Genomic DNA, 55,327 nt, shown 5'->3' on the forward strand with positions numbered 1-55,327 from the left:
CGCCGCCTGGGACTGGTCGTTCTACTCCGAGCGGGTGCGGGCCGAGCGCTACGCCGTCGACAGCGCCGCGCTGCGGCCGTGGTTCGAGCTGGACCGGGTGCTGGTCGACGGGGTGTTCCGCGCCGCCGAACTGCTCTACGGCCTCACCTTCGCCCCCCGTCCGGACCTGCAGGGCTACCACCCGGACGTCCGGGTCTGGGAGGTCTTCGCCGACGGGCGGCCCGTCGGGCTCTACCTGGGTGACTTCTTCGCCCGCGAGGGCAAGCGCGGCGGTGCCTGGATGAGCTCGTTCGTCAGCCAGTCCGGCCTGCTGGACACCCGCCCCGTGGTGTTCAACTGCCTCAACGTCACCCGGGCGGCAGCCGGTCAGCCGACGCTGCTCACCCTGGACGAGGTGACGACGCTCTTCCACGAGTTCGGGCACGCGCTGCACGGGCTGTCCTCGGCGGTCACCTACCCGCGGTTCAGCGGCACCAGCGTGCCGCGCGACTTCGTGGAGTTCCCCAGCCAGGTCAACGAGATGTGGGCGCTGTGGCCGGAGGTGCTGGCGCACTACGCCAAGCACGTCGAGACCGGTGAGCCGCTGGCGCAGGAGACGGTCGACGCACTGGAGGCCGCGGCCCTGTGGGGCGAGGGGTTCGCGACCGTCGAGTACCTGGGGGCCACGCTGCTCGACCAGGCCTGGCACCGGATCGGGCCGGACACCCAGGTCAGCGACGCGCAGGCCTTCGAGGCCCAGGCGCTCACCGACGCCGGGGTCGCCTTCGACCTGGTGCCGCCTCGGTACCGGACGACGTACTTCCAGCACGTCTTCGCCGGCGGGTACTCGGCCGGCTACTACTCCTACATCTGGTCCGAGGTGTTGGACGCCGACACCGTGGAGTGGTTCAAGGAGAACGGCGGGCTGCGCCGGGAGAACGGTGACGTCTTCCGCGGCGAGCTGCTCTCCCGCGGTGGCTCCGTCGACCCGCTGGGCGCCTTCGCCGCCGTCCGGGGGCGGGCCGCCGACACCGGGCCGCTGCTGCGCCGCCGGGGGCTGACGCCCGTCGCCTGACCCCGACACGCAGAACGCCCCCGCGGACGTCGTCGTCCGCGGGGGCGTTCTGCGTGCTGCCCCTGCTGAGCCGGGCGGCACGGGGCCCGCCCGGTCAGGTGGCGGGCCTCGCTCTGCACGCGTTCCCTCCGCTCCGCACGCGCCGCAGCACGTGAAGAACGGAGGAAGAGCGTGCAGAGCGGCGGAGGTGACGAGGCGGCGGCCGGTTCAGAGCCAGGGGAGGGCGAGCACCAGGTCGAGGTCGTCCGGGGCGGCGCCGTCCCGGACCAGGCGGTTGGGCTGGCGGTGGCCGCAGGTGGTGCAGCGGTGCACCACCTGCCAGCCCTTGCCCGACTTCTCGACGAGGCCGATGGGCTCCATCAGCTGCCGGCACTCGCTGGCCCGGTCGCCGGGCAGCTCGTCGACGTGCAACGACCAGAGGCACCACGGGCAGTGGTTTCGGTAGTGCCCGTCGGTGTTCGCCGGCACCAGGGTCTGGCAGTGCCCGCAGACGAAGGTGGTGTTCTCCGCCCGCCGGGAACGCGCCCGCCCGCCGTCCACCGTGCCGGTCTCGTCCATGGTGCTCGTCACCGCCCTGGCCCGGGGGTCAGGGGATGAACGGCTCGACGGCCAGGACCTTCACGGAGATGTCCTTGCCGTTCGGTGCCTGGTAGGTGACCGTCGCGCCGGGCGCGGCGCCCACGATCGCGGCACCCAGCGCCGACTCGGGGGAGTAGACGGTCAGGTCGGTGGTGCCGGCGATCTCGCGGGAGCCCAGCAGGAACTTGTCGGTGTCGTCCTGGTCGCCGTCGAAGGCGATGGTGATGACCGTGCCGACGGCGGCGTTGGTCGCCGTCGTGGGCGGCTGGCCGACCCGGGCCTTGCGCAGCAGGTCGGTGAGCTGCCGGATCCGGCCCTCCGCCTTGCCCTGTTCCTCGCGGGCTGCGTGGTAGCCGCCGTTCTCCTTGAGGTCGCCCTCCTCGCGGCGGTCGTTGATCTCCTTGGCCATCGCCGGTCGGTTCGCCACCAGCTGTTCGAGCTCGGCTCGCAGCCGGTCGTGGGCCTCCTGCGTCAGCCAGACGCCCTGGTCCTGCTCGTCAGTGGGGGTGGACACAGTTGCTCCCGGTGCTCGTCTTCGCGACCCGCTGTTCGCGGGGTCACCGCTGGTCAATCCGAGCAACGTAACACCGGACCGGAGCGGCGTGCAGCCGTCAACGGAACGGGTCCGACCGGGGAGGCTCCTGTGTCGCAGGTCCACGGGAGTGGCGCGGGGCACACCAGGAGTCGCCGGGGTGCCTGCCGCGATCGGCCGGCCGGGGGGACAATGGAGGTCGAGACCGGGCGTGCGCGTCACGAACGGCGTGAGGGCACCGTCGAGCGCGGGCTCGACGAGCGGAGCGAGGAGCAGCACAGGTGAGCGAACCGGACCAGTTGCGCCTGCTCGCGGTGCATGCCCATCCCGACGACGAGTCGAGCAAGGGCGCCGCGACCATGGCCAAGTACGTCGCGGAGGGCGCCCGGGTGATGGTGGCGACCTGTACCGGCGGGGAGCGCGGGTCGGTGCTGAACCCGGCGATGGACCGGCCCGAGGTGTGGGAGCGGATGGCGGAGATCCGCACCGAGGAGATGGCCCGGGCGCGGGAGATCCTCGGCGTCGAGCAGGAGTTCCTGGGCTTCGTCGACTCCGGGCTGCCCGAGGGCGACCCGCTGCCGCCGCTCCCGGAGGGCTGCTTCGCCCTGGTGCCGGTGGAGGAGGCCGCTGCGCCCCTGGTCGAGCTGATCCGGCGCTTCCGGCCGCAGGTGGTGCTCACCTACGACGAGCGGGGCGGCTACCCCCACCCGGACCACATCAAGACCCACGAGATCTCGGTGCACGCCTTCGAGGCGGCCGGCGACCCGGACCGCTACCCCGACCTCGGGGAGCCCTGGCAGCCGAGCAAGCTCTACTACCACATGGGCTTCACGCTGCCCCGCACGAAGGCGCTGCACGAGGCGATGCTGGCCGAGGGGGCCGAGTCGCCGTACACCGAGTGGCTGGCGAAGTGGGACCCGGACAACGACATCTCCCACCGGGTGACCACCCGGGTGCCCTGCGCCGAGTACTTCCCGGTGCGGGATGCCGCCCTGATCGCCCACGCCACCCAGATCGACCCCACCGGCCGCTGGTTCTCCGTCCCGCTGGACCTGCAGACCCGCACCTGGCCGACCGAGGACTACGAGCTGGCCCGCTCGCTGGTCGACTCCGTCATCCCGGAGGACGACCTGTTCGCCGGCGTCCACACCTCGGAGCGTGTCTCGTGACCACCGCACTCACCCTGCTCGCCGTCGAGCAGCAGCAGGTCCCCGAGGACGTCGGCAAGGCCGGCCCGCTGGGGCTGCTGCTCATCGTCCTGCTGCTCATCGCGGTGCTGTGGCTGGGCCGGTCGATGACCCGGCACCTCAAGGGGCTGCCGCGCAGCTTCGACCCGGCCGACCAGGTGCCCGACACCCCGGCCGAGCTGATGGTCGACGTCCCGGCCCGGGCGCCCGGCGCCGAGCTGCTGGACACCCTGCGGCGTGCCCCGCTGGCGATCGAGCCGCCGTCCCGCCCTGAGGACGGCGACACCCGGGGCGGGCGGCCCGGCGCTCCCTGACCGCCCCGGCACCGCCGGACCGGGTGCAGCCCCGGTGGTCCAGCACCGATCGGCCCGGGCCGGCGGGGACCTGACCCCCGAGAGGGACGCGCACCCGTCGTCCGGGCGCGTGCGGGACGGCGGTCGGCGATGATCGCCCGATGGCGACCCAGCGGGTCCGGCGGGACCCCGACCAGCACGACCGATCACTCCCCGGCCGCTGGGGCACCCGCGCCCTGGAGATCGGCGAGAACATCGTCTACGCCGGCATCGCGCTGTTCCTCGTGCTCAGCGCCCTCGTCCTGCTGTTCATCGCCGGGAGGACGACCTGGGGGATGGTCGGTGACCCCTCCCAGGGCCCGGTGCTCGAGCTGCTGGACGTGCTGCTGCTCGTCTTCATCGTCGTCGAGCTGCTGTTCGCCGTGCGGATCACCGTGGAGCGCCGGGAGCTGGTGGCCGAACCGTTCCTGCTGGTCGGGATCATCGCCTCGATCAAGGAGATCGTCGTGCTGTCGGTCGAGGCGGCAGGGGTGCTGGGCAAGGGCGCGGAGTTCGACGACCGGATCACCGAGATCGCCGTCCTCGGCGTGCTGGTGGTCCTGCTGGGGGCCACGGCCTGGCTGCTCCGGCTGAAGGAGCGCGAGCCCGACGAGGGCGACGCGCCACCGGCAGGCTGACCGGCCGGGTCGCCTCTGCCGGGTCTCACCACCGGTGCGCGACGTCGACCACGACGCGGGCACCGTCGGGCTGCCCCGGTGCACCGGCGAGCACGAAGACCCGAAACGGCAGCCGGGCCCGGGTGCCGACCGCCAGCGACGTCTGCCCCTCGAAGGAGCCCGCCCAGGCCACCTGGCGCAGGGTCCGGGCGGCACCGACGTCGACGACCTGGGTCCGGTCGGGCAGGTAGGTGGGGGTGCGCGACCCGTCGTAGGCCGGTGCGCGGACGACGAGCTGCAGGACGGCGCCGCCCGCGACGGGCACCGGGGTGCCCGACCCCTGGGCACCGACCTGGTCCACGTACCGGACGTCGTAGCCGGTGTCGCCGGCCGCGGCCAGGTCGACCACCAGCCGGTCGAAGCACGGGTGCTGCCCGGCGCGGACGTCGGTGACGGTGCCCGGCGGGAAGGCGCCCATCGGCTGGCTCTCGGGCAGCGACCCCCAGCGGATCCCGCAGTACGGACCGCTGGCCGCCTGGGCCGGCAGTGCACCGCCCAGCAGTGCGACGGCGGCGAGCAGCACGATGATGAGCGTCCGCGGACGCGTTCGTTGCCGGTCCATGACGACCTCCTCGGTGTCGTCCCTGATCGTGCCCCGAGGGCAGCTGGCTGAACGTGACGATCTCGTGACTGCCCGTCCGCCCGGGCGTCGAGGCGCCACCGCCCGCGTCAGGACCGGGCGGGAGCCGCAGGACCCGCCTACGGTCGGGACATGTCGCTGACCCTCGGTACCGGTCCTCTCGCCCGGCCCTCGGCCGGACAGCTGAACGCCGACCTGTGGTCGGTCGCCCCCGCGCACGCGCTGTACCTCCACCCCCTGCAGGAGCGCATCCGCGGGGTGTCCGGCGAGCGCACCGTCGTGGACACCACGGGCGCGCAACTGCTGCACGAGACGGGGCTGCTGCCCCGCTGGTACCTGCCGGAGGCCGACGTGGCGGCCGGTCTCCTGCAGCCCAGTGACACCCGCACCACCTGCCCGTTCAAGGGCGAGGCCCGGTACTGGCACCTGGAGGTCGACGGGCGCCGGGTCGAGGATGCGGCGTGGTCCTACCCGGAGCCCATCGACGGCTGCCCGCCGCTGGCCGGGCTCCTCTCCTTCGACCTGGAGCGCCTGGACTCCTGGTGGATTGAGGACGAGCAGCTGCTCGGGCACCCGCGCGACCCGTTCCACCGGGTGGACGCCCGGCGCTCGTCCCGGCAGGTGGTGGTGCGGGTCGGAGACCAGGTGGTCGCCGACACCTCCGCGCCGATCGCGGTGTTCGAGACCGGCCTGCCGGTGCGCTGGTACGTGCCCGAGGCCGACGTCCGGGCCGAGTTCCTGGAGCCGAGCGACACCACGTCGGAGTGCCCGTACAAGGGCGTGGCGAGCTACGAGCACCTGACCGTCGCCGGCCGGCGGTACGAGGACGCGGTGTGGTGCTACCGGGAGCCGCTGCTGGAGGCGCTGCCGGCCGCAGGACACCGGTCGTTCGACGGGGACGGCGTCGAGGTCGAGATCCGGGTCGCCGGCTGAGCCGAGACCGGCTCGGACGGAGACCCGGGGTCCTGCCTGGGCGCCGCCGTCCTCAGGCGGTGCCCTCCGCGGCGATCAGCTCGGCGACCGCCGCGGGCCGCTCGCTGCAGTCGTCACCGGAGTCCGGCTCGTCGGCGGCCAGTCCGGTGATGCCGAGGTCCTCGACGGGCTGGAACCCCAGCCGGTCGAGATGGCGTGGCAGCCGGTTCTGGGCGTTGACCACGTGCGAACGGGAGAGCCAGCCGAGGCCGTCCTCGACCTCGAAGTCGAGCCCCCCGCCAGGGGCGCGGCGGACGTGCCCGGGGGAGGGCAGCAGCCCGGCGAGCTGGATCGCCTGGTCGGGGTAGAGCGTGTCCGGTGGCGTGTCGAAGTAGTACCAGCTGGCCGCACAGACGCCGTAGAGCGTGGGGCCGAACTGGGCGTGGTTGACGTAGAGCTCGAGCATCCGCCGGTCGTCGACGACCAGCGCCAGCTCCGCGGCCAGGCCGGCCTCCACCGCCTTGCGCCAGGCGCTCAGCTCCTGGTTGAGGAACAGGTTCTTGGCCACCTGCTGCGGGATGGTCGACCCGGACGGGTCGTCCTCGCCGCGCAGGTGCGCCTCCGCGCGGCCCATCAGCGCGTCCCACTCGAACGCGCCGGAGCGGTAGGGGAGCTGGGCGTCCTCGTGGGCGATGACGGCGGCGAGGAAGTTCCGGGAGACGTGCTCGACCGGCACCGACTGCTGGATCGAGCCGCCCGGGTTGGCGGCCATGAACGCCGTCGTCGGCGGGTCGACCCAGCGCAGCGACACCAGCACCAGCGCCTGGACGACGAAGACGACGGCGACCAGCCGAGCGAGCGTCCGGAGGGCGCCGCGACGGCGTCCGCGCCAGGATCGCCCGGAGCGCGGTTCCGGGGCGGGCGGCGGTGACCCGTCGGCGCGGCCCCCGCGCCGCCAACGCCGCTGCGGAGGGGAGTGCTCCTCGGCCGGCGGGGGTGGGTACCAGCCGGCGTCCGGCGGCGGGCCGTACCGGTCGTCGCCGTACGGCGGGAACGGGTCGGACGGGTACGCGGAGCCCGCAGGTGGCCCGTCGGCCGGGCGGCGGAACCGCGCGGTCGGCCGGCGATCCGGCGGGACGTGGGCCATGCGGTGGAGCTCCCCAGGGGTCGACGGGAGCCGTCACCGTACGGGCGGCGGCCAGGCAGGTGTCGCAGTCGCGCCGGAGTCGCGAGCCCGCCGTCAGGAGGAGGTGACGGCGTCGATGGCGGTCAGGGCCTCCTGGCGGAGACCGTCGGAGATGGGTGCCGAGCCCGCGACCTCGGCCGCGGCCTCCTGGCCCTCGTCGCTGACCACGTAGGTCATGAAGGCCCGCAGGAGCTCGGCGACCTCCGGGTCCGCGTAGTCCATGCAGCCGATGTGGTAGCTGACCAGCACGATCGGGTACTCGCCGGAACCGGTGGTGTCGCGGTTGACCTCGATGACGACGTCGTGCTCGCCACGGCCCTCGGCCCGGGGGGAGTTCTCCACGACGGCCGCGGCGGCCTGCGCCGACGGGGCGACGAACTCCTCGCCGACGCCGATGCGGGCCACCCCGAGGTCCCCGGCCTGGGACAGGTCGGCGTAGCCGATGGCGCCCTGTCCGCCGCGGACGGCGGCCACGACACCGGAGTTCCCTTGCGCCGCCTCCCCACCGGGCACCGGCCAGTTGCCGTCGGGCTCGTGCGGCCACGCCTCGCCGCCGGCGACGGCCAGGTAGTCGGTGAAGTTCTCGGTGGTGCCGGACTCGTCGGACCGGTTGACCGGCGTGATCGGCAGGTCGGGCAGCTCGGCCCCGGGGTTGTCCGCGACGATCGCCGGGTCGTCCCACCGGGTGACCTGCCGGTCGAAGATGCCGGCCAGCGTGGTGGGGGTGAGGTTCAGCTCGTCGACGCCGTCGAGGTTGTAGACGACGGCGATCGGCGAGATGTAGTTCGGCAGCTCGAAGACGCCCGAGGGGCCGCACCGCTCGGCGGCCTGCGTCAGCTCCTGCTCGTCGAGGGCGGCGTCGGAGCCGGCGAAGTCGGTGCCGCCGGCGAGGAACTGCTCGCGACCCCCGCCGGAGCCGATCGGGTCGTAGCTGACGGCGACGTCGGGCTGGACGGCGTTGAACCCGGCGGTCCAGCCCTGCATGGCCGCCTGCTGGGCGCTGGAACCGGCGCCGACCAGGGTCCCGCTCAGCTGATCGACGTCCGCGGCACCCACGCCGCGTTCGTTGGGCGGGACGTAGCTCGCCGTGAAGACGACGAAGCCACCGACGGCGACCACCCCGGCGAGGGCGGCGAGCTTTCTCCCGACAGTCACTGGTGCCTTTCGCGGGTGGGGGTCCCGGCCGGGGGCCGGAGTTCGAGCGTCCAACAGTACGTCCGGTCTGCGCGACGCGGTCGCGGTCACGGGGGTGTCCGCTCTCAGCGCAGCAACGAGCCAGCGCAGATGCTGATTACACCATTACAGTGCATCGTGTCCGTACCGAACGAGGAGGAACCGTGCACGCACACCACCGCTTCCCACCTGAGGGCTTCCCCGGCCGCGGGCGTGCCCGTGGGCGCGCGGCGGACGCCCCGCCGCCGGTCGAGCGCGCCGAGGTCGCCGGCTGGTTCGCCGGCCGGCTGCCCGACGAGTGGTTCACCGGCCCGGTCGAGCTGGTCGTCGACCGCGACGAGATCACCGTCGTGGGGTCGGTCCCCGAGCCCGACGTCGGCGACGGCGACGCCGCGGCCGCCCGGGCCGGGCGGATCGCCCGCTTCCGGGAGCAGACCCGCGGCCAGCGGATGGCGATCGCCGACGCAGCCCAGGAGCGCTACGGCCGGTCGGTGGCCTGGGGCGCGTCCTGCGGGGACGTCCGGGAGCTGTTCACCACGCTGTCGGTGCCGGTGATGACCCGGCTGCGCCAGCCCGAGCGCCTGGTCCTGGACACCCTGGTCGACGCCGGCGTGGCCCGGTCCCGGTCCGAGGCCCTGGTCTGGGCGGTTCGCCTGGTCGGCGAGCACGCCGAGGACTGGCTGGCCGAACTGCGGCAGGCGATGGCCGCCGTGGAGGAGGTGCGCGCCCGGGGTCCCCAGTAGGACGCCCGGGGGCGCGTGCGGGGATCGGGGACACTGGGCCTCGTGCCCCCCACCGCAGAGCCCACCGACACCGACGTGCTCGTGGTGGGGGCCGGCCCGGCCGGCGCGGCTGCCGCCGCGTGGGCCGCTCGCGGTGGCGCCGAGGTCGTGCTCGCCGACGCCGCCGTCTTCCCCCGGGACAAGACCTGTGGTGACGGGCTGACCCCCCGGGCCATCGCCGAGCTCGACCGGCTCGGACTCGGCGACTGGGTGCGCTCGCACGGCCTGAACCGGGGGCTGCGGGCGGCCGGCTTCGGGCAGGAGCTGCTGCTGCCCTGGCCCGGTGGTGCGCTGCCCGACCACGGCGGCGCGGTCCCGCGCACGGAGCTGGACGACCGGATCCGCTCGGTGGCGCTGGAGGCCGGGGCCGTCCCGCTGGAGGGCGCTCGGGCGGTGGACGTCGAGCGGGACGGCGACCGGGTGGGTGCAGTGGCGTTCCGCCGTCCCGACGGGTCGACGACGACGGTTCGCTGCCGCCGGCTGGTGGTGGCCGACGGGGTGCGCTCCCCGCTGGGCCGGGTGCTCGGCCGGGAGTGGCACCGCGACACGGTCTACGGCGTGGCCGCGCGCGGCTACGTGCGCTCGGGACGCAGCGACGACGAGTGGATCAGCTCGCACCTGGAGCTCCGCGGCGCCGAGGGGGAGCTGCTGTCCGGCTACGGCTGGGTGTTCCCGCTGGGTGCCGAGCGCGGTGAGGTCAACGTCGGCGTCGGCACCCTGGCCACCGAGCGCCGCCCGGCCGAGGTGGGCCTGCGCAGCCTGCTGGAGCTCTACACCGACCAGCGGCGGGCGGAGTGGCAGATCGAGGGCGCCGTCCAGGCCCCCGCCAGTGCGCTGCTGCCGATGGGCGGGGCGGTCTCCGGTGTGGCAGGGCGCAACTGGGCGCTGGTCGGCGACGCCGCGGGGTGCGTGAACCCGCTCAACGGCGAGGGCATCGACTACGGGCTGGAGACCGGCCGCAGCGTGGTCGAGCTGTTCGACGAGGACGACTGGTCGGAGGCCTGGCCCACGACCCTGCGGCGGCACTACGGCGAGGCGTTCTCCATCGCCCGCCGGCTGGCCGGGCTGCTCACCGTGCCGCGCTTCCTGCCGGCCGCCGGGCCGGTGGGGATGCGGTCCCGGGTGCTGATGACCGTCGCCCTGCGGGTCATGGGCAACCTCGTGACGGACGCCGACCGGGACCTCACCGCACGGCTGTGGCGCCGGGCCGGCCGGCTCTCGGTGCGTCTGGACGACCGCCCGCCCTTCAGCTGAGCAGTGCGGCGCGCCGGACGGGCGCCCAGCCACTACTGCGTTCTGCGCAGTACTGTGCGGTGCACCGACCAACCCGGAGGACGTCGATGGACACCACGCAACTGCTCAAAGGGGTGCTGGACCTCGCCGTCCTCGCGGTGCTGGACGGCGAGGACGGCTACGGCTACGACGTCGTCCGGCGGCTGCGGGCGGCCGGGCTGGAAGAGGTCGGCGACGCCTCGGTCTACGGCACCCTGCGGCGGCTGTACGCCGCCGGGCACCTGACCAGCTACGTCGTCCCCTCGGCCGAGGGGCCGCACCGCAAGTACTACGGGCTCAACGTCTCCGGGCGCGCGCAGTTGGAGATGGCGACCAAGACCTGGCACGGCTTCGCCGACACGATGGCGGCCCTGCTGCAGACCGATCCGGAGGTGGCGGCATGACCGGCGCGACGAGTGTGGGCCGGCAGGCCGAGGTGCGGGAGTACGCGGCGGCGGTGCGAGCGGCGCTGACCGACGTCCCGGCCGACCGGTGCGAGGAGCTGCTCGAGGACCTCGAGGACCACCTGGCGGAGGTGGCGGCGGACGGCGAGGCACCGCTGGAGTTCCGGCTGGGATCACCTCGCCACTACGCCGACGAGCTGCGGGCCGCCGCCGGCCTGCCCACCGCGCCGGTGGCCGACCAGGACCAGGTCGGGCTGACCGAGCTGGTCGGCCGGGTCCGGGCGTGGGAGCCGGTGCGGCAGGTCGAGGCGTTCCTCCCCGAGCTCCGCCCGGCGTGGTGGGTGGTGCGCGCCTGGGCCGCCGTGACCGCGGTCGACGTGGTCTTCGTGGGGGGCACGTCCTTCCCGGTGCCCACCCTCGGGCTCGGCCCGGTCGGCCTGCTGGTCACCGGTGCGGCGATCGCCTGGTCGGTGCGGCTGGGCCTGCGCGCCCGGGCGGAGCAGCGCGAGCCGGGGCACCGTGCCGCACTGGTCAACGCCGGGCTGGGGGTGCTGACGCTGGTCGCGCTGGTCGGCCTGGCCGGCGGTCCCGGCGTTGCCACCGCCGAGACGGTGTACGTCGACGACCCGCAGCCCGACCAGCTGGTGCACGAGGACGGCACCCCGATCACCAACATCCTGCCGTTCTCCTCGACCGGTGAACCGCTGAGCGGGGTGCTGCTCTACGACCAGGACGGGCGGCCGATCGACGACCTCGCCGACGTGACGGTCGACGGCGATCAGGTCGAGACGGTGCCCGACGCCCCGCTGCAGCCGGGGAACGCGTATCCGCAGCAGCGTCAGGTGCGGGGCTGGGACCAGTACGGCGAGGAGACCGTCGTCCCGATGCCCCTCCCGAGCACCGCACCCACCAGCGGTGGCGCGCCGGAGGAGCGGGCGCCGTCCGTGCCGGGGGAGCCCCCGGCGACCGACCCGGGCGCGCCGCCGACGCCGTGAGCGGCCGGCCGGCTCAGGCGAGCGGGGAGTTGTACAGCGCGAACCAGACGGCGATGTAGTGGCAGATGGCGGCCACGATCGTCATCGCGTGGAAGACCTCGTGGTAGCCGAACGTCCCCGGCCAGGGGTTGGGTCGCTTGCTCGCGTAGGCGATCGCACCGACGCTGTAGAACAGCCCGCCGACGGCCAGCAGCACCATCGCGGTGACGCCGACCAGCTCCAGGATGTCGACCATCACGAACACCGCCGCCCAGCCCAGCGCCAGGTAGATCGGCACACCCAGCCAGCGGGGCGCGTGCGGCCAGACGACCTTGAGCGCCACGCCCAGCCCGGCGCCGGCCCAGACCAGACCGAGCAGCCACCAGCCGGTCGGCTCGGGGACGGCGAGCAGCGCGAACGGCGTGTAGGTGCCGGCGATGAACACGAAGATCATCGAGTGGTCGGCGCGCTTCATCAGCTTCCAGCCGCGCGGTGACCAGCGCCGGCGGTGGTACAGCGCACTGACCCCGAAGAGCCCGAGGATGGTGACGCAGTACAAGGCCACCGACCAGCCGGCCCGGGGCCCCTGCACGGCGGCGAGCGGGATGAGCACCGCCCCGGCGACGATCGACCCGAAGAACGCGAACAGGTGCAGCCAGCCCCGCATCCGCGGCCGGGTGTCGGGGTGGTCGGGGTCGCCGTGCTCCGCCCGGGTCCACGGGCCCTGGCCCTGGACCTGGCGCTCGACGGACTCGACCCGTTCGCCCTCCTCGTGGACGGTGGAGACCGCCTCGTCGGCCGGTGCCTGGAGCTCGGCGCCGTCGGCGGTGACCCGGACGTGGTCCTCGCGGTCTGAGGAGACGCTCATGAGCCGAGGTTACGGAGCAGTGGCTACCGCGTCATCCTGGGCGGCCTGTGACGTTGCCGGGAGACGCGCAGGCCGGGCCCGGCGCGCGGTCCGGCCACAGCCGGGGACGGGACCTAGGGTGAGGGCGTGGGGGTGCGCGCGAAGGTCCGGGACGCACTCACCCTCGTCTACGAGCAGCGGCTGGCGCGCGAGCTGCTCGGCGCCGACACCCCGCGGCACGTCGGCGTGATCATCGACGGGAACCGACGCTGGGCCCGGGCCATCGGCCTCGAGGACGTCAGCGAGGGGCACCGCCGCGGCGCGGACAAGATCGCCGACCTGCTGTCCTGGTGCGACGAGGCCGGGGTGGAGGTCGTCACCCTCTTCCTGCTCTCCACCGACAACCTCACCCGCCCGGCTCCCGAGCTGACCCCGTTGCTGCGGATCATCGAGGGCGTCGCCTGCGACCTGGCCGGCCCCGACCGGCGGTGGCACCTGCGGGCGGTGGGCGCGCTGGAGCTGCTGCCACCGGAGACCGTCGGCGTGCTCACCCGGGCCGAGCGCGACACCCGGGACCGGCCGGGGGCGACGGTCAACCTGGCGGTCGGCTACGGCGGCCGCCGGGAGATCGCCGACGCCGTGCGCTCGCTGCTGGCCGAGCACGTCCAGCGGGGGACGACGCTGCCGGAGCTGATCGAGGTGCTCGACGCCGACCAGATCGCCGAGCACCTGTACACCCGCGGGCAGCCCGACCCGGACCTGGTGATCCGCACCAGCGGCGAGCAGCGGCTCTCCGGCTTCCTCACCTGGCAGACCGCCCACTCGGAGTTCTACTTCACCGACGTCTACTGGCCGGAGTTCCGCCGGGTCGACTTCCTGCGGGCGCTGCGTGCCTACGCCGCCCGGCACCGCCGCTTCGGCAGCTGACCCGGGCCTCCTCGGGACGGCGCCCGGGGGCTGACAGACTCGGGGGCATGGCAGCCGGCGCGGTCGACGTCCCCCTGGAGTACGTGCGGCTGGGGCTGCGCTTCGACCGGCTGGAGCCCGGCTTCGTCGACGCCTACACCGGTGACCAGCGGCTGCGGGCGCAGGTCGCCGACGAGCCGGCGCCGCAGCCGCACCAGCTGCGCGACCAGGCCCGGGCGCTGCTGGCCGAGCTCGACTCCGCCGCCCTGCCCGCCGCCCGGACCGCCTACCTGCGCGGTCAGCTCACCGGCCTGGAGTGCACCGCACGCAAGCTCGGCGGTGAGCCGGTCGGGTTCATCGCCGAGGTCGAGGCCTACTTCCAGGTGTCGGTCGCCCTCGGGGACCCGGCCGAGTACGCCGCCGCGCACGCCGAGCTCGAGCAGTTGCTGCCCGGCAGCGGCACGCTGGCGGAGCGGTACGCGGTGCACCGGCGGCGGGAGGAGTGCCCGCCGCAGCGGCTGGAGGAGGCGGTGCACGCGCTCTCCTCCGCGCTCCGCGACCGGGTCCGGGGCCAGTACGGCCTGCCCGAGGCCGAGACGGTGCGCTACGAGGTGGTCACCGACAAGCCGTGGTCGGGGTTCAACTACTACGAGGGCGACTACCGCTCCCGGGTCGCGATCAACGCCGACCTGCCGCACCGGCTCGCGCAGCTGCCGCACCTGGTCGCGCACGAGTCCTACCCGGGGCACCACACCGAGCACTGCCGCAAGGAGCGGGGGCTGGTCGAGCGCGACCAGCACCTGGAGCACACGGTCTTCCTGGTCAACACCCCCGAGTGCCTGATGGCCGAGGGGCTGGCCGACCTCGGTGTCGAGGCGGCGATCGGCGATGGCTGGGGGCCCTGGTCGGCCGACGTCCTCGGGGACCTGGGGCTGCGCTTCGACGGGCACCTGGCCGAACGGGTCGCCGCTGCGGCTGCGCCGCTGAACCGGGTGCGCCAGGACGCCGCGATCCTGCTGCACGACCGCGGCGCCGACCCGGACGTGGTGATCGCGCACCTGCAGCGCTGGGGGCTGGTCAGCCACGACCGCGCCGTCCAGCAGCTCCGGTTCCTCACCGACCCGCTGTGGCGGGCCTACATCTCCACCTACGTCGAGGGCTACGACCTGCTCTCGACGTGGCTGGCCGCCCGGCCGGCCGGGCAGCCCGTCGCCGACCGCTTCCTGCGGCTGCTGGACGAGCCGCTGACCCCGGCGGTCGTCGCCGCCGAACTGGCCGGCGCCTGACCGTCGTGGCCGGCGGGACGACGGAGGAGCGGCAGGCCCTGGGGCTCTGGACTGCGGGCTGGGTGGCCCTCTTCCTGCTGACCGGGCTGCTGTGGCTGGGCGACGTGGCGCTGCAGTGGCCGGTGCTGCTGGTGCCGGCGGCCTGGGCGCTGGTGGTGCTCCGGCCGCGCCGCGAGGGCCGAGGCGTCCGCCGCTGATCCTCCGCCGGGAGCGGAACGCGGTCGACTCCTGTCGGTGGGCCGGTGGAGGATCCCCGGCGTGATCCACGCCCGCGGGCTCGCCCGCACCTTCCGGAAGAAGAAGCAGGAGGTGCACGCCGTCGCCGGGGTGGACCTCGATGTCGGGGCCGGCGAGATCGTCGGCTTCCTGGGACCCAACGGGGCCGGCAAGACCACCACGCTGCGGATGCTCACCACCCTGCTGACCCCGACCGCGGGCACCGCCACGGTGGCCGGCTGCGACCTGGTCGCCGACCCGGTCGGGGTGCGCCGCCGGATCGGCTACGTCTCGCAGAGCGGCTCGACCGCGCCCGAGGCCCGCGCCGGGGAGGAGGTCGTCGACCACGCCCGGCTCTACGGGATCAGCACCGCGGAGGCGACTGCCCGCGGCAAGCAGCTGTTCCGTGAGCTCGACCTCGACGGGCTCTGGGAGCGCCAGCCCAAGGCGATGTCCGGGGGCCAGCGCCGCCGGCTGGACATCGCACTGGGCCTGGTGCACGTCCCGGGCCTGGTCTTCCTCGACGAGCCGACCACCGGGCTGGACCCGCAGGCCCGGGCCAACCTGTGGCAGCACATCCGCGGTCTGCGCGCCGAGCGCGGGACGACGGTGTTCCTGACCACGCACTACCTCGACGAGGCGGACGCGCTCTGCGACCGGATCCTGGTCATCGACTCCGGCCGGATCGTCGCCTCCGGCACGCCTGACCAGCTCAAGTCCGACGTCGGCGGCGACGTCCTGACCGTCACCGCCGAGCACGCGGACTCGGCCGGGCAGGTCGCCCGCCTGATGGCCGCCCTGCCCGGGGCCGAGGCACCGCAGGTCGACGGGACCCGGGTGGTCGGTCGGGCCCCGAACGGCGGCGCTGCCCTGGTGGCCCTGGTCCGTGAGCTGGATGCCGCCGGGATCGCCGTGGCCGGCATCGAGAGCCGCCGGCCGAGCCTGGACGACGTCTTCCTCGGCCTCACCGGCCGGTCGCTGCGGGAGACCGGGGCACCGGCCGCCGTCCCCGCCGAGCCGCTGGAGGCAGCCCGATGAGCACCGTCGCGACCGCACCGGAGACCGGGCCGACCAGCGCCACCGCGACCAGCAACCTGGTCCGGGACACCTACACCGTCTTCGCCCGGGCGATGCGGATGTCGCTGCGCAACCCGGCCTGGCTGGTGATCAGCCTGATGCAGCCGATCCTGTACATCACCCTGTTCGGCCCGCTGCTGACCTCCGACGCCGTCCAGCTCGGCGCCGGCAACGCCTACCAGGTGTTCGTGCCCGGGATCCTGGTCCAGCTCGGCATCTTCGGCGCCCTCTTCGTCGGGTTCGGGCTGATCGCGGAGTACCGGGCCGGGGTCATCGAGAGCCAGCGGGTCACCCCGGCCAGCCGCACCGCGCTGCTGCTGGGGCGGGTGCTGCGCGACGTCGTCGTCCTGCTGGTGCAGGGCACGCTGCTGGTGCTGGTCGCCATCCCGCTGGGGCTGCGCGCCCCGCTGGTCGGCGTGCTGCTGACCCTGGTGGTCATCGCGCTGCTGGGTGCGGCGTTCGCCTCGGTCTCCTACGCCCTCGCGCTGACGCTGAAGAGCGAGGACGCGTTCGCGCCGCTGCTCAACGCCGTCGTCCTGCCGGTGCTGCTGCTGTCGGGGATCCTGCTGCCGATGTCGCTGGCCCCGGGCTGGCTGCAGGCGATCAGCGACGTCAACCCGCTCAAGCACGTCGTCGAGGGCACCCGCGCGTTCTTCGACGGCGACTACGGCAGCGGCACCGCCTGGTGGGGTGCCGCGCTCACCGTCGCGATGGGGATCGCGGGCTGGTGGTTCGGAGTCCGACGTTTCCGGCAGGAGTCCAGCTGACGAACGACTGGTCTCGTCTCACCCCTGCGCGTGTCAGGGGGGTGTTCCTGTCGGTGTGAGGGCATAGCGTCGGCGGTGGAGGACGAGCTCACCTCGCCCTCCACGGGAGGCCCGGTTGGTGCGACGGAGTTCGTTCACCAGAGGGGCCGTGTCCCGGCCCCAGCGCCGGGACCCGGTCACCTTCGAGCCGGGGCGCGCCTTGACACCAGGGTGTCGTCCCACGGGAGCCGATTCGTGAGCACTCGCCGCACCTACGTCCTCGACACCTCCGTGCTCCTCTCCGACCCGGGCGCGCTGCTGCGCTTCGACGAGCACGACGTCGTCGTCCCGCTCGTCGTGATCGGTGAGCTCGAGGACAAGCGTGACCACCCCGAACTCGGCTGGTTCGCCCGGCAGACCCTGCGGATGCTCGACGACCTGCGGGTGCAGCACGGCCGGCTGGACGCACCGCTGCCGGTCGGCGCGCAGGGCGGTTCCCTGCACGTGGAGCTGAACCACAGCGATCCGTCGGTGCTGCCGCCCGGCTTCCGGAACGACAGCAACGACAGCCGGATCATGGTCGTTGCGCTGAACCTGCGCAGCGAGGGCCGGGACGTCTGCCTCGTCACCAAGGACGTGCCGCTGCGGGTGAAGGCCGCCGCGGTGGGGCTGGACACCGAGGAGTACCGCGGCCTGGGCGCGGTCGACACCGGCTGGACCGGGATGGCCGAGCTCGCGGTCGAGGAGTCCGACGTCCAGGCGCTGTACGACGTCGGCTCGGTGTTCCTGCCGGCCGCTGCGGAGCTGCCCACGCACACCGGGCTGGTCCTGCTCTCCGGCCGGGGCTCCGCGCTGGGCCGCGTGACCCCGGACAAGCAGGTGCGGCTGGTTCGCGGTGACCGGGACGCCTTCGGCCTGCACGGGCGCTCCGCCGAGCAGCGGGTCGCTCTCGACCTGCTGCTGGACCCGGAGATCGGGATCGTCTCGATGGGCGGCCGGGCCGGTACCGGCAAGTCGGCGCTGGCGCTGTGCGCCGGGCTGGAGTCGGTGATGGAGCGGCGGGCGCACAAGAAGGTCGTGATCTTCCGGCCGCTGTACGCCGTCGGGGGTCAGGAGCTCGGCTACCTGCCGGGCAGCGAGGGCGAGAAGATGGCGCCCTGGGCTCAGGCGGTGTTCGACACCCTCGGCGCCCTGGTCTCCGGTGACGTCGTCGAGGAGATCGTGGCCCGTGGGCTGATCGAGGTGCTGCCCCTGACCCACATCCGCGGCCGCTCGCTGCACGACTCGTTCGTGATCGTCGACGAGGCGCAGTCGCTGGAGCGCGGGGTGCTGCTCACCGTGCTCTCCCGGCTGGGCACCAACTCCCGCGTCGTCCTCACCCACGACGTCGCGCAGCGGGACAACCTCCGGGTCGGCCGGCACGACGGCGTCACCGCGGTGATCGATCGCCTGAAGGGCCACCCGCTGTTCGCCCACGTGACCCTGACCCGTTCCGAGCGCTCCCCGATCGCCGCCCTGGTCACCGAGATGCTGGAGGACCTCCCCCTCTGAGCCCCCGTCCCGCCGGCCCGGGCCCGCTCTTGCGCCGTTCCCGTCGCTCTCGCGCTGTTGCACCAGAGCGAGAGCGCGGACAACGGCGCAAGAGCGGGTCAGTGGCGGCTGCCCCGGGTGAACGCTCGCTGCAGTCGGGCAGCCACCACGCCGGCCTCGTCGATCTCGGCCCAGGTCCAGCGGACCACCTCCCTACCCAGATCGCGCATCTCGTCCTCCCGCAGCTTCTCCCGGTAGATCGCGTCGCCGGCCGACTCACCGGGGCGCAGCAGTCGCCCGTACTCGTCCGGCCGTCGAACTCCCCGAGCGTGCGTGACGAGGACCAGCCGAAGTCGCTGCGACCGACCAGGGACCCATCGCGCCGGCGCACCTCGACCTGCAGGTCCGGTGGGGGCAGCCCCGCCCGCGCCAACATCACCCGGCTGCGGCTCTCCCCGACGCTCTCGCTGCGCCGGTCGGCGAAGGCGATGACCCGAGCCGCCCGACGGGTCCCGGGCGCGCCGCCCATCCGTTGCAGGGCGTCGTCGAGCTGAGCTGCCGTGGTGGACCTGAGTGCGAGTGCGGCGTCGGCCGTGACGACCGCCGACTCGAAGGGCAGCGTCCGGGCGAGGTCGACGACCGTCCGGGTGACGTCAGTCGTGAGGACGCCGTCCACCACGGAGGTCTCCTCGGCAGCCAGCCGGGCGACGTGCAGGTGTACACGCCCACTGTTGGCTCCGGACGACGGGGGCGTACGGGTCACATGGACGCGCGCCGAGTCGACTCTCCACGTGGGCAGCCCGTGCAGCGCCGCCGCCGATGCATGGCTGACGGCCCCCGGCAGCCGGAGGCCGGCCACCGTCGCGAGGATCACCGCTCGGGCACGGGCAGCTCGATCAGCGTGCGGGTCGATGTAGGCGCCACGCTGCAGGCGGTCGAGCTGCTTCGAGCGGACCAGACGCGCCAGCTCGCCGTCGTCGAAGCCCTGGCGGACTGCCGATGCTCGGAGCAGTACTCCCGGGGGCAGCGGATCCGTCATCCAGCCAGCCTGGCTCCTTGCTCAGCAGCGATGTGGCGTGACGGTCGACCTGTGGACAGGGCTGCGGCGGGCTCTTGCGCCCGAGTCCATGTTCTGGCGCCGTTGCAGCGACGGGCCATCGGGCACAACTGCGCGAGAGCTCCGGCCAGGCGTCAGGTCGGGGCGGCGGGCTGGTCTTGCGGTGCCGTGCGGCTCGGTCGGGTCGGGAACGGGGTGCTGGCCCAGCGGAGCAGGCCGACCGCGACCCAGGCTGCGCCCAGGCACCACAGCAGGCGGACGGTGACGTCATCGAGGGAGAAGTCGCCGCGCAGTCCCAGCAGGAACACCGGGATGGCCAGCACGAAGCCGGTCACCACGACGTCCCTGCGGAACGGGCTGATCACGCCTCCATCTCCTCCAGCCGCTCACACAGCAGCGAGGCCCAACGGTGCGCGGTGGCCCGGGTGCCGTCGACCATGGCCACGGGCACCGGGACGTGGTCCAGCACGGCGGCCGGGTCAGCGGTCGAGTCGGTGTCCTCGACGACGACGGCGTCCAGGCGGGGCAGGCCGTCCAGCCACGGCACGAGGTCCTCGGGCTTGCGGGTGGCGTCCATGACCGCCCACACCGCCGTCGGCGACCAGACCGAGAGCATGTGCTCCATCCACGGCCCCCCGGACGTCCGCAGGGGGGCGTCGACGGCGACGACCGTGACCGCGCCGGTGGTCGCGCTCGTCCGGCGGCGTGCCAGGGCGGTCTCCACCGAGGTGATCCGGCTGGCCTCCGGGGCCAGGCCGGCCAGCGCACCGGAGGCGGCCCACAGCACGGCCTCGGGCTCCAGCCGCAGCGAGGAGGCCAGTGACCGGGCGGCGGCGAACGTCTCGGCCCCGGGGCCGACGAGCATCAGCACGTCGCCGGGCTCCGTCGGCGCCGGCGGAGCCGCGGGCAGGCGCTCGGCCAGGGTGCGGGTCAGCGCGGCGTACACCCCGCGGGCGGCCGCGTCGCTGGTGAAGTCCGGTCCCAGCAGGGAGTCGGGCAGCCCGAGGGTCAGCAGCCGGATGACCAGCTCCTCCGGGCCGCTCATCGGATACGGGGCGAGCGCCGTGGACGACGGCGCGGGGACCAGCCGCGTCACGGTCGCCAGGCGGCTGCCGGGCTCGTCGGCGGCCGGCAGCGCCGGGACAGCCGGCCGGGGTGCCACGGGGAGAGCCGTCGGGCGGGTCGGTCCCTGCGGACGGACGGAGAGCGCGGGTCGGGTGCTCGCCGGCACCGGCGGGCGCGACCGGCGGACCGGCGGGACACCGGGACGGGAGGCCAGCAGCGGCTGCGAACCGCCGAAGTTCTGCGGCGGCATCAACGACAGCGGCGGCAGGACGGTGGTGGCGTCCAGCGGCAACGGAGCCGGGTCGCTCGCGGTCCGGGCCATCTCCGGGGCCCTCGCGGGGGACATGACCGGGGAGAGGGCCACCGGGACGGCGAACCGCGCGCGCTGGTCGATCGACGGTGTCTCCATGAAGCGGACCTCCTCGGCCGGGGACTCGTCGACGACGACGGCGTCCACGACGAGGTTCTGAGCGGCCGCGAACTGCGCCGCTCGCTGGGCGATCCGGTCGTCGCTGGCGTAGCCGGCGTGCGCGTCGGTCCGGTAGGCACCGGTGTCGTAGGCGTTGGGCTCGGCGGCGGTGGTCTGGCAGGCCCACGGCTGCGGGACGTCGCGCACCCGGTCCTCCGCGAGCGCCGGGGCGCGCCATGCGCGCGCGGCCGCGGACTCGACGATCGCCGAGGCGGCCGCGATGGCCGCGTCGCCGTCCTGGTCGGCCGCCGCGGTGGACCGCTCGGCACCCGCCTCGGGGGAGCGGTGCCGGCCGCGGCCGGAGCCGTTGGCGGCGAGGACCTCCTCGAGCAGGTCGGCCAGCTCCTCGTCCGCACTCCGGACGGACTCGACCATCGACAGTGCCGGGGCTGCCGTCTCGAGGCGGGCGGCCTCGACCCGTGCAGCCTCGGCCTGGACCCGAGCTGCCTCGGCCTGGGCGCGGGCTGCTTCGGCCTGGGCGCGGGCTGCCTCAGCCGCGGCGGCTGCCTCGGCCTCTGCGGCCGCCTCGGCCTGGAGACGCGCGGCTTCGGCCTGGATGCGGGCGGCCTCGGCGGCTGCCTCGGCTTCGGCCTGGATGCGGGCGGCCTCGGCGGCTGCCTCAACCCCGGCCTGCACCCGGGCGGCCTCGGCGGCTGCCTCGGCCTCGGCCTGGAGGCGAGCGGCCTCGGCGGCTGCCTCGGCTTCGGCCTGGATGCGGGCGGCCTCGGCGGCTGCCTCGACCTCGGCCTGGATGCGGGCAGCCTCGGCGGCTGCCTCAACCTCGGCCTGGATGCGGGCAGCCTCGGCGGCTGCCTCGGCTTCGGCCTGGAGGCGGGCGACCTCGGCGGCTGCCTCGGCCTCCGCCTGGAGCCGCACTGCGTCGATCCGTGCTGCCTCGATCCGTGCTGCCTCGATCCGTGCTGCCTCGATCCGTGCTGCCTCGGCCCGTGCTGCCTCGGCCCGTGCTGCCTCGGCCCGTGCTGCCTCGGCCTGCACCCGGGCGGCCTCGGCGGCAGCCGCCTCGATGCGCGCCGTGGCCAGCCGGGCGGCCTCTGCGGTCGCGGCCTCGACCGCAGCCGCCTGGGCAGCCGCGGTCTCGACCGCGGCCAGCTCCGCAGCGGCCTCCGCGGCCGCCACAGCGGCGTCCTCGGCTGCGGCCTGCACGGGGCTGGAGGCGACCATCCGGGTCAGCGCAGCGGCGAAGGGGGAGGGCCCCGACGGCTCGTCGGCGACCGGCGTCGGCGCCGGCGTCGGCACCAGGTCCTCCGCCGACAGCATCAGGGTGTGCTTGGCGGGGGTGAACGGCTTGGCCGCCACCGGGGCTGCCGCGGCCGAGGCTGGCCGCGCCGGCCGCGCAGCGGACCGGGCACCGGCGGAGGAGCCGGCGGGGGAGGAGGTGGTCCGCGCAGGGGTGGTGCGCTCGGCCGGCGCGGCGGCCGCGGTCGCGCCGGCCGGGGTCCGCACGGAGCCGGAACGGCCGTAGAGGTCGACGTCCGGCGAGGCCGCACCCAGCAGGTCGGCGAGCTCCTTCATCCGGTCGTCCATCGACGGCCCGGCAGCGGCGGCCGGCCGCGCGGGTCCGGCGGGGTCCTTCAGCACGGTCGACGAACCGGTGCTCGGCCCGGTGGTCGCCCCGGCCACGGGCACCTCGACCTCGGCGATGAACCGCTCGTTGGTGAAGAAGCCGAACATGCCGCCGGAGCGGATGCGACGGACCCCGACCACCCGGGCCGAGGCCCCGAACTCTGCACGCGCGGCCGCGACGGCCTCCTCACGCGTGGCTGCCTCAACGGATCGCGACGGCACCGCTCACCACTCCCAGGGACTCGATCTGTGCCGTGCGGGACACCTCGTTGTACGAGATGACCGACAGGCGGGGCAGGACCTGACGGATCAGGCGGGACAGGGCGGCTCGCACCTGCGGGGAGCAGACGAGCACGGGGGAGAGGTTCATCCGCTCCGCCTCGTCGAGGAGCTCGGTGCAGCCGCGGACCAGGACGTCGACGGTGTGCCCGTCCAGGGCGAGCACCTGGCCGCCCTCGGTGGGACGCACGGCCTCCAGGAGACGCTGCTCGAACGACGGCTCGAGGGTGATGACGTGCAGCCGCTCCTCCTCGGTCACGTACGGGTGGCTGATCGCCGCGCCGAGGGCGGTGCGGGCCGCCTCGACCAGGCCGTCGAGGTCGGTGGAAACCTTGGCCCGCAGGGACAGGGCCTCGAAGATCCGCACCAGGTCGCGGATCGACACGCCCTCGTCCAGCAGGGCCTGCAGCACGCGCTGCACCTCGCCGAGGCTCAGCAGCGCCGGGGTGAGCTCGTCGGCGACGGCCGGGTGCGAGCGGCGGATCATCTCGACCAGCACCTTGACGTCCTCCCGGCCCAGCAGCGCCGAGGCGTTCTGCCGGACGACCTCGGCCAGGTGGGTGGTGATGACCGAGGAGCGGTCGACGACGGTGGCGCCGGCCATCTCGGCCTGCCGCTGCAGCTCGGCAGGCACCCACTTGGCGGCCAGTCCGAAGACCGGCTCGCGGGTCGCCTTGCCGGGCAGCCCGTCGAGGTGGTCACCGATGGCGAGCACCGTGCCGGCCGGGGACGTGCCCTTGGCCGCGGGGACGCCGTTGAGCCAGATGACGTACTGCGAGGCGGGCAGGTCCAAGTTGTCGCGGGTGCGGACCAGCGGGATGACCAGGCCGGTCTCCATGGCGACCTTGCGACGCAGCGCCTTGACCCGGTCGAGGAGGTCGCCGCCGCGGGCGGTGTCCACCAGCTCGACCAGGTCGAAGGCGACCTCCAGCTCCAGGGGGTCCACCCGCATCCGGTCGGCGATCGCCTCGGGGGAGTCCGGCTGCGGCTCCGCGGCGACGGCGTCCGCGGGGGTGCTCTCGTCGTCGTCCTCATCGACCTGGTCGGTGAGTCGGGTGGAGATGAACAGGAACAGGCCACCGATGAGCAGGAACGGCAGCTTGGGCAGGCCGGGGATCAGGCACAGGGCCAGGGCGCCCAGGCCGGCGATGCGCACCGGCTGCCTGTTGCGGGACAGCTGGCTGATCAGGTCCGAGCCCATGTCGCCCTGGGAGGCCGAGCGGGTGACGATCAGGCCGGTGGCGGTGGAGATCAGCAGGGCCGGGATCTGGGAGACCAGACCGTCGCCGACCGACAGCAGCGAGTAGGTGGAGATGGCCTCTCCGGGGGCCATGCCCTTCTGCATCATGCCGATGGCGAAGCCACCGATGAGGTTGATCAGCGTGACGATGATGGCGGCGATGGCGTCGCCCTTGACGAACTTGCTGGCGCCGTCCATCGAGCCGTAGAAGTCGGCCTCGGAGGTGACCTCGCTGCGCCGCTTGCGGGCCTGCTTCTCGTTGATCAGGCCGGCGTTCAGGTCCGCGTCGATGGCCATCTGCTTGCCGGGCATCGCGTCGAGGGTGAAGCGGGCGCCGACCTCGGCGACCCGGCCGGCACCGTTGGTGATGACGACGAACTGGATGATCGTGAGGATCACGAAGATCACCAGGCCGACGATCAGCGAGCCGCCGATGACGAAGTGCCCGAAGGCCTCGATGACCTTGCCGGCGTAGCCGTCGGTGAGCACGAGCCGGGTCGAGGAGACGTTGAGCGCCAGGCGCATCAGCGTCGCGATCAGCACCAGTGACGGGAAGATCGCGAAGTCCAGCGGCCGCTTGATGTTCATCGACACCAGCAGGATCAGCAGCGACCCGACGATGTTCAGCGCCAGCAGCACGTCCAGCACGGGCGCCGGCAGCGGCACGACGAGCATCAGGACGATGGAGACGACCCCGATGGGGACGGCGGCCTTCGTCAGCTTTCCCACGAGACCTCGATCCTGTGCGGTGCCGCTCCGGCAGCGGAGGAGGGCACCGGTGCGCGCTCCACCGACCTTCTCGGCAGTCCGGGGAGGGCTCCGTACCGCGCCGCCGGTCGCCCGCACCGTGCGTCACAGCGGGCGTCGCGGACCTCAGCTCGGCGGCGTCCCGACGTGGGCGGGGCCCTCGGTCAGCGGCGCCGGCCGGCGCGTGGGAGGCCCTCGGTGACCGGCGCCTCGAAGCCGGGCCGGTGCACCCCGCCACGCACGCCGCGCGCGGACAGGTGCATGACGAAGGCGAGCACCCGGGCGACGGCGGTGAACAGCTGGGCCGGCACCTCCTGGCCCAGGTCGCAGGAGGCGTGCAGCGCCCGGGCCAGCGGGATGTCCTGGACCATCGGCACCTTGCACTCCTCGGCCCGGGCGCGCAGCCGGGTGGCCATCTCGTCGGCGCCCTTGGCCACCACCCGGGGGGCGCCCTTCAGCGGGTCGTACTTGAGCGCGACGGCGACGTGAGTGGGGTTGACCAGGAGCACGTCGGCGTCGGCGACCTCGGCCATCATCCGGTTGCGGGACATCGACAGCTGGGTCGAGCGCCGCTGGGCCTTCATGTACGGGTCGCCCTCGGCCTGTTTGTGCTCCTGCTTGATCTCGTACACGCTCATCTTGAGCTGCTTCATCATCTTGTGTCGCACCACGATGTAGTCGGCGACCGCGATCACCAGGCCGGTGATGCCCACGACGCGGAACATCAGCACCGCGGAGTCGGTGAAGGTGTGCACGACCTCCGACAGCGGCAGCGCCCCGGAGGCGGACACCAGCTGCATGGCGTTGTCGGACGTCACGCCGATGACGACCGCCAGCGCGACGGTCTTGATGATCGCCTTGGTCGCCTCCCAGAGGCCCTGGGTGCCGAACATCCGCTTGATCCCGGGGAACGGGTTCAGCTTCTTCATGGTCGGCTTCATCGCCTTGGTGGCGAGGGTGACCCCGCCCTGGGCCGCCGAGGCGACGGTGCCGATCACCATCATCGCAAGGGCCATCGGCAGCAGCGCGGTCATGAAGACGGCCAGCGCGGTGCCGAACAGGGCCTGCATCGTGGCCGGCTCGGGGTCGTTGGCGACCACGCCGACCTGCACGAAGAGCTCCTGGATGGAGCCGAAGGCCCCGCCCACGAGCATGGGCAGCAGCACGCTCGCCGCGGCCGCGCCCAGCCAGGTGCCCAGTTCCTGGGTGCGCGGGATCTGCCCTTCCTTGCGGGCGTCCTTCAGCTTCTTCGGTGTCGGTGCCTCGGTCTTCTCACCGCCGGGACCGTCCTTGGCCATCAGTCACCTCCCGCCACGTCAGCCGCTGCGCAGCGAGGTCATCGCGTCGAGCGCGGAGTCCAGCAGCCCGTCGAGCGCCGGCGGCAGCAGCGGGAAGGTCAGCCCCAGCAGGGTCAGGGTGATCATGATCTTGAGCGGGAAGCCGAAGGCGAAGATGTTCAGCGCCGGTGCCGCCTTGGACAGCAGGGCCAGGGCGACGTCGGCGAGCAGCAGCACCGCCACCAGCGGCCCGGCGATCTGCAGCGCGGCCAGGAACATCATCGAGAAGGCGGTGATCAGGACCGAGCCCAGCTGGTCGGTGGGCAGGGAGCCGCCGACGGGGAGCCCCTCGTAGGAGGTGACGAACCCCCGCACCAGCAGCAGGTGGCCGTTGCTGGTGAACAGCAGGGTGATGGCGAGCAGGTAGTGCAGCCGGCCGATCACCCCCTGCGTGGTCAGCGACATCGGGTCGTAGGCCGGCTGCAGGGAGAACCCGCCGGTCACGTCGATCAGGTCACCGGCCAGCTGGACGGCGCTGAACAGCAGCTGGACGACGAAGCCCAGCGCGGCGCCGATGACCGCCTCGGTGACCGCAGTCGCGATGAGGAAGCCGGCGGTGACCTCCGGGATGGTGCCGGAGATGTGCGGGAACGTGACCAGGGCGATGCAGAGCGCGAGTGCGCCCTTGACCACCCGCGGGATGCCGTTGGAGTTGAACGGCGGGGCCAGGGCGATGAACCCGGCCGCCCGCGTGCTGGCCAGCAGCAGTGCCGCGAGGGTCGCGGAGGGGACCTCGAGGTCCACTGCGGCCTCAGGTCCTGCCGAGCAGCCGCGGCAGCGACTCGAACAGCTGATCGGTGAAGGAGACCAGCTCCGAGAGCACCCAGTTGCCGGTCACGAGCAGCGCGATCGCCACCGCGATCATCTTCGGCACGAAGGACAGGGTCGGTTCCTGGATCTGGGTGGCCGCCTGGAACAGCGAGATCATGAAGCCCACCAGCAGGGCGGTCAGCAGGATCGGCGCGGACACCTTCGCCGCGACGATCATCGTCTGGGTGGCGATCTCGGTGACGTCGGCGTCGCTCATTGCGTGCCTCCGAGCTCGTTCCGCTCCTCGGTCGCTGGCGCTCCCTGCGATGCTCGCTCGCACGTCGTCACGCGGCTCATCCGTAGGACCCCACCAACGCGGTGGTGACGAGCGCCCAGCCGTCGACGATGACGAAGAGCATCAGCTTGAAGGGCAGGGAGACGATCGTCGGGGGCACCATCATCATGCCCATCGCCATCAGCGCGGCGCTGACCAGCATGTCCAGCACCAGGAACGGGATGAAGACGACCAGGCCGATGATGAAGGCGCTCTTGAGCTCGGAGAGCACGAACGCCGGGACCAGGGTCAGCATGCTCACCGACGCCGCGTCCGCCGGTGCCTCCTCCCGGGACAGCCCGACCATCAGCTTGAGCTCGTCGTCCCTGGTGTTGGCCAGCAGGAAGGTCTTCAGCGGCTCGACGCCGGAGTCGTAGGCCGCCGAGGCGTTCATGGTGCCGTCCAGGTAGGGCTGGACGGCGACCTCGTTGATCTCGCTGAGCACGGGGCCCATCACGAAGATGGTCAGGAACAGCGCGATCCCGGTGAGCACCTGGTTCGGCGGTGAGGTGGGCAGGCCGAGCGCGTTCCGGGTCAGCGCCAGCACCACGAGGATCTTGGTGAACGAGGTGACCAGCAGCAGGGCCGACGGTGCGATCGACAGCACGGTGATCGCCAGGATCAACGTCACCGCGGTGCTCGGGCTGTCCCCGCCGATGGAGATGTCCAGGCCGCCGTCGTCCACCACCGGGGCGACCGGCTCGGACGGCGGGACCGGCGCGGTGGGGGCGGCCGAGGCCGGGCCGGCCAGCAGGAGCATCAGCAGGACCGTGCCCAGCAGCAGCAACGGCAACAGCCAGGCCGCACGGCGGCGGGCGGGGCCGGACGTCGGTGGCGGCGCCGGCAGCTGGACGGGGACGGCGGTCATCAGCGGCGCACCGTCCGCTCGCGCAGCTCGTGCACGACCGTCGTCCACGTGCTGCGGTCGAGCACCGAGCCGGCCAGGGCGCGGCTGCTCGCACGGGGCACCGGCACCCGGGCGGCGGGCAGCTCGGTGGTCGCGCCGGTGACCCCGGGGCGGGCCTGGGTGGCCAGTGCGGCCTGCAGTTCGTCGTCCTCCAGCTCGGCCAGCAGGGTGACCTGCTCCTCGGTCGAGCCGACCACCAGCACCCGGCCGGCGACCCGCAGCACCGAGACGCTGCTGGCGCGGCCCATGCGCTGGCGGGCGACGACCTCGATGACGCCGGTGGCGCCGCCGAGCCCGCGCTTCTTCGCGACCTTGCTGGCGAAGAGCAGGACCGCGGCGATGAACGCCAGCGAGAGCACCAGGCGGACGATCATCCAGCTCATGCGGGCGGAGCCCCGTACTCGCCGGCGTCGGTCACGATCTCGCTGATCCGCAGGCCGAAGTCCTCGTCGACGACGACGATCTCGCCGCGGGCGATCAGGGTGCCGTTGACCAGCAGGTCGGCCGGGGCGCCCGCGGCGCGGTCGAGCTCGATGACCTCGCCGGGGTGGAGGGAGAGCAGCTCGGACACGGTCATCCGGGTCCGGCCGATCTCGACGGTGACCTCCATGGCCACGTTGCGCAGCAGGTCCAGGCTGCCGCGCCGCTCCCGCGGGCGGGGCAGGGTGACCTGCAGGGCCAGGGTGGCGGCGATCTCGGTGCCGTTGATCAGAGGCACCGCGAGGAAGACGCCCTTGTCCCGCAGCCCGTCGAGCGCCGCGACGACGTCCTCGACCCGCTCGGCGGCGACCCGGACCCGGCCGAGGGCGCCGGCGGCGGCCTCGAGCGCGGGGCGCAGCGCGGTGGCGACGTCCATCGGGCCGACCGGGGAGTTGGTCAGCGCGCTGACGATCTCCTCGGAGAGCACCAGCACGATGTCGCCGCTGACCTCGCCGCCCAGTGCGGCGGTGACGGCCGCGCCGGGGGTCGGGGGGAGCGGGACCGACTCGGGGTCGGAGACCGTCTCCCCGGCCCGGAGGACGAGTTCGGCGGGCATGGCGGCTGCTGCGGCCTGGGCCGCAGCAGCGACGGCTGCGGCGATGGTGTCGGAGTCCGACGAGCGGTCGGTGCCGAAGGCGGTGGTCATGCGGGGTCCTTTCCGCCGGACGCGGTGTCGGGGACGATCTCGGCCGCCAGGCGGCGCCGGTGGTTGCTCGGGAGGGCGTGGGCGAACGTCACGTCGTTCGTGGTGACCTGCAGCGGGCTGTCCTGCGCGTGGCGCAGCAGCAGCACGTCGCCGACGGCCAGGCTCAGCAGGTCACCGGAGGGCACCTCCAGCGGGTTGAACCGCACGCTCACGTCGACGGGGACGTCGTTGAGCCGCTCGGTGATCGCCTCGAGCGCCCGCTGCCGCTTGTGCTTCGCGGTGTCCGACAGCTGGGGGGACGCCGCGTTGTTCAGCGGGCCGGCGAAGGAGGAGAACGGCAGCACGAGCGTGACCTCGGGCTCCCGCGCGCCGATCCGCATGCTGTAGGTCGCCACCATGACCGTCTCGGAGCCGGAGGCGGCCTGGGCGAGCTGCGGGTTGTACTCGACGCTGTCCAGCGTCGGCGTCAGCGCGGTGACCGGGGCGAATGCCTGGCCGAGCTCGTCGAGCAGCCGGGCCAGCAGGTGGCCGGTGATGGCGCTCTCCATGCCGGTCATCGGCCGGTTGGGCTGGTCGCCGGCGCCGGACCCGCCGAGCATGTGGTCGACCATCGCCATCGCGGAGTCCAGCGGCCAGGCGAGCACGCCCTTGCCGGCCAGCGGTTCCAGGGTGAACGTCGCCGTGAAGTACGACGGCGGCAGCGTGGCGATGTAGTCGTCGTAGGAGAACTGCTCGATGCCGGTCAGCTCGACCCGGACGCCGGTGCGGAGCAGGGACGTCAGGGTCGTCGTCGCCTGGCGGGCGAAGGACTCCTGGGTGATCTGCAGGATCCGGACGTGCTCGCGGGAGAGCTTCGTCGGACGACGGAAGTCGTAGGTGCGCGGTTCCCGGCGCCGGGCGCGCCCCTGCCCCTCAGGGTGCCGGGGGGCGGCGCTCGGGGCGTCGGCCACGGTGTCGGACAGGCTCACGCATGTCCTCATCGGCGGGGGGTGCGGTGACCCTGACCGCCGGACACCAGCCGGCGCCGATGTGCTCGGCGCCGGCTGGTGCAGGTGTGCCCCGGTGGGGGCGGTGGGGGCGGAGCGTCAGCCGGGCACACCCGTGAGGTGTTGGAACGGCCCCCTTGCAGGGTCCCGGCACGAGCGTGCGAGTGCTGGGGGGCGAGGGGGTCCTTCTACTGGGTGACGTACTCCGTGTACCAGAGCTCGTAGACGTCGCCGTGGTAGGCCTCGACGACCGCTGCCTCGAAGGCGGCCTTCATCGCCTCCCGGTTGCTCGTCACGTCGGACAGGGCAGCCCCGGAGAACTGGGAGATGGCGATGTCGAGGGCCTTGGAGCCGTCCGGGGTGGCGCCGCCGCCGTGCCCGCCGCCGCCGGCGTGCTCGTCGTAGGCGAGGGAGAACTGCAGCGTGAAGCCGAGCTTCAGGTAGCTCCCGCCGGCCAGGTTGATGGCCACCGGTTCCACCGCCAGCACGACGCTGCCGGCCTCCGGCGCGGGCTCGGCCTCGGCCTCGCCGCTGCCGCTGAAGACGAAGAAGTACGCGGCCGCGCCGAGCGCGAGCACGGCGACCAGCGCCATGATCAGCAGCTTCTTCTTGCCGCTGCCCTTGGCGTCGTCGGAGTCCTCGGGCTCTTCCTTCTTCTTCCTGCTCATTCCTGACTCCCCTCGGAGGTCGTGCCGGTGGCCTGGGTGGTGTCGGTGGTCTGGGTGGCTGCCTCGAGGCCGGGCAGCAGTGCGTTGGCCTCCGGGGAGGCCATGGTCAGGAGGACGACGTCCACCCGCCGGTTCACGGTCACGTAGCTGGGGTCGGTGTCCGGCACGAGCGGCCGGGTGTCGCTGTAGCCCACTGCCGACATCCGGCCCTGCCCGACGCCGTTGGCGTCCACCAGGTGCCGCAGCACGGTGGTGGCCCGGACGGCGGACAGCTCCCAGTTCGACGGCCACGGGCCGCCGCGGGTGACCGGCAGGGAGTTCGCGTGGCCCTCGACCCGGACCAGGTTGGGCAGGTCCTCGATCGTCGGCCCCATGGCGTTCAGCACGGTGACGCCCTGCGGCATGAGGGCTGCGGACTCCGGCGCGAAGAGCACCGGGTCGGAGACGACGCGCACGACCAGGCCCCGCTCGTCGATGATGAACTGGGCGGCCCCGGTCTGGCCCGCGGCGGCCAGCGCTGCGGCGATCGCTGCCCGCGCGGCCGCGAGCTGGTCGTAGGCCGACTCTGCCTCGGCGGCGACGGCCCGGGCCTCCGCCTCGGCGGCGGCCACTGCCGCTGCCTGCTCCGCCTCGGTCTGCGCGGTGCCGTCGATGGCGGCCTCCTGGGCGACCTGGACGGGCTTCAGCGGGCTGTCGTTCTCGACCGGCGCGGCGATCGCGGCGCCGTCGTTCAGGATGGTCACCGGGGCACCGGCACCCTGTCGCGCGCCGTTGGCGAAGGCGGTGAACTTGGCGAGGTCGATCGAGCTCATCGCGTAGAGCACCACGAAGAGCACGAACAGCAGCGTCATCATGTCGAAGCCGGACACCAGCCACCGTTCGTGGTTCTCGTGCTCCTCGTGCTCCTCGTGCTTCTTGGCCCGGCGGCCACCGTGGCCGCCGTGCCCGCCGCTCTTGCTCACGCCGCCTCGCGCTGCTGCTCACTGGGCGGCACCAGCGCGCTCAGCTTGGCGCGCACGGTCCGCGGGCTCGTGCCCGCCTGGATCTCCGCGATGCCCTCGACGAGCAGCTCCATCTGCGCGGCCTGCAGCGCGCTGACCCGCAGGATCTTCGCGCCCATCGGCAGGAACCAGAAGTTGGCTGCCATGACGCCCCACAGCGTGGCGATGAACGCCGCGGAGACCATCGGACCCAGCGCCTCGGGGTTGCTGAGGCTGCCCATCACGTTCATCAGGCCGACGATGCAGCCGAGGATGCCGATGGTCGGCGCGTAGCCGCCCATGTTGTTCATGAACTTGGCGGCGACCTTGTCCTCGGTCTTCTTGGCCGAGATCTCGCCCTCGAGGATGCTGCGCAGGTCCTCCGGGTCGGTTCCGTCGATGCTCATCTGCAACCCGCGCTTGAGGAACGGGTCGTCGATGTCCTTGACCTGCGCCTCGAGGGCGAGCAGCCCCTCCTTGCGGGCCTTCTCGGCCAGGCTGACCAGCGTCTGGATCTGCTCCGTGGCCGGCGGCACCTTGGCCGGCAGCACGGCCATCTTGAACCAGGTGGGCATCTTCTTCAGGTCGTCCATCGTCTGGCTGGCCATCGCCGCGCCGAAGGTCGCGACGACCACCAGGACGATCGCCGGGAGGAAGATCAGCGAGGTCGGGTCGGCGCCCTCCAGGATCATGAAGACGACCAGGGCGATGATGGAGACGACGAACCCGATCAGGGTGGCGGGGTCCATGGCTCAGCGCTCTTCTCGGCTCGGGAACGGCAGGACCGAGGAGTCGTCGGTGCCCTTCACGGTGTGTGCGGTCGGCATCCGGTACTCGCCGCGGTCCATCTGGAAGGCCACCGCCTGGATGCTGGCCCGGTAGTCACGGACCGCGCGGACCACCTCGTCGACGGTCTCGGTGACGACGTACTTGGTGTCGTCGCGGAGCGTGACGACGGTGTCGGGGTGGCCCTCCACGCGCTGGATGAGCTCGACGTTGAGCACGAAGTGCTCGCCGTTGAGGCGCGTCAGACGGATCACGGACTGCTCCAGGGGTCGGGTGTGGCGGGGTCGCCACGAACGGGCCTCATCGCGCCGCAGTCAGGTCATCGGCGTGTCGAGGGCGGTGCTTGAGCTGAACGGCCCGGCCCCCCGACGGGATGACCGGGCCGTCCGTGCAGGTGAGCGCCTCACCCCCCACCGAGATGGCCATCTCGGTGGGGAGGGGGATCAGCGCTTGAGCTGGACCAGGTCCTGCAGGATCTCGTCGGAGGTGCTGATCACGCGGCTGTTGGCCTGGAAGCCACGCTGGGCGACGATCAGCCCGGTGAACTCCTCGGCCAGGTCGACGTTGGACATCTCCAGCGCCCCGGCGGACAGGCTGCCCCGGCCGCCGGTGCCGGCCTGCCCGACCAGCGGGTTGCCGGAGTTGTCGCCGGCCCGGTACGAGCTGTTGCCGGCCTTCTCCAGGCCGCCCGGGTTGGTGAAGGTGGCCAGTGCCAGCTGCCCGATGTTCTGCCGCAGCCCGTTGGAGTAGATGCCGACGATCGTGCCGTCGTTGGCCAGCGAGTAGCCCTCCAGCACGCCCATCGCGGAGCCGCTCTGGGCGGTCGTCTTGGCCGCGGCGTCGCTCTTGCCGCCGAACTGGGTGAGCGAGGACAGGTCGACGGTCACGGGCTTCGTCCAGGCCGCGAACGTGCCGGTCGGCGCGGGGATCAGCAGCTCACCCCCCGGGGGGTCGACCAGGGTGCCGGCCGGGATGCCGCCACTGCCGTCGGAGAACTCGACGGTCGTGCTCAGCAGGTTGGTGGCAGGTGTGGTGGTGGTGTCGGCGAAGGTCACCGTCCACTCGTTGGACGTGGTGGCCGGCGCGACGACCGGGCTCTTGGACAGCGTGACGCTGACCGGGTGGGCATTGCCCAGGTCGTCGTACATGTTGATCTGCGAGCTCACGGCGGTGTCGGCGTCCGTGGCCCCGGCCGAGAGGTTGCCGGCCAGCGATGCACCGGTGGTGGCGACCGGGGCGAGCACCTGGCCGGTCGGGATCCGCAGGTCCTGGAGCGGGCCGTTCGGGTCGACGACGCCCAGCGCGTTGGCCATCCAGCCCTGCAGCTTGGCGCCGTCCGGGGTCACCAGGTTGCCGACGCCGTCGGTGTCGAAGGAGCCGGCCCGGGTGTAGAGGCTCTCGTTGCCCACCTTGGTCACGAAGAAGCCGTCGCCGCTGATCATGAAGTCGCTGGCCCGGCCGGTGTTCTGGGTCGAGCCCTGGCCGAAGTTCGTGGTGATGCCGGCGACCTTGACGCCGAGCCCGACCTGCGCCGGGTTGGTGCCGGCGACGTCACCGTTCGGCGCGGAGCCGTTGCGCAGCACCTGGCTGAGGGTGTCCTCGAAGACGGTCTGGCTGGCCTTGAAGCCGACGGTGTTGACGTTGGCGATGTTGTTGCCGGCGACGTCGAGCTTGGTCTGGTGGGCGCGCAGGCCGGAGATGGCCGAGAACATGGAACGAAGCACGGTGGAGCTCCTCGCGATCGGTGTGGGGAGGCGGGGACGCCAGGTCAGCTGGTGGTGGTGGCGGGGGTGTCGACCTCGGGGACGGTGATCTCGGTGATCCGGCCCAGCGGCACGGCCTTGTCGCCGACCACCGCCCGCGGCTCGCTGCCGCCGGTCACGATCACCGAGGAGACGGCGCCGGTGACGGTGGTGCCGTCGTCGGCGGTGTAGGCCACGTGCTTGCCGACGAGCGCACCGGCGCTCAGTGAGCGCTGCAGGGTGAGCAGCTCGGCGTTCTGCTTCGCGATCTCCTCGAGCTTCTCCACCTGGGTGAAGGTCGCGGTCTGGGCCATGAACTCGCTGCTGCTGGTCGGGTTGCTCGGGTCCTGGAAGCGCATCTGCGCGACCAGCAGCTTGAGGAAGGTGTCCTTGCCCATCTGGTCCGAGCGGTCGGTCGCGGTGGTCGCGGTGGCGGTCGGCGTACCGACGGTCCCGGTGATCGGGGTGGTCATCGCACGGTCTCCAGATCAGACGCGGACGTCCACGCCGGCTGACGTGGACTGGTCGGTGGCCAGGGCGGCACTGCCGCGGCCGAGGCGGTCGGTGGTCTGCGCGTCGCTGCGCGAGCTGCCCTGCTGGTCCGGTTGGCCGGAGCGGCCCTGCTGACCGGTCTGGGCGTCGAACAGCTGCTGCGCGGTCCGTGCGCCGGTGCCGGCGTCGCCGCCGTCCGCGCCGACCTCGACCCGGCCGGCGGTCAGGCCGGCGCTGTCGAGCTCGCGGCGCAGGTCGGGCAGGGCGTCCAGCAGCGCCTGCCGGCCGGCCTCGTGCGCACCGTGCAGGGTCACGTCGAGCACGCCGCGGGCGATGGTGACCTGGACCGACACCGGGCCCAGGTCGTCCGGGGTGAGGACCACGGTCATGGTCTGGCTGCCGTCCGGGGCGTTGTGCAGCACGGCGAGCTGGCGGCCGAGCTGGGCGGCGACGGGGGTCTCCGCCGGGCCCGGCACCGCAGCCCCGGCCGCCGCGGCGGACGGAGCGACAGCCGGCGTCGGGCCGGGGAGCCCGAATGCGCCGTCGGCCTCGGCGGACGAGGCCGTCGGCCCGGGTGCCGCCGGGGCGGGATCGTCGCCTGCGCTCCCCGAGCCGGTGCCCGCCGTGTCCGTGGCGTCGCCGGTGGGCGGCAACAGCAGCGGCGTCCCCGCGGTGTCGGTGGTGGCCGCCGGGTCGGCACCGGGAGCGCCTGCGGGAACAGGACCGGTCGCCGGGAGCGCCGCCGGGGCACCGGCCGGGTCGACGACGACGGTGAGCCCGGCGGCCTCGGCCAGCGCTGCGGTGGCATCGACGGCGGCGGGGACGGCCAGGGCGGGCACGGTCGGGGCGGGCAGCGGCGTGGCCGGAGCCGGGGTGGCGGCTGCGGTGGCCGGCGGCGTCACCGCCGCAGCGGGCAGGCCCGCCAGGGCGGCCGAGCCGTCGGCGGACTGCCCGGCGCCGGTGACGGCACCGATCAGGCCGGCCGCGGCGGCCGTCGTCCCCAGGCCCGCGGTGCTCTCCGCGGTCAGGGGTGCTGCCGCGGCCAGCAGCGCCCACAACCCGGGCTGCAGGGGGACCGGGGGCGCAGCGGCGTCGGTGCTGCCGTCGGCGGCCTCCTCCGCGGGGTCGGCCGCCGACGGGTCGATCCGGTCGGCGGGGGCGTCGGCGGTGCGATCGGGCCGGCCGGCGGCCGCGGCGGCGCGGTCCGGGGACCGGACGGCGGACCGGTCCGCCGCCCGCTCGGTGGCGCGGTCGGCGGCCCGCTGGGAGGCGCGGGAGGGGCCGCGCTCGCTGCCGAGGGCGTCGTCGAGGGCGCTGGCGAACGCGGGTGCGCGGTCGCCGGCGGCGGTCCGGCCGGTCGAGCCGTGGCCGGCGGCACCGGAGCGGGCCGGGGCCGAGATCACCGGCAGGGTGGTCGGGCTGCTCATGCGTAGGCCTCCGCGGCTCTGGTGACCTTCTGGACGTAGGACTGGGTCTCGGGGTAGGGCGGGATGCCGCCGTGGCGCTGCACCGTGCCCGGGCCGGCGTTGTACGCGGCGAGCGCCAGCTCGGTGGAGCCGAACTGCTTGGTCAGGCTGCTCAGGTAGCGGGCGGCACCGTCGATCGAGGACGCGGGGTCGAGGGCGTCCACGCCGAGCCCCTTGGCGGTGGCGGGCATGAACTGCATCAGCCCGGTGGCGCCCGCGGACGACCTGGCGGAGCTGTTGAACCCGGACTCGGTCTTGGCGACCGCGGCCAGGAGTGCGGGGGAGACGCCGTGCCGGGCGCCGGCCTGGGCGAAGAGGTCGGCGTAGGGCACCCCGGCGAGGCCGCCGCCGGCCGCAGGGGCGACGGGGGTGGTGCTGGCGCCCTCGGGCAGCACCCGGCGGATCAGGGTCGGGTTGCCGACGTCCTGCACCTTGACCACGTCGCCGGCCTGCGGGGCGGCGATCATCTTGCCGCCGCCGATGTAGAGCCCGACGTGGTCGATGCCGGGCCGGGAGGACGTGTTGTCGAAGAACACCAGGTCGCCGGGCTGGGCCTCGGCCAGGGAGGCGACCGGCCGGCCGGCGGTGGCCTGCTGGGCGGAGGTGCGCGGGATGCTGATCCCGAGGTCGGCGTAGACCCGCTGGGTGAAGCCGGAGCAGTCGAGGCCGGTCGCCGGGTCGGTGCCGCCCCACTTGTAGGGGACGCCGAGGTACTTGGTCGCTGCCCCGACGACCTCGGCGCCGGTGCCGGTCGCTGCGGTGCTCCCCGCGGTCGCGCTCGCCGCACTGCTGCCGGTGAGGCCGGCGGCGGAGGCCGCGCTGGCCCAGGCGGCCTGCTGGGTCACCGGCGGGGTGAAGCGCGCCTGGATCTGCCCGATCCGGCTGTGCACCGCGGTCAGTCCGTCCACGTCGTCTCCTCCCTGCTCGTCTCGTCCTCGCGGGCTCTGGTGGTGCTGTGCTGGCGGGTGACCAGGTCGTCGACTACGCGTTCCTCGGCGGCGTCGGCCGCCTCCTGCAGGGCCGCCACGTGCCGCTCGCGCAGGCGTTCGAGGCCCTTGGTGCGCTGGGCGGCGGCGGTCCACCGGGCGCGGACCAGTTCGGCCTGCTCGGCGCGTGCGACGGCCAGTGCCCGTGCAGCAGACACATCGGCAGCCGCAGCGGCCGATGCGACCATCGCGGCGATGAGCGCCGAGCCGGTGGGGTGCCCGGGCAGTGCTCGCTCGGTCAGCGCGGCGGCGTCCCGCTCGGCGCGTTCGGCGGCCTCGGTCGCCTCGCGGGCGGCCTGGGCCGACGCGAGGGCGGCGGCGCGCTCCTCGGTCCGGCGGAGCTTCAGCACCGGTTCCAGGCGGAAGGCCGGCTGCTTCACCGCAGGTCGTTCACGCCGTGGTGGCGATCGCGTGCAGTCGGGCGAACGCCTCGGGGGTCGAGGTCGGGTCGTCCACGGCCTGCCGCAGGAAGGCGTCGATCTGCGGCACCAGCCGGCGGGCCCGGTCCACGAGCGGGTCCGAGCCGGTCTGGTAGGCGCCGATCTCGATCAGCTCCCGCACGTCGCGCAGTGCGGCCATCATCCGGCGGACCTCCCGGGCGTCGGTCATCTGCGGCGACGGGACGATGGTGGTGGCGACCCGGGAGATCGACTCCAGCACGTCGATGGCCGGGAAGTGCCCGGCGGTGGCGAGCTTGCGGGTGAGCACGACGTGGCCGTCGAGGATCGACCGGGCGGTGTCGGCGATCGGCTCGTTGTGGTCGTCGCCCTCCACCAGCACGGTGTAGAGGCCGGTGATCGAGCCGGTGGTGGACGTGCCCGCCTTCTCCAGCAGCTTCGGCATCATCGCGAAGACGCTCGGCGGGTACCCGCGGGTGGCCGGTGGCTCGCCGGCGGAGAGCCCGACCTCACGCTGGGCCATCGCGGTGCGGGTGATCGAGTCCATCATCAGCAGCACGTCGCGGCCCTGGTCGCGGAAGCCCTCGGCGATCCGGGTGGCGACGAAGGCGGCCTTCAGCCGCACCAGCGGTGGCTCGTCGGAGGTGGCGACGACGACGACGGTGTTCGCCATCCCCTCCGGGCCGAGGTCCTCCTCGAGGAACTCGCGGACCTCCCGGCCACGCTCACCGATGAGCCCGATCACCCGCACGTCGGCGTCGGTGCCGCGGGTGATCTGGCTCATCAGCGTCGACTTGCCGACGCCGGACCCGGCGAAGATGCCCAGCCGCTGGCCGCGGCCGACCGGGACGAGGGTGTCCAGGGCCCGGACGCCGGTGGTGAGCTGCCGGTTCACCCGGGCCCGGGTCAGCGCGTTGGGCGTCTGGCTGGTGAGGTCGACGTACCGGATCGCGCTGCCCAGCGGCGGGCCGCCGTCCATCGGCCGGCCGAGCCCGTCGAGCACCCGGCCGAGCAACGCCTCACCGACCGGCACCTGCAGGGGCATGCCGGTGGCCCGCACCCGGGCGCCGGAGCGGACGCCGGAGAGGTCGCCCAGTGGCATGCAGGTCAGCCGGTCCCGCTGCACGGCGACCACCTCGGCGAGCAGCGGCTGGGGGCCGGTGCGGACCTCGACCAGGTCGCCGACGGCCGCCGAGACGCCCTCGACGGAGAGGGTGAGGCCCATCGCGCCGGTGACGATGCCGGTGAGCTGGGGGCGGGCGGCCGCACGCGCCCTGTCGATGAGGTCGCTCCTGTCCAGGGCGTCGACGGTCGCCCTCATGACCGGAGCACCTCGCGGACGCGGTCCAGCGCCGCGCTCAGCTGGGCGTCGACCCGCTGGGTGCCGGCCTCGGCCAGCGCGCCGGCCCGCTCGACGTCGGCGTCCCCGCGGACGGTGACCGACGCCGGCAGCTGGGCCAGCGCCTCGGCCGGCACCTCCGCGAGGTCGTCGGGGTGCAGCCGGACGACGACCGGCACGTCGTCGGGGCACAGGGTCAGGGCCCGGCGCAGGGCGTCCAGGCCGGGCTCCGCCGCCATGGCCAGCTCCCGGCCGAACAGGTCGCCGACCAGGATGACGACGGCGTCCAGGATGCTGTCCCGCAGCTCGTCGACCGCCGGGGCGGCGGTCTCGTCCAGCCGCTCGACGGCGGCGCCCATGGCCGCGGTGGCCGAGGCGAGCCGGCGCTCCCAGCGGGCCTGCACGTCGGCGAGCCGCTCCTCGGCGGCCTGCTCGGCGGCGCGGACGACCTGCTCGGCGGCGACGAGGCCCTCGGCGTGGCCGGCGGCCCAGCCCTCCCGGCGGGCCTCCTCCCGCAGCCGGGCCAGCTGCTCGGCGTAGACCTCGCCCAGCCGGAGTCCGACCCGTGCGGTCGCGGCCTGGTCGCTGTGCGCCGCCGTGGGGTGGGCGGCGACCGGGGGGACGACGGAGGGCATCCGCGGCGCCCGGGGCGGGGGGACCGGCGCCGCCGGGGCCGGCGCGGCGGCGTCCTGCGCGGCCGGGCGCACCGCCGACGGCCGGCCCCACACCGGCGCACCCTGCGGCGCTCGCTGGTAGGGGACGGCGCCGGCCGCCGGCGCCCCGCGCAGCAGCAGGGTCTCGCGGCCGCTGCCGTCAGGCGACGAAGTCATCCTCACCGCCCCGCGAGATGGTCAGCGCACCCTGCTCCTCGAGGGTGCGGATCACCGCCACGATCTTGGCCTGGGCCTCCTCGACGGTCCGGGTGCGGACCGGGCCGAGCAGCTCGATCTCCTCGAGCAGGTTCTCCCCGGCGCGCTCGGAGAGGTTGCGGACCACCTTGTCCCGGACGTCGGCCTTCACGCCCTTGAGCGCGGTGGCCAGGTCGTTGGCCTCGACGTCGCGCAGCACCAGCTGCAGCGACCGGTCGTCGATGGTGACTATGTCCTCGAACACGAACATCTGCGAGCGGATCCGCTCGGCGAGCTCCGGGTCGCTGCTCTCCAGCCACTCCAGGATCGAGCGCTCGGTGGGCCGGGAGGAGCGGTTGATGATCTCCACCAGCGTCTCGACGCCACCGACGGTCGCCATGTCCTGGTAGGCCAGCAGGGAGCCCATCCGGCGGCCGAGCTCCTCCTCGACCATCCGGACCATCTCCGGGGCGGTGCGGTCCATCATCGCGATCCGGTAGGCGACGTCGGCCTGCTGGTCCGGCGGGAAGCCCGACAGCACCTCGGCCGACTGCGGCGCCGGCAGGTGTGCCAGCACCAGGGCCACGACCTGCGGGTGCTCGTCCTTCAGGAAGGTGACCAGCTGCCGGACGTCGCTGTTGCGCAGCGAGGCGAAGGGCAGCTCGGTGTAGACGACGTTGAGCCGGGAGAGGATGCCGTCGGCCTTCTCCTCGCCCAGCCCGGCGGCGAGCACCTCGCGGGCGAACTCGATGCCGCCGGTGCCGACGAAGCGGCGGGCCTGCATGAGCGAGTGGAACTCTCCGAGCACCTCGTCGACGTCCCTGCCGTCGACCCGCTGCAGCGCCATGAGCTCGCTGGTCAGCTGTTCGACCTCGGAGGGGCGCAGCTGGGCGAGGACGGCGCCGGCCTCCTCCTTGGTCAGCTGGGCCAGGAACACCGCGGCCTTGCGCAGGCCCGGCAGCTCCTTGCGGGGCTTGGCGAGCTGCGCGGACGGCGTCGTCGCCGGCACCCCGACGAGCTGTTCGACGCTGGCGATGCTCACTGCTCAACTCCTTTCGCGGTGCTCACGGCAGTCCTCTTGTCCTCGGGACGCCACCGGCGCCCACCTCCTGCATCGGCAGTCCGGGGCCCCACCCGGCAGGGCGGCTGCCCCGCCGGGGGAGGCCCCGGACCGTGTGCTCACTTGGCGTCGGCGAACCAGCCGCGCAGCATCGTGGCGACCTCGTCGGGACGGTCGCTGACCATCTCCGAGATCTCGCCGCGGACCCGCTCGCGCTGCTGGGCCTCCAGCAGCGCCGTCCGGTCGTCCAGGGCCGGGTCCCGGACGCTCTCGACCTGGATGCGCTCCTCGGTCTCCTCGTCCTCGTACTCCTCGTACTCCTCGCGATTGCGCCGCGAGCGCAGCCACACGATGAGCACCAGGAGGGCGATGCCGAGGGCGATGCCGCCGGTCTTGACCATCGACCACATCTGGGCGGTCTTCTCCGCCTCCTCGGCGGCCGCCAGGTCGGCCGCGGCCCGCTCGGCGGCGGTCTGGTCGAAGGCCATCGCGGCGACCGTGATGGCGTCCCCGCGGGCGACGTCCAGACCGACCGCGTTGCCGATCAGGTCCTGGACCTGGGCCTGGTTCAGCGCGCCGGCCGCGGCCTGGTCCATCACCACCGAGACGGTCAGCCGCTGGACGGCACCGGGCGCTCCCTCGATGGTCTCCACGGTCTTGTCGACGGCGTTGTTCCGGGTGGCCGTCTCCTTGTCGTAGGCGGACTCGCCGTTGCCGTTGACCCCGAGGTCCTCCGCGCCCAGGACCCCACCGACGGCGGCCCCGTTGCCCTCGTAGTTCTCGATGGTGGTGCTCTCCGACAGCGCCGGGGTGCCCTCGTTGAAGTCGTAGCTCTCGATCGTCGTGCCGCGCTGGTCGAAGTCCAGGTCGGCTCGCACGGAGACGACCGCGTTGCCGGGACCGGCGACCCGGTCGAGGATCTGCTGGGCGTTCGCCGCCAGCCGCCCCTCGAACTCCTGCTCCATCTGCGACTGGGCGTCACCGGCGGCGGAGGACGCACCCTCCCCGGCGGCGGAGAGGACCGCGCCGGTGGAGTCGGCGACCGTGACGTCGGCCGGGTCCATCTTCTCGATGCTGGAGGAGACCAGGTGGGTGACCGCCTGCACCTGCTCACCGGCGAGGCTCGTGCCAGGGGCGAGGTCGAGCAGGACCGACGCGGTCGGCTTGCCCTCCTCGGTGGCGAAGACGTCGTCCTTGGGCAGCGCGACGTGCACCACGGCCGACCGGACGCCGTCCAGCGCCTTGAGGGTGGTGGCGAGCTCGCCCTCCAGCGCACGCTGGTAGGAGACCTGCTGCTGGAACTCGCTGGTGGTGATGCCCTGCTCGTCGAGCAGCGAGTAGCCGGTCTCGTCGCCGGCCGGCAGGCCCTGGCCGCTCATCGCCAGGCGCAGGTCGTAGACCTTCTCCTTGGCCACCATGATCGTCTGGCCGCCGTCGGTGAGCTCGTAGGCGACCCCCTGGGCGTTGAGCTCCTCGACGATCGCCGAGGCGTCGGTGGAGGCCAGGTTGCTGAACAGCGGCGACAGCGTGGGCGCGGTGACCCACCGGGTGAAGAAGAAGCCACCGAGGAGCAGCCCGGCCAGCAGCAGACCGATGACGATCTTCTGGCCGGCGCTGATCGTCGCCAGCAGCGTGCGGACCCGGTCCATCGGTCCGGCGAGCGCGGCGGGCATCAGATCTGCATCCGCATGATCTCGGTGAAGGCCGCGACCGCCGAGTTCTTCAGGGTCACCACGGTGTCGGTGGCGAGCCGGGCCTCAGTGCTGGCGATCATGTAGTCGTGGGCGTCCTGCAGGTCACCGGTGGCGGCCTGCAGCGCGAGGGCGTCGGCGTTGCCCTGCACGGCGTTCAGCGAGTCGATCGAGCCGGTGAGGACGGCGGCGAACCCGCCGTCGCCGGAGACGGAGCGCGGAGCGGCGGCGTTGGCGGCGCCGGCGACCCCGGTGACGTCGGTGATGCCCGGCATCCCGATGGAGATGCCTGCGATGGGTGAGGTCATGGTCAGCCCTTCCCGAGCTGGAGGGCCTGCTGGTAGGCCTCGGTGGCGCTCCTGATGGTGGCCAGGTTGGCCTGGTAGCCACGCTGGGCCATCAGCAGCTGGGTCATCTGGTCGCCGAGGTCGATGTCGGGGTAGCGGACGTAGCCCTCGTCGTCGGCCAGGGGGTTGCTCGGCTCGTAGACCATCCGGCCCTCGGCGCTGCCGAGCTCGGTGCCGGCGACGCGCACGCCGCCCTGGCCGGAGCCGTACTGGACGGCCTCGGCGACGATCATCCGTTCCTGGAAGGCGTCCTCGCCCGGTGCGTTGACCGTGTTGATGTTGGCCATGTTGTCCGCGACGGCGTCCATCCACTTGCGGTGGACGAACAACGACGAGCCGCCGATGCGGAGGGTGTCGAAGACCGCCATCACTGGGTCCGCAGGGCGGAGCGCAGCAGGGCGTACTTGCCGTCCAGGGCGCTGATCGACAGCTGGTAGCGCAGCCCGGTCTCGGTGGCGATGACCGTCTCGGTGTCCAGGTTGACGTTGTTGCCGTCGGTCCGGGTCGGGTCCATCGAGCGGGTGACGGAACTCCGGCCGCCCGCCGGGACCTGTCCGTTGACGATCTCGGCCTGCAGGGTCGACTCGAAGTCGACCCGGCCGGCCAGGAAGCCCGGCGTCTGGACGTTGGCGATGTTGTCGGCGGTCACCCGCTGGCGCTGCTGCAGTCCGGTGAGGGACGCGTGCAGCGCCGTCATGGTCGAGTCGGTGATCACCGGACGCCCAGCAGGGAGCGACGGAGCACGAGGTACCTCCGGGTACGGCGGGACGCGCTCACAGGGGAACCTGGGAGCGAGGGGGCCGCCGATCCGTGGCGAAGTTGGTGCGTTCCGTGCCCTTGAGTCATCGGCAGCGGCAGCAGCTGGCATGACCACGTGCACCCGATCGGGCGCGTCCAGTCACACAACGCACACGTCCCCCGGGGCCGAAGTCGCGTCTTCGGCCCCGGGGGACGGGGGAGTGCCGGCGGTGCGGGTGGGGTCAGAGCACCCGGTCGATGAAGGAGGCGACCGGCCGGGTCGGTGCGTAGGACATCCGGGCGGCGACGTCGCGCTGCTTCTGCGACTGGGTGATCCGCTCGACCAGCGCCTCGGCGACCGCCAGCTGGTGCTGCAGCAGCCGAGCGGCGCGCTCGCGCAGGTCGTCGGGCAGCGGGCCGAGGTTGCTCGGCGGGATCCAATCGGTGGACCGGCGGCCCCAGGCCGCGATCTCCTCCGCCCGGCCGCGGGCGAGGGTCTCCTCGGCCTCGTACACGTCGCCCTCGAGCGCGTCCAGCACCGCCGGCCAGTTCCGCCCGCTGGTCAGGGCGGGGACGTCCCCGACCCGGTTCCGCCCGGCGGGCGGGCCGCCGGTCACGCGGGAGCCGCTGCGAGGGAGGCCGCGGCCTCCCGCCACGCGTCGCGCAACGGCTCGACGATCTTGCGGCAGTCGGCGACCCGGCGCAGGTCGGCCTTGAGGATCGCCTGGCCGAGCTCGGTGATCAGCCAGTTGTAGAGGGCGGCCAGCCGCGGAGCGCCGTCCCAGGCGTCGACCTGGAGGCTCTCCAGCAACCCGAAGACGACGTCCTGGGCGTGCTGCAGCTGCTCGGTCGCCGCGTCACGGTCACCCGCGGTCAGGGCGGCGTGCCCGCGCTCGAGGTCCAGGGCGAGGCGGTCGTACAGCATCACCAGGAGTCGCTGCGGGGAGGCGGTGGTGACCGTGTCGCCCAGGTAACGGGCGCGGAGAGAAGCGGTGCTCATCGGGTTCGGATCTCCAGTGGATCAGCGCGGCAGCGGGTCAGGACTACTTGGAGGACTTCGACCAGGAGGGCAGGCCGGCGATCTGTGAGCTGAGCCAGGCAGCCTGGTTCTGCATCGTGCCCAGGGCCTTCTCCATGGCGGTGAACTGGCGGGTGATCGTGTCCTTGCGCATGGCCAGCCGGGTGTCCCAGTCGGCGATGCGTTCGGTCAGGTCCGTGGCGAGCCGGTCCTGGCTCTTGGCCAGCAGGGTGAGCGACCCGGTGGTGGCGTCCGACGCACCCTTGGCCAGCGCCTCCAGTCGGGCGGCGATCCCCACCGGCGCGGTCACGTCGTCGGCGTTGCCGCTGATCCCGTCCGCACCGGTGCTCGTGATCGTCTTCTTGCTGAAGAGGTCCTGCACGATCGTGGGGTCGCTGGCCAGCTTGGCCGTGAACACCGCCGTGTCGAAGGTGAGCTTGCCGTCCCGGGTGGTCTGCACACCGGCGATCGAGGCCGAAGCGCCGCCGACCGCGCTGGAGACGACGTCGAGGATGTCGTTGGCCAGGCCACGCAGGGTGCTGTCGCCCTTGAGCAGGGCCGTCGTGCTCTTGGGGTCGGTGTAGGAGGTGATCGCGTCGAGCAGGCCGTTCGCCGCGTCGATGAGGTTCTTCACCTTCGCCGCGGTGGCACCCGGGTCCTTGGCCACCGAGACCGTGACCAGGGCGGCCGGGTCGGCCTTCGAGACCGTGAAGGTGGTGTCGGCCATCAGACCGGTGAAGGTGTTGGTCGCCGAGGTGACCTCGTACTTGCCGGTGCCGGTGCCCACGGTGAGCTTCGCGTCCACCCCGTCGACGACCGGCTTGTAGCCGGTGTTGTCGCCGATCGTGAAGACGGCGTCCGTGCCGGAGGCCTTCGCGGTGAGCTGGAGCCGGTAGCTGCCCGTGCTCACCTGCACCGCGGTGGCGGTGACGCCGGCCTTCGGGTCGGCGTTGATGGCCGCGACCGCGTCGGCGAGCGAGGGGTCGCCCGCGGTGGAGGAGGTGATCGTGACGGCGGTGGTCGTGCCGCCGCTGGTGATCGAGATCGAGCCGGCGCCGTATGCCTGGTCGGTGCCCGTCCAGGTGGCGTCGGTGATCATCGAGTGGGAGGTGGCGAGCCGGTCGACGGCGAAGGTGACCGACCCGGCTACGGCCGCTGGGCCGGCGGTCGCGGTGACCGCGGTGGAGGAGCTGCTGGCCTTGGTGGCGGTCCATGCCGCCGGGTCGCTCAAGGCCGCGGCGGCCGAGCGGAGCGTGTCGAACCGGGTGTTGACGGCGCGGTATGCGGTCGCGTCGGACTGCGTCGCGGTCAGCTGGTTCTTCAGCAGGCTCTGCGGGTTCGCCTCCACCTGCATCAGCTGGCTGATCATGCTCTGGTAGTCGATGCCCGAGATGAGACCGGTGCTCACGCTCATGCCTGCCATGGGGTACCTCCGGTGCTCGGGACGGTGAGTGCAGTGAGGGGGGAGGCCCGGGGACCTCCCCCCTCACCGGGTGGCGCTCAGGCGGTGCGGGTGGATCAGCCCAGCAGCTTCAGGATGCCCTGCGGAGCCTGGTTGGCCTGGGCCAGCATCGCGGTGCCGGCCTGGGTCAGGATCTGCGTACGGGTGAAGTTCGTCATCTCCTGGGCCATGTCGGTGTCGCGGATCCGGCTCTCGGACGCCGACAGGTTCTCGACGGCGACGTTGAGGTTGTTGATGGTGTGCTCGAACCGGTTCTGGATGGCACCCAGGTCGGCGCGAGTGGTGGAGACCGACTTGATCGCGGCATCGATGGCGTCGATGGCTTCGGTCGCACCGGTGGCGGCGGTGAAGGTGGCGGTCGCCGAGGAGACCTGGGCGGCGGTCGGGGTGGTGCCGAGGGCGATGCCGGCGGCGCCGGTGTAGCCCTCGACGGCCTCGTTGACCTGGAAGGTCAGCGAGCCACCGGAGGCGGTGAAGACGGCGGCGGTGTCCTTGAGCCCGAGGGCGGACTTGGCGGCGGTGTTCAGGGCGGTGAGGGCCTCACCGCTGCTGACGGTGCCGTTGTCGTCGGCGTCTGCGGTGCCGACGGAGTAGTCGACCGAGTTGAGGTCGAACGTCTTGCCACCGAAGCTGATCGTGCCGCTCAGGTTGTCGTAGGCCGAGGCGGCGCCGCTGGCGCCCCCGAAGTCGGCCTCGCCGGTGGCCTTGGTGATGACCAGGTCGGCGTTGGAGCCGCTGCTGGCGTTGGTCGTGGTGACCCCGCCGGCGGTGCCCGAGGTGGCGTTGTTGGTGTACTCGCCGGTGCCGGTGACGTCGACGCCGCCGACCTTCAGCCCGGCGCTGCCCATCGCCGTGCCGATGTTGACCGCGATGGTCTCACCGGAGTTGGCGCCCACCTGGAACGTGGTCTTGTAGTTGCCGTCCAGCAGCTTCTTGCCGTTGAACGTGGTGGTGCTGGCGATCCGGTCGAGCTCGGACTTGAGCTGCCCGATCTCGGACTGGATGTTCTTCTTGGCGTCGCCGTTCAGGCTGCCCTCGTTGGACGCCTGCACCGACAGGTCGCGCATGCGCTGGAGGATCTTGTGCGTCTCGGTGAGCGCACCTTCAGCGGTCTGCACGACCGAGACGCCGTCCTGGGTGTTCCGGACGGCGACCTTGAGGCCACCGATCTGCGAGCGGAGGCCCTCGGAGATGGCCAGGCCCGCCGCGTCGTCGGCGGCGCGGTTGATCCGGAAGCCGGAGGAGAGCTTCTCCAGCGACTTGCTCATCTGACTGTCGGTGACCGACAGGTTGCGGTACGAGTTCATCGCCGCGATGTTGTTGTTGACGCTCAGACCCATGGTGTTCCTCCTTGGAAGGGGCCTACAGGGACATCCGCTGCATCCGTGCTGCGGGGTGTTGCACTCCCTGTTACGGCTGGGACTGAGCCGGTGTTGACCCGAACGCGGGACTGATTTCGGGCCCGGTCCACCCGCGGTCGCGGGCGCGCGGAGGAGAGGGGGAGACCCGGAGGTCTCCCCCTCTCACCGGGTGGTGCTCAGCTGGTGCGGGTGGATCAGCCCAGCAGGCGGAGGATGCCCTGCGGGGCCTGGTTGGCCTGGGCCAGCATCGCGGTGCCGGCCTGGGTCAGGATCTGGGTCCGGGTGAAGTTGGTCATCTCCTGGGCCATGTCGGTGTCGCGGATCCGGCTCTCGGACGCGGTCAGGTTCTCGACGGCGACGTTGAGGTTGTTGATGGTGTGCTCGAACCGGTTCTGGATGGCACCCAGGTCGGCGCGAGTGGTGGAGACCGACTTGATCGCCGCGTCGATCTTGTCGATCGCGTCGGTCGCACCGGTGGCGGCGGTGAAGGTCGGCGTGGCCGCCGAGATCTGGGCCGCCGTGACGCTGGTGCCGCCCAGGGCGACGCCGGCTGCGCCGGTGTAGCCCTCGACGGGGTCGTTGACCTGGAAGGTCAGCGAGCCACCGGAGGCGGTGAAGACGTCGCTGGTCACGCCGAGGGCGGCCTTGGCGGCGGTGTTCAGCGCCGTCAGGGCCTCGCCGGCGCTGGTGACGCCGTCGGTGCCGCCGGCTGCGGCACCGGAGTAGTCCACCGCACCCAGGTCGAAGGTCTTGCCACCGAAGCTGATGTTGCCCGACAGGTTCTCGAACGCCGAGGCGGCGCCGCTGGCACCGGCGAAGTCGGCCTCGTTGGTGGCCTTGGTGATCACCAGGTCAGCGTTGGTGCCGCTGGTGGCGTTGGTCGTGGTGACCCCACCGGCGGTGCCCGAGGTGGCGTTGTTGGTGTACAGCCCGGCACCGGTGACGTCGACGCCGCCGACCTTCAGCCCGGCGGCACCCATCGCCGTGCCGATGTTGACCGCGATGGTCTCACCGGAGTTGGCGCCCACCTGGAAGGTGGTGGAGTAGTTGCCGTCGAGCAGCTTCTTGCCGTTGAAGGTCGTGGTGCTGGCGATCCGGTCCAGCTCGGACTTGAGCTGCCCGACCTCGGACTGGATGTTCTTCTTCGCGTCGGCGTTCAGCGAGCCCTCGTTGGAGGCCTGCACCGACAGGTCGCGCATGCGCTGGAGGATCTTGTGCGTCTCGGTGAGCGCACCTTCAGCGGTCTGCACGACCGAGACACCGTCCTGGGTGTTGCGGACCGCGACCTTGAAGCCACCGATCTGCGAGCGCAGGCCCTCGGAGATGGCCAGGCCCGCCGCGTCGTCGGCGGCGCGGTTGATCCGGAAGCCGGAGGACAGCTTCTCCAGCGACTTGGCCATCTGGCTGTCGGTCGAGGACAGGTTGCGGTACGAGTTCATCGCCGCGATGTTGTTGTTCACGGACAGACCCATGGTGTTCCTCCTTGGACGGGGTGACCGCGGCATCCGTGCCGTGGCCTTCGTACCCCTGTCAACGGAGCGGGTCCGGGAGTCCTTGAGGGCCCCGCGGCGATGTCCCCCGTTCGGGTGGGAGACCCGGTCAGCTCAGCAGCTGCAGCACCCCGCGCGGGGTCTGGTTCGCCTGGGCCGCCATCGCCGTGCCGGCCTGGGTGAGGATCGACGCCCGGCTGACCGTGGTCATCTCCGCGGCGATGTCGGTGTCCCGGATCCGGCTCTCCGAGGCCGCGGTGTTGTCCAGCGCCACGCCGAGCTTGGCGATGTTGTGCTCGAACCGGTTCTGCGCGGCACCGAGCTCGGCGCGGGCGGTGGAGACCTGCCCGATCGCCGCGTCGATCGCCCCGAGCGCCCGGGACGCCCCCGAGGCGGGTTCGAAGACGACGGTCGCGGCGGCCAGGTCCTGGGCCGAGGCGCCGGGCGGCGGGGCCGTGCCGGTGAGCACCAGCCCGCCTGAGTTCGCGGCCGTGACGGAACCGGCGCCGAAGGTCGCCGTCAGGGCCGCGTCGACCTGGGCCAGCTTCTCGGTGGCGGTGTCGGACGGGCCGAACCGGAGCGACCCCAGGTCCAGGGTGCGGCCACCGAGGCTGACGGACCCGCTGAGGGAGTCGAAGTCGGCGGCGGTGAGGGTCGCGGTGCCGAGAGTGACCGAGGAGGCGGTGCCCCCGGCGGCGGCGGTGGTCGCCGAGGCCGTCGTCCCGCCGGTGCCGGCGGCGGTGACGTCCACGCCGGCGACCCCCAGGCCGGCCGCGCTCATCGCCGGCCCGAAGCCGACGGTGATCGTGTGCCCCGCGTCCGCGCCCACCTGGAAGGTCCCGCGGTAACTGCCGTCCAGGAGCGTGCGGCCGTTGAAGGACGTCGTCTCCGCGATCCGGTCGAGCTCGGCCCGCAGCTGCCCGATCTCGGTCTGCACGTTCGCCCGGGCTGCGTCGTCCAGCCCGCCGGTGTTCGCCGCCTGGACGGCGAGGTCCCGCATCCGGTGGAGCAGGGAGTGGGTCTCGGTGAGCGCGCCCTCGGCGGTCTGCAGCACCGAGATGCCGTCCTGGCTGTTGCGCAGCGCGACCTTGAGCCCGCCGATCTGGGTGCGCAGGCCCTCGGCGATCCCCAGGCTGGCGGCGTCGTCGGCGGCGCGGTTGATCCGCAGGCCGGAGGAGAGCCGCTCGATCGACGTGCTCTGTTGCCGATCGGCGATGCCGAGGACGCGGGCTGAGTTCAGCCCGGCGATGTTGCTGTTGACGACCAGGCTCATGCGGGCCCTCCGTGGACCGGGAACGAGAAGGAACCGCCGCAGCCGTGCGGCGGGATCGATCTCTTCTACGGTCCGGAGGACCCGGTCTCAACCCGAACGGGTGAGGTCCGTGGTGTGGATGTGACTGGAGCCGGGCGGCGGCTCAGGCGGGCTGGGCGGCTGCGCCGCGCTCGGGGACCACCCAGCCGCGCCGGGCCCGGCCACGTGGCTGGGGCACCGGGAACGGGGGAGGGGTCGCCGCGGTCCAGCCGGCGGACTGGCGGGCGGCGACCCGCTCGACGTAGGCGCGCTGCTGGTTGCGGGCGCGCACGCCACCGTCGGCGGGGACGGCGGTGCCGTCCCAGATCTCGCTCATCGCGGCGTGCAGCAGGGTGAGCGCGCGGGCCCGCATCTGCGAGACACGGGACAGGGTCACGCCGAGGGAGTCGGCGATGTCGGTGAGGGACTCGTCGCCGAAGAAGTTGCGCTCCACGACCTCGTCGAGCTTGTCGGGGAGGGCGCGGATCGCCTCGTGCAGGTGCCGGGCCCGCTCCCCGCGCAGCAGTGCGCGCTCCGGGGAGTCACCGGTGTCGGGCAGGTCGAGCGAGCCGCCGTCGGTGCCGGTCTCGGCGTCCATGCTCACCATCACGGCCCGGTGCACGTCGATCTGCAGGGAGTCCAGCTCCGAGCGCTGGACGCCGAGGCTGGCGGCCAGCTCCTCCTTCGTCGGCGGGCGGCCCAGGCTGATCGTCAGCGCATCGGTCGCCGCGTCCGTGCGCCGCGCCGCGGCCCGGACCGAGCGGCTGGCCCAGTCGCCGGAGCGCAGCTCGTCCAGGACGGCGCCCTGCAGGCGCGGCAGGGCATAGGTGGCGAAGGTCGCCCCGGCGGTCGGGTCGAAGCGGCGGGCCACCTCCACCAGCGCGACGCTGGCGCAGGAGAGGAGGTCGTCCCGGCTGACGTGGCTGGGCAGCGAGATGCGCGAGGCCACTGCGTTCACCGCGAACTGGGCGAGCGCGAGATGGGTGGTCACCAGCGCGTCGACGTCGGCGGGTCGGCGCTCACTCACTGCGGGGCGGGCTGCGGTCACGCCCTCCTTCTCGGCTGACCGCCGCCCACGTGGCACCGCCATCGACACATTTCCGGGTGACCTCGAGCCATCTCGGCTTGACCGGGCGCCGCCGGGTGCCGAAGTGGAGATCGACAGCGCCCGCCGGTCCCGGTGGGCCCAGGCCTGCACGACGGGCTGCACACGACGACGGAAAGGCCGGCATGGACCACCAGCACCTGTCGACGTTGCTCTGGCGAGAGCAGGAACTGCTGGACCTCCTGCTCTTCAAGGCCGAGGAGAAGCAGTACCTCATCGTCACCGGCAAGAGCCGGTGGCTGGCCCGGATCGCCCACGAGATCGAGGTGGTCCTGGAGCAGCTGCGGACCCTCGAGCTCGAGCGGGCCGCGGCCACCGAGCAGATCGCCGGCCGGCTGGGGCTGGAGGCCAACCCCTCGCTGCGCCAGCTCGCCGACTCGGCCCCCGCCCCGTGGGACGACCTCTACGCCAAGCACCACGAGGCCCTCCTGCTCCTCGTCTCGGAGCTCCGCGGGCTCTCCGACACCAACAAGGAGCTGATCGAGAGCGGCCTGGCCGTCATCAACGACGCCCTGAACACCACCCAGCCGAACACCGCGGCCGGCACGTACACCCAGTCCGGCCGCGCGGCCGGCAACGCCTACCGCTCGGTCACCCTGGACGGTGCGCTGTGAGCTCGTTCTCCGGTCTGAACACGGCGACCACGGCCCTGTGGGCGCAGCAGCGCGGGCTGGACGTCACCGGGCAGAACATCGCCAACGTCAACACCCCGGGCTACTCCCGCCAGCGGGCGGAACTGCAGTCGATCGGTGGCAACGCCGTCCCGGCGATGTACGCGGTCAGCAACCAGGTCGGCCAGGGCGTCGACGCCGACAAGGTGATCCGCATCCGGGACGGCTTCCTGGAGAGCCGGGCGCAGATCGAGTCCGCCTCGACCGCCCGGATGACCGCTCAGGACGCCACCCTCGCGCAGATCGAGCAGGCCTTCCGCGAGCCCGGCGAGACCGGCATCCAGGCGAAGCTCACCGGCGTCTTCACCGCCTGGGGCGACGTCGCCAACCACCCGACCGAGGACGGCGCCCGCACGGCCGTGCTGCAGAAGACGGCCACGCTGGTCGCCGAGCTGCACACCACGAGCGCCAACCTGGACAAGCAGTGGACCCAGACCCGCGACAGCCTCGACACGTTGGCGCAGGACGTGAACGCGAAGACCCAGTCGATCGCCGACCTGAACCGGGCGATCAAGCGGGCGACCCAGGCCGGCCTGCCGGTCAACGAGCTGGCCGACAAGCGGGACGGGCTGGTCAAGGACCTGGCCACCGCCATCGGTGCCACGTCCAGCCCCGGTGACGACGGGCAGGTCGACGTCTCCGTCGCCGGCGCGATGCTGGTCTCCGGGGTCTCGGCGATCGGCATCCGGGTCGTCGGCACCGAGGTGCCCGCCGAGGCCACGGCCACGGACCCCTCGTTCGTCACCGACCCGGGCGGCACCCGGCTCGCCCTCGGTGGCACGGCGGGCGGTGCGCTGACGGCGCTGAGCCAGACGATCCCGCGGTACCAGCAGAAGCTGGACGCGGTCGCCCAGCAGCTGGCCGCCCAGGTCAACGCCGTGCACGCCGGTCCGGACGCCTACGACAAGAACGGCGCCCCCGGCGGCCCGATGTTCGGTTCGGGGACCGTGCCGGCCGTCCCGGTCACCGCAGCGAACATCACCCTGCTGATCACCGATCCGGCGAAGCTCGCCGCCGCGTCGATGGCGCCGATCCCGGCGGTCGCAGGACCGCCGGCCGTCGCCGCCAGGCCGTCGGCCGACGCCGGCAACGCCGCGAAGCTGGCCGCCATGGCGCGGGCGGACACCGGGGCGGCCGTCGCCTACCGGCAGCTGATCGTCGACCTCGGCGTCGAGGCGTCGGTGGCCACGAGCAACCTGCAGACCCAGACGGTGGTCGCCGCGCAGGTGGACGCGTCCCGCGAGTCCGTCTCGGGGGTCAACCTCGACGAGGAGATGACGAACATGCTGCAGTTCCAGCACGCCTACTCCGCCGCCGCGCGGATGATCACCACCATCGACGAGACGCTCGACGTGCTGATCAACCGCACCGGCCGAGTGGGGCTGTGACCTGATGCGGATCACCCAGCGCTCGCTCGCCGTCACCGCACTGCAGGGCCTCAACCGCAACCAGGAGGCCATCTCCAAGCTGCAGGCCCAGCTGACGTCGGGCAAGACGATCAACAAGCCCTCCGACGACCCCACCGGCACGAACGCGGCGATGCAGACCCGCCAGGAGCTCGCCGGTGCCGCGCAGTACGCCCGGAACATCAACGACGGGATCGGCCTGCTCGACGCGACGGACTCCGCCCTGCAGAACATGATCAAGCAGGTGCAGAGCGTCCGGGCGAAGACGGTGGCCGGCCTCAACGACGGCGCCCTGTCCGGACCCTCCCGTGCCGCCTACCAGACCGAGGTCGCCGGGATCCGCGAGAGCCTGCTGGGCCTGGCCAACACCACGGTCCAGGGCGTGCCCGTCTTCGGCGGGGTGACCAGCGGGTCGACGGCGTACGACGTCACGACCGGCGCCTACCAGGGCTTCGGTGGCACCACCGTGCCGCCGATGCCGGTGGTCCCGGTCAACCGCCAGGTGTCCGACGCCGACACGATCCGGGTCGACCTCACCGGGCCGGAGGCCTTCGGCGACCCGGCGACCGGTGACCTGTTCTCCGTCGTCCAGTCCATCGCCACCGACCTGGTCGACGACCCGGCCGCCCTCGCCGGGCACCTCGACGACCTGGACGCCGTGCTGAACCGGATGCTGACGGCGGCGGCGGACATCGGTACGCGCACCAACCGGATCGAGACGGCCCAGCAGGTGAACAAGGACCTGCAGCTGTCGCTGACCAGCCGGTCCTCGGTCATCGAGAACGTGGACCTGCCCAAGACGATCATGAACCTGCAGATGCAGCAGGTCGGCTACGAGGCCGCGCTGGGGGCCACCGCGAAGGCCATCCAGCCCACTCTGCTGGACTTCCTGCGCTGATCGTCGGCAGGTGGCCCCTTCCCGGGGTCAACCTGCCGAGAGAGCAAGAGCAGGGCGCGCCCACCCGGGTGGGCGCGCCCGGTCCCGCCGACCGGCGGGGCGATGCCACGGACGGCCCACACGAACCCATGGAGGGGTACCCATGCTCACTCTCACCCGCAGCGTCGGCGAGAGCATCCGGATCGGCGAGGACATCGAGGTCTACGTCGTCGAGGTCCGCGGCGGAACCGTGCGGCTGGGCTTCAAGGCCCCCCGCGAGGTGACGATCCACCGTGAAGAGGTCTACAAGCAGATCGCCGAGGCGCAGAGCCTCGCCGCCGAGGTGGCCGCAGACGCGATGGCCGCGTTGTCGGCATTTGCACCAGCACCGGACCAGCCAACTGGCGAGTAGTGCCATAGAGGTGGCCGATACGCCTCAATAACAGCTCACCCCGTCCGTCACAGTAGTCACAGGGCGGCGAGTCTCGCCGTCGGCGGCCATGATCGTGCGCAAGTCTCTCCCCACAGCACCACGGTTACAGGGGGAGACGAACATGGAACTCAGCGCACTCGCATCGGGCCCGGCAGACGGCGTCGAGCTGTCGGTCGACCTGCGCGTCGGGCCGTCCGGCGCCGACGACCTGCGTCCCTGTGATGCCGTCGACGGCTCCTTCGGTGAGCCGGCCGCCGGCGCGGCCTGGTCGGAGACGGTCGTGGTGCACGTCCAGCTGCGCCCCCGCCGGCCGGCCACCCGCCGGTGCCTCGCCGCCCTCGCGGCGCTGGCCGCCCGGCACGAGTCGGTGGCCTTCGCGCTGACCGGCCTCAGCGGCGACGACCGCGCCGTCCGGATCACCGTCGGCGTCGAGCTCGGCCCGCGCGAGCTGATCGCGAAGTTCTCCGACCAGGCGCAGGCCGCCTACGCCTTCGTGGACGGGCTCTTCACCGACCTCTACGACTTCATGCCGGTGTACG

The 55,327-nt window shown here is 73.0% G+C and carries 59 protein-coding genes (2 of these 59 cut by a window edge); 20 read left to right on the top strand and 39 right to left on the bottom strand.

The window, feature by feature from the left end; genetic code table 11:
* Positions 1-1,054, top strand: the 3' portion of a protein-coding gene (locus tag O2W20_RS14105) for a M3 family metallopeptidase (RefSeq protein WP_269172000.1). The gene continues 1,043 nt to the left of window position 1, outside the view; only the last 1,054 of its 2,097 coding nucleotides appear in the window; its start codon lies off the left edge, out of view; it ends in the stop codon at positions 1,052-1,054.
* 207 nt (positions 1,055-1,261) lie between these two features.
* Here O2W20_RS14105 and O2W20_RS14110 read toward each other — a convergent pair whose 3' ends face one another.
* Together O2W20_RS14110 and greA are read right to left on the bottom strand one after the other, a co-directional pair.
* Complete coding sequence (locus O2W20_RS14110; RefSeq protein WP_269171999.1) at positions 1,262-1,612, bottom strand: RNHCP domain-containing protein; 351 nt, start codon at positions 1,610-1,612, stop codon at positions 1,262-1,264.
* 28 nt (positions 1,613-1,640) lie between these two features.
* On the bottom strand, positions 1,641-2,147 hold the full coding sequence (gene greA / locus O2W20_RS14115; RefSeq protein ID WP_269171998.1) for a transcription elongation factor GreA: 507 nt from the start codon (positions 2,145-2,147) through the stop codon (positions 1,641-1,643).
* A 299-nt stretch (positions 2,148-2,446) separates the two neighbouring features.
* On the opposite strand from greA, the gene mca reads away from it, so the two are divergent.
* From mca to O2W20_RS14130, 3 genes are all read left to right on the top strand, one after another.
* Positions 2,447-3,334, top strand: a complete 888-nt coding sequence (gene mca / locus O2W20_RS14120; protein ID WP_269171997.1) for a mycothiol conjugate amidase Mca — start codon at positions 2,447-2,449, stop codon at positions 3,332-3,334.
* Entirely contained in the window at positions 3,331-3,666 is a 336-nt protein-coding gene (locus O2W20_RS14125; RefSeq protein WP_269171996.1) for a hypothetical protein, read from the top strand. Before mca ends, O2W20_RS14125 begins: the two co-directional genes overlap by 4 nt.
* Positions 3,667-3,806: 140 nt before the next feature.
* On the top strand, positions 3,807-4,322 hold the full coding sequence (locus tag O2W20_RS14130) for a phosphate-starvation-inducible PsiE family protein (protein ID WP_269171995.1): 516 nt from the start codon (positions 3,807-3,809) through the stop codon (positions 4,320-4,322).
* A 25-nt stretch (positions 4,323-4,347) separates the two neighbouring features.
* Here O2W20_RS14130 and O2W20_RS14135 read toward each other — a convergent pair whose 3' ends face one another.
* A complete protein-coding gene (locus O2W20_RS14135) occupies positions 4,348-4,923 on the bottom strand; it encodes an AMIN-like domain-containing (lipo)protein (RefSeq protein ID WP_269171994.1) in 576 nt (191 codons plus the stop codon).
* 150 nt (positions 4,924-5,073) lie between these two features.
* Between O2W20_RS14135 and O2W20_RS14140 the strand changes: the two genes are divergently transcribed.
* A complete protein-coding gene (locus O2W20_RS14140; protein WP_269171993.1) occupies positions 5,074-5,874 on the top strand; it encodes a DUF427 domain-containing protein in 801 nt (266 codons plus the stop codon).
* Positions 5,875-5,926: 52 nt separating this feature from the next.
* Here the strand turns inward: O2W20_RS14140 and O2W20_RS14145 are convergent, their stop codons facing one another.
* A complete protein-coding gene (locus O2W20_RS14145; protein ID WP_269171992.1) occupies positions 5,927-7,000 on the bottom strand; it encodes a transglycosylase domain-containing protein in 1,074 nt (357 codons plus the stop codon).
* A 93-nt stretch (positions 7,001-7,093) separates the two neighbouring features.
* Complete coding sequence (gene pstS, locus O2W20_RS14150; RefSeq protein ID WP_269171991.1) at positions 7,094-8,194, bottom strand: phosphate ABC transporter substrate-binding protein PstS; 1,101 nt, start codon at positions 8,192-8,194, stop codon at positions 7,094-7,096.
* Between the two features lie 182 nt (positions 8,195-8,376).
* Here pstS and O2W20_RS14155 point away from each other — a divergent pair, with 182 nt between their 5' ends.
* The 4 genes from O2W20_RS14155 (at position 8,377) to O2W20_RS14170 (ending at position 11,665) form a co-directional block, all read left to right on the top strand.
* Positions 8,377-8,955, top strand: coding sequence for a hypothetical protein (locus O2W20_RS14155; RefSeq protein ID WP_269171990.1), 579 nt, complete (start codon positions 8,377-8,379; stop codon positions 8,953-8,955).
* Positions 8,956-8,997: 42 nt separating this feature from the next.
* Positions 8,998-10,248, top strand: coding sequence for a geranylgeranyl reductase family protein (locus tag O2W20_RS14160; RefSeq protein ID WP_269171989.1), 1,251 nt, complete (start codon positions 8,998-9,000; stop codon positions 10,246-10,248).
* A gap of 86 nt (positions 10,249-10,334) precedes the next feature.
* Positions 10,335-10,670: a PadR family transcriptional regulator gene (locus tag O2W20_RS14165; RefSeq protein WP_269159983.1), complete on the top strand. Its 336-nt coding sequence runs from the start codon at positions 10,335-10,337 to the stop codon at positions 10,668-10,670.
* Entirely contained in the window at positions 10,667-11,665 is a 999-nt protein-coding gene (locus tag O2W20_RS14170) for an HAAS signaling domain-containing protein (RefSeq protein ID WP_269171988.1), read from the top strand. Before O2W20_RS14165 ends, O2W20_RS14170 begins: the two co-directional genes overlap by 4 nt.
* A gap of 13 nt (positions 11,666-11,678) precedes the next feature.
* Here the strand turns inward: O2W20_RS14170 and trhA are convergent, their stop codons facing one another.
* Entirely contained in the window at positions 11,679-12,512 is an 834-nt protein-coding gene (gene trhA / locus O2W20_RS14175) for a PAQR family membrane homeostasis protein TrhA (RefSeq protein WP_269171987.1), read from the bottom strand.
* A gap of 126 nt (positions 12,513-12,638) precedes the next feature.
* Here trhA and O2W20_RS14180 point away from each other — a divergent pair, with 126 nt between their 5' ends.
* The 6 genes from O2W20_RS14180 to O2W20_RS14205 all read left to right on the top strand — a co-directional run bounded on the left by O2W20_RS14180 (position 12,639) and on the right by O2W20_RS14205 (position 18,273).
* Positions 12,639-13,418, top strand: a complete 780-nt coding sequence (locus O2W20_RS14180) for an isoprenyl transferase (protein ID WP_269171986.1) — start codon at positions 12,639-12,641, stop codon at positions 13,416-13,418.
* A gap of 47 nt (positions 13,419-13,465) precedes the next feature.
* On the top strand, positions 13,466-14,683 hold the full coding sequence (locus O2W20_RS14185) for a DUF885 domain-containing protein (protein WP_269171985.1): 1,218 nt from the start codon (positions 13,466-13,468) through the stop codon (positions 14,681-14,683).
* 5 nt (positions 14,684-14,688) lie between these two features.
* Positions 14,689-14,880 (top strand): hypothetical protein, encoded by a 192-nt coding sequence (locus O2W20_RS14190; RefSeq protein WP_269171984.1) that lies wholly within the window; start codon positions 14,689-14,691, stop codon positions 14,878-14,880.
* Between the two features lie 61 nt (positions 14,881-14,941).
* A complete protein-coding gene (locus O2W20_RS14195) occupies positions 14,942-15,937 on the top strand; it encodes an ATP-binding cassette domain-containing protein (protein WP_269171983.1) in 996 nt (331 codons plus the stop codon).
* Positions 15,934-16,743: an ABC transporter permease gene (locus tag O2W20_RS14200; RefSeq protein ID WP_269171982.1), complete on the top strand. Its 810-nt coding sequence runs from the start codon at positions 15,934-15,936 to the stop codon at positions 16,741-16,743. The genes O2W20_RS14195 and O2W20_RS14200 overlap by 4 nt, the downstream gene beginning before the upstream one ends.
* 234 nt (positions 16,744-16,977) lie before the next feature.
* Positions 16,978-18,273: a PhoH family protein gene (locus O2W20_RS14205; protein WP_269171981.1), complete on the top strand. Its 1,296-nt coding sequence runs from the start codon at positions 16,978-16,980 to the stop codon at positions 18,271-18,273.
* Between the two features lie 1,170 nt (positions 18,274-19,443).
* On the opposite strand, the gene O2W20_RS14210 is transcribed toward O2W20_RS14205, so the two are convergent.
* The 33 genes from O2W20_RS14210 to O2W20_RS14370 all read right to left on the bottom strand — a co-directional run bounded on the left by O2W20_RS14210 (position 19,444) and on the right by O2W20_RS14370 (position 51,344).
* Entirely contained in the window at positions 19,444-19,674 is a 231-nt protein-coding gene (locus O2W20_RS14210) for a hypothetical protein (protein WP_269171980.1), read from the bottom strand.
* Positions 19,671-22,535: a hypothetical protein gene (locus tag O2W20_RS14215; protein WP_269171979.1), complete on the bottom strand. Its 2,865-nt coding sequence runs from the start codon at positions 22,533-22,535 to the stop codon at positions 19,671-19,673. Before O2W20_RS14215 ends, O2W20_RS14210 begins: the two co-directional genes overlap by 4 nt.
* Positions 22,536-22,629: 94 nt before the next feature.
* Positions 22,630-24,675 (bottom strand): flagellar biosynthesis protein FlhA, encoded by a 2,046-nt coding sequence (gene flhA / locus O2W20_RS14220; protein ID WP_269171978.1) that lies wholly within the window; start codon positions 24,673-24,675, stop codon positions 22,630-22,632.
* Between the two features lie 182 nt (positions 24,676-24,857).
* The gene (locus O2W20_RS14225) at positions 24,858-25,991 is read right to left on the bottom strand and encodes an EscU/YscU/HrcU family type III secretion system export apparatus switch protein (protein WP_269171977.1); all 1,134 of its coding nucleotides are present in this window, start codon (positions 25,989-25,991) and stop codon (positions 24,858-24,860) included.
* Between the two features lie 18 nt (positions 25,992-26,009).
* Positions 26,010-26,774 (bottom strand): flagellar biosynthetic protein FliR, encoded by a 765-nt coding sequence (gene fliR / locus O2W20_RS14230; RefSeq protein ID WP_269171976.1) that lies wholly within the window; start codon positions 26,772-26,774, stop codon positions 26,010-26,012.
* Positions 26,775-26,781: 7 nt separating this feature from the next.
* Complete coding sequence (gene fliQ, locus O2W20_RS14235) at positions 26,782-27,057, bottom strand: flagellar biosynthesis protein FliQ (RefSeq protein WP_036336255.1); 276 nt, start codon at positions 27,055-27,057, stop codon at positions 26,782-26,784.
* Positions 27,058-27,133: 76 nt separating this feature from the next.
* Positions 27,134-27,982 carry a flagellar type III secretion system pore protein FliP gene (gene fliP / locus O2W20_RS14240; protein WP_269171975.1) on the bottom strand — a complete coding sequence of 283 codons (849 nt, stop codon included), beginning with the start codon at positions 27,980-27,982 and terminating at the stop codon, positions 27,134-27,136.
* Positions 27,982-28,404: a FliO/MopB family protein gene (locus O2W20_RS14245; RefSeq protein ID WP_269171974.1), complete on the bottom strand. Its 423-nt coding sequence runs from the start codon at positions 28,402-28,404 to the stop codon at positions 27,982-27,984. Before O2W20_RS14245 ends, fliP begins: the two co-directional genes overlap by 1 nt.
* A complete protein-coding gene (fliN, locus tag O2W20_RS14250; protein ID WP_269171973.1) occupies positions 28,401-29,147 on the bottom strand; it encodes a flagellar motor switch protein FliN in 747 nt (248 codons plus the stop codon). Before fliN ends, O2W20_RS14245 begins: the two co-directional genes overlap by 4 nt.
* Positions 29,144-30,115 (bottom strand): flagellar motor switch protein FliM, encoded by a 972-nt coding sequence (locus O2W20_RS14255; protein ID WP_269171972.1) that lies wholly within the window; start codon positions 30,113-30,115, stop codon positions 29,144-29,146. Before O2W20_RS14255 ends, fliN begins: the two co-directional genes overlap by 4 nt.
* Before the next feature lie 206 nt (positions 30,116-30,321).
* On the bottom strand, positions 30,322-30,801 hold the full coding sequence (locus O2W20_RS14260) for a flagellar basal body-associated FliL family protein (protein ID WP_269171971.1): 480 nt from the start codon (positions 30,799-30,801) through the stop codon (positions 30,322-30,324).
* The gene (locus O2W20_RS14265) at positions 30,798-31,763 is read right to left on the bottom strand and encodes an OmpA/MotB family protein (protein ID WP_269171970.1); all 966 of its coding nucleotides are present in this window, start codon (positions 31,761-31,763) and stop codon (positions 30,798-30,800) included. Before O2W20_RS14265 ends, O2W20_RS14260 begins: the two co-directional genes overlap by 4 nt.
* Entirely contained in the window at positions 31,760-32,530 is a 771-nt protein-coding gene (locus tag O2W20_RS14270; RefSeq protein WP_269171969.1) for a motility protein A, read from the bottom strand. The genes O2W20_RS14265 and O2W20_RS14270 overlap by 4 nt, the downstream gene beginning before the upstream one ends.
* A gap of 3 nt (positions 32,531-32,533) precedes the next feature.
* A complete protein-coding gene (locus O2W20_RS14275; RefSeq protein WP_269171968.1) occupies positions 32,534-32,821 on the bottom strand; it encodes a flagellar FlbD family protein in 288 nt (95 codons plus the stop codon).
* A 189-nt stretch (positions 32,822-33,010) separates the two neighbouring features.
* Positions 33,011-34,291 carry a flagellar hook protein FlgE gene (locus tag O2W20_RS14280; protein ID WP_269171967.1) on the bottom strand — a complete coding sequence of 427 codons (1,281 nt, stop codon included), beginning with the start codon at positions 34,289-34,291 and terminating at the stop codon, positions 33,011-33,013.
* 44 nt (positions 34,292-34,335) lie between these two features.
* Positions 34,336-34,782, bottom strand: coding sequence for a flagellar hook assembly protein FlgD (locus O2W20_RS14285; protein ID WP_269171966.1), 447 nt, complete (start codon positions 34,780-34,782; stop codon positions 34,336-34,338).
* Between the two features lie 15 nt (positions 34,783-34,797).
* Positions 34,798-36,228, bottom strand: coding sequence for a flagellar hook-length control protein FliK (locus tag O2W20_RS14290; RefSeq protein ID WP_269171965.1), 1,431 nt, complete (start codon positions 36,226-36,228; stop codon positions 34,798-34,800).
* Positions 36,225-37,175, bottom strand: coding sequence for a transglycosylase SLT domain-containing protein (locus O2W20_RS14295; RefSeq protein WP_269171964.1), 951 nt, complete (start codon positions 37,173-37,175; stop codon positions 36,225-36,227). Before O2W20_RS14295 ends, O2W20_RS14290 begins: the two co-directional genes overlap by 4 nt.
* Complete coding sequence (locus O2W20_RS14300; protein WP_269171963.1) at positions 37,163-37,633, bottom strand: flagellar export protein FliJ; 471 nt, start codon at positions 37,631-37,633, stop codon at positions 37,163-37,165. Before O2W20_RS14300 ends, O2W20_RS14295 begins: the two co-directional genes overlap by 13 nt.
* A gap of 10 nt (positions 37,634-37,643) precedes the next feature.
* The gene (locus tag O2W20_RS14305) at positions 37,644-38,972 is read right to left on the bottom strand and encodes a FliI/YscN family ATPase (protein WP_269171962.1); all 1,329 of its coding nucleotides are present in this window, start codon (positions 38,970-38,972) and stop codon (positions 37,644-37,646) included.
* On the bottom strand, positions 38,969-39,820 hold the full coding sequence (locus O2W20_RS14310; protein ID WP_269171961.1) for a FliH/SctL family protein: 852 nt from the start codon (positions 39,818-39,820) through the stop codon (positions 38,969-38,971). Before O2W20_RS14310 ends, O2W20_RS14305 begins: the two co-directional genes overlap by 4 nt.
* The gene (gene fliG, locus O2W20_RS14315; RefSeq protein ID WP_269171960.1) at positions 39,804-40,880 is read right to left on the bottom strand and encodes a flagellar motor switch protein FliG; all 1,077 of its coding nucleotides are present in this window, start codon (positions 40,878-40,880) and stop codon (positions 39,804-39,806) included. Before fliG ends, O2W20_RS14310 begins: the two co-directional genes overlap by 17 nt.
* A 137-nt stretch (positions 40,881-41,017) precedes the next feature.
* The gene (fliF, locus tag O2W20_RS14320) at positions 41,018-42,571 is read right to left on the bottom strand and encodes a flagellar basal-body MS-ring/collar protein FliF (RefSeq protein WP_269171959.1); all 1,554 of its coding nucleotides are present in this window, start codon (positions 42,569-42,571) and stop codon (positions 41,018-41,020) included.
* Positions 42,571-42,897 (bottom strand): flagellar hook-basal body complex protein FliE, encoded by a 327-nt coding sequence (gene fliE, locus O2W20_RS14325; protein ID WP_269160015.1) that lies wholly within the window; start codon positions 42,895-42,897, stop codon positions 42,571-42,573. The genes fliF and fliE overlap by 1 nt, the downstream gene beginning before the upstream one ends.
* A 2-nt stretch (positions 42,898-42,899) precedes the next feature.
* A complete protein-coding gene (locus tag O2W20_RS14330; RefSeq protein WP_269171958.1) occupies positions 42,900-43,304 on the bottom strand; it encodes a flagellar basal body rod protein FlgC in 405 nt (134 codons plus the stop codon).
* Entirely contained in the window at positions 43,304-43,633 is a 330-nt protein-coding gene (locus O2W20_RS14335) for a flagellar basal body rod protein FlgB (RefSeq protein WP_269171957.1), read from the bottom strand. Before O2W20_RS14335 ends, O2W20_RS14330 begins: the two co-directional genes overlap by 1 nt.
* A 283-nt stretch (positions 43,634-43,916) precedes the next feature.
* Positions 43,917-44,291 (bottom strand): hypothetical protein, encoded by a 375-nt coding sequence (locus O2W20_RS14340; protein ID WP_269171956.1) that lies wholly within the window; start codon positions 44,289-44,291, stop codon positions 43,917-43,919.
* Complete coding sequence (fliS, locus tag O2W20_RS14345) at positions 44,288-44,674, bottom strand: flagellar export chaperone FliS (RefSeq protein WP_269171955.1); 387 nt, start codon at positions 44,672-44,674, stop codon at positions 44,288-44,290. Before fliS ends, O2W20_RS14340 begins: the two co-directional genes overlap by 4 nt.
* 43 nt (positions 44,675-44,717) lie before the next feature.
* The gene (fliD, locus tag O2W20_RS14350; protein WP_269171954.1) at positions 44,718-46,106 is read right to left on the bottom strand and encodes a flagellar filament capping protein FliD; all 1,389 of its coding nucleotides are present in this window, start codon (positions 46,104-46,106) and stop codon (positions 44,718-44,720) included.
* A gap of 104 nt (positions 46,107-46,210) precedes the next feature.
* A complete protein-coding gene (locus O2W20_RS14355; RefSeq protein ID WP_269171953.1) occupies positions 46,211-47,494 on the bottom strand; it encodes a flagellin N-terminal helical domain-containing protein in 1,284 nt (427 codons plus the stop codon).
* A gap of 215 nt (positions 47,495-47,709) precedes the next feature.
* Positions 47,710-48,987: a flagellin N-terminal helical domain-containing protein gene (locus O2W20_RS14360; protein ID WP_269171952.1), complete on the bottom strand. Its 1,278-nt coding sequence runs from the start codon at positions 48,985-48,987 to the stop codon at positions 47,710-47,712.
* 127 nt (positions 48,988-49,114) lie between these two features.
* Complete coding sequence (locus O2W20_RS14365) at positions 49,115-50,278, bottom strand: flagellin N-terminal helical domain-containing protein (protein WP_269171951.1); 1,164 nt, start codon at positions 50,276-50,278, stop codon at positions 49,115-49,117.
* A gap of 142 nt (positions 50,279-50,420) precedes the next feature.
* The gene (locus tag O2W20_RS14370) at positions 50,421-51,344 is read right to left on the bottom strand and encodes a sigma-70 family RNA polymerase sigma factor (protein ID WP_269171950.1); all 924 of its coding nucleotides are present in this window, start codon (positions 51,342-51,344) and stop codon (positions 50,421-50,423) included.
* Between the two features lie 182 nt (positions 51,345-51,526).
* On the opposite strand from O2W20_RS14370, the gene O2W20_RS14375 reads away from it, so the two are divergent.
* The 5 genes from O2W20_RS14375 to O2W20_RS14395 form a co-directional block, all read left to right on the top strand.
* Positions 51,527-52,015, top strand: a complete 489-nt coding sequence (locus tag O2W20_RS14375; protein ID WP_269171949.1) for a flagellar protein FlgN — start codon at positions 51,527-51,529, stop codon at positions 52,013-52,015.
* On the top strand, positions 52,012-53,460 hold the full coding sequence (gene flgK / locus O2W20_RS14380) for a flagellar hook-associated protein FlgK (RefSeq protein WP_269171948.1): 1,449 nt from the start codon (positions 52,012-52,014) through the stop codon (positions 53,458-53,460). The genes O2W20_RS14375 and flgK overlap by 4 nt, the downstream gene beginning before the upstream one ends.
* A gap of 4 nt (positions 53,461-53,464) precedes the next feature.
* Positions 53,465-54,376 (top strand): flagellar hook-associated protein FlgL, encoded by a 912-nt coding sequence (gene flgL, locus O2W20_RS14385; RefSeq protein ID WP_269171947.1) that lies wholly within the window; start codon positions 53,465-53,467, stop codon positions 54,374-54,376.
* Positions 54,377-54,518: 142 nt separating this feature from the next.
* Entirely contained in the window at positions 54,519-54,767 is a 249-nt protein-coding gene (gene csrA, locus O2W20_RS14390; RefSeq protein WP_269171946.1) for a carbon storage regulator CsrA, read from the top strand.
* A 142-nt stretch (positions 54,768-54,909) separates the two neighbouring features.
* Positions 54,910-55,327: the 5' portion of a hypothetical protein gene (locus O2W20_RS14395; RefSeq protein ID WP_269171945.1), read on the top strand. 179 nt of this gene lie beyond the right edge of the window; 418 of the gene's 597 nt are visible here — the first part of the coding sequence; the start codon lies at positions 54,910-54,912; the stop codon falls past the right edge of the window.

The organism is Modestobacter sp. VKM Ac-2982 (assembly GCF_026967935.1).
GTDB lineage: Bacteria > Actinomycetota > Actinomycetes > Mycobacteriales > Geodermatophilaceae > Modestobacter.

What these genes read in the sequence shown, in the direction of transcription:
- O2W20_RS14360 (WP_269171952.1), bottom strand. Translation starts at nt 48,987, where the DNA reads ATGGGTCTGTCCGTGAACAACAACATCGCGGCGATGAACTCGTACCGC.
- O2W20_RS14200 (WP_269171982.1), top strand. Translation starts at nt 15,934, where the DNA reads ATGAGCACCGTCGCGACCGCACCGGAGACCGGGCCGACCAGCGCCACC.
- O2W20_RS14140 (WP_269171993.1), top strand. Translation starts at nt 5,074, where the DNA reads ATGTCGCTGACCCTCGGTACCGGTCCTCTCGCCCGGCCCTCGGCCGGA.
- fliN (WP_269171973.1), bottom strand. Translation starts at nt 29,147, where the DNA reads ATGACCACCGCCTTCGGCACCGACCGCTCGTCGGACTCCGACACCATC.
- O2W20_RS14225 (WP_269171977.1), bottom strand. Translation starts at nt 25,991, where the DNA reads ATGGCCAAGGACGGTCCCGGCGGTGAGAAGACCGAGGCACCGACACCG.
- fliD (WP_269171954.1), bottom strand. Translation starts at nt 46,106, where the DNA reads ATGAGCGTGAGCACCGGTCTCATCTCGGGCATCGACTACCAGAGCATG.
- O2W20_RS14130 (WP_269171995.1), top strand. Translation starts at nt 3,807, where the DNA reads ATGGCGACCCAGCGGGTCCGGCGGGACCCCGACCAGCACGACCGATCA.
- O2W20_RS14355 (WP_269171953.1), bottom strand. Translation starts at nt 47,494, where the DNA reads ATGGGTCTGAGCGTCAACAACAACATCGCGGCGATGAACTCGTACCGC.
- fliQ (WP_036336255.1), bottom strand. Translation starts at nt 27,057, where the DNA reads ATGAGCGACGCCGACGTCACCGAGATCGCCACCCAGACGATGATCGTC.
- O2W20_RS14310 (WP_269171961.1), bottom strand. Translation starts at nt 39,820, where the DNA reads ATGACTTCGTCGCCTGACGGCAGCGGCCGCGAGACCCTGCTGCTGCGC.
- O2W20_RS14305 (WP_269171962.1), bottom strand. Translation starts at nt 38,972, where the DNA reads ATGAGGGCGACCGTCGACGCCCTGGACAGGAGCGACCTCATCGACAGG.
- O2W20_RS14185 (WP_269171985.1), top strand. Translation starts at nt 13,466, where the DNA reads ATGGCAGCCGGCGCGGTCGACGTCCCCCTGGAGTACGTGCGGCTGGGG.
- O2W20_RS14270 (WP_269171969.1), bottom strand. Translation starts at nt 32,530, where the DNA reads ATGGACCCCGCCACCCTGATCGGGTTCGTCGTCTCCATCATCGCCCTG.
- trhA (WP_269171987.1), bottom strand. Translation starts at nt 12,512, where the DNA reads ATGAGCGTCTCCTCAGACCGCGAGGACCACGTCCGGGTCACCGCCGAC.
- O2W20_RS14135 (WP_269171994.1), bottom strand. Translation starts at nt 4,923, where the DNA reads ATGGACCGGCAACGAACGCGTCCGCGGACGCTCATCATCGTGCTGCTC.
- O2W20_RS14290 (WP_269171965.1), bottom strand. Translation starts at nt 36,228, where the DNA reads ATGAGCAGCCCGACCACCCTGCCGGTGATCTCGGCCCCGGCCCGCTCC.
- fliF (WP_269171959.1), bottom strand. Translation starts at nt 42,571, where the DNA reads ATGCCCGCCGCGCTCGCCGGACCGATGGACCGGGTCCGCACGCTGCTG.
- fliS (WP_269171955.1), bottom strand. Translation starts at nt 44,674, where the DNA reads ATGAGCACCGCTTCTCTCCGCGCCCGTTACCTGGGCGACACGGTCACC.
- O2W20_RS14365 (WP_269171951.1), bottom strand. Translation starts at nt 50,278, where the DNA reads ATGAGCCTGGTCGTCAACAGCAACATCGCCGGGCTGAACTCAGCCCGC.
- O2W20_RS14215 (WP_269171979.1), bottom strand. Translation starts at nt 22,535, where the DNA reads ATGTTCGGCTTCTTCACCAACGAGCGGTTCATCGCCGAGGTCGAGGTG.
- flgL (WP_269171947.1), top strand. Translation starts at nt 53,465, where the DNA reads ATGCGGATCACCCAGCGCTCGCTCGCCGTCACCGCACTGCAGGGCCTC.
- O2W20_RS14145 (WP_269171992.1), bottom strand. Translation starts at nt 7,000, where the DNA reads ATGGCCCACGTCCCGCCGGATCGCCGGCCGACCGCGCGGTTCCGCCGC.
- O2W20_RS14375 (WP_269171949.1), top strand. Translation starts at nt 51,527, where the DNA reads ATGGACCACCAGCACCTGTCGACGTTGCTCTGGCGAGAGCAGGAACTG.
- O2W20_RS14165 (WP_269159983.1), top strand. Translation starts at nt 10,335, where the DNA reads ATGGACACCACGCAACTGCTCAAAGGGGTGCTGGACCTCGCCGTCCTC.
- O2W20_RS14285 (WP_269171966.1), bottom strand. Translation starts at nt 34,782, where the DNA reads ATGACCACCCCGATCACCGGGACCGTCGGTACGCCGACCGCCACCGCG.
- O2W20_RS14330 (WP_269171958.1), bottom strand. Translation starts at nt 43,304, where the DNA reads ATGGCGGTCTTCGACACCCTCCGCATCGGCGGCTCGTCGTTGTTCGTC.
- fliE (WP_269160015.1), bottom strand. Translation starts at nt 42,897, where the DNA reads ATGACCTCACCCATCGCAGGCATCTCCATCGGGATGCCGGGCATCACC.
- O2W20_RS14260 (WP_269171971.1), bottom strand. Translation starts at nt 30,801, where the DNA reads ATGAGCAGGAAGAAGAAGGAAGAGCCCGAGGACTCCGACGACGCCAAG.
- fliP (WP_269171975.1), bottom strand. Translation starts at nt 27,982, where the DNA reads ATGACCGCCGTCCCCGTCCAGCTGCCGGCGCCGCCACCGACGTCCGGC.
- csrA (WP_269171946.1), top strand. Translation starts at nt 54,519, where the DNA reads ATGCTCACTCTCACCCGCAGCGTCGGCGAGAGCATCCGGATCGGCGAG.
- O2W20_RS14245 (WP_269171974.1), bottom strand. Translation starts at nt 28,404, where the DNA reads ATGAGCTGGATGATCGTCCGCCTGGTGCTCTCGCTGGCGTTCATCGCC.
- O2W20_RS14335 (WP_269171957.1), bottom strand. Translation starts at nt 43,633, where the DNA reads ATGACGGCGCTGCACGCGTCCCTCACCGGACTGCAGCAGCGCCAGCGG.
- O2W20_RS14170 (WP_269171988.1), top strand. Translation starts at nt 10,667, where the DNA reads ATGACCGGCGCGACGAGTGTGGGCCGGCAGGCCGAGGTGCGGGAGTAC.
- O2W20_RS14110 (WP_269171999.1), bottom strand. Translation starts at nt 1,612, where the DNA reads ATGGACGAGACCGGCACGGTGGACGGCGGGCGGGCGCGTTCCCGGCGG.